The 54670-nt window shown below is 67.9% G+C and carries 55 protein-coding genes, 1 tRNA gene and 1 riboswitch (1 of these 57 running past the window's edge); of the genes, 26 read left to right on the top strand and 30 right to left on the bottom strand.

What is annotated here, in order from left to right; translation table 11 throughout:
• From ACZ50Q_RS26235 to ACZ50Q_RS26220, 4 genes are all read left to right on the top strand, one after another.
• Positions 1 to 597 carry the 3' portion of an acyl-CoA dehydrogenase family protein gene (locus ACZ50Q_RS26235; RefSeq protein ID WP_464079976.1) on the top strand. 552 nt of this gene lie to the left of the window's left edge, so only the last 597 of its 1149 coding nucleotides appear in the window; its start codon lies beyond the left edge, outside the window; it ends in the stop codon at positions 595 to 597.
• A gap of 175 nt (positions 598 to 772) precedes the next feature.
• Positions 773 to 2002, top strand: coding sequence for a CaiB/BaiF CoA transferase family protein (locus tag ACZ50Q_RS26230; RefSeq protein WP_076518607.1), 1230 nt, complete (start codon positions 773 to 775; stop codon positions 2000 to 2002).
• An 88-nt stretch (positions 2003 to 2090) separates the two neighbouring features.
• Complete coding sequence (locus ACZ50Q_RS26225) at positions 2091 to 3614, top strand: 3-hydroxyacyl-CoA dehydrogenase (protein ID WP_464079975.1); 1524 nt, start codon at positions 2091 to 2093, stop codon at positions 3612 to 3614.
• A gap of 178 nt (positions 3615 to 3792) precedes the next feature.
• A protein-coding gene (locus tag ACZ50Q_RS26220; protein WP_464079392.1) for an IS3 family transposase occupies positions 3793 to 5141 on the top strand; the annotation gives its coding sequence in 2 pieces (ribosomal slippage) (positions 3793 to 4240 and positions 4240 to 5141; 1350 coding nt in all).
• Between the two features lie 73 nt (positions 5142 to 5214).
• On the opposite strand, the gene ACZ50Q_RS26215 is transcribed toward ACZ50Q_RS26220, so the two are convergent.
• Positions 5215 to 6123: a c-type cytochrome gene (locus ACZ50Q_RS26215; protein ID WP_464079974.1), complete on the bottom strand. Its 909-nt coding sequence runs from the start codon at positions 6121 to 6123 to the stop codon at positions 5215 to 5217.
• 227 nt (positions 6124 to 6350) lie between these two features.
• On the opposite strand from ACZ50Q_RS26215, the gene ACZ50Q_RS26210 reads away from it, so the two are divergent.
• Positions 6351 to 6425: transfer RNA gene (locus ACZ50Q_RS26210), tRNA-Arg, on the top strand.
• A 166-nt stretch (positions 6426 to 6591) separates the two neighbouring features.
• Here the strand turns inward: ACZ50Q_RS26210 and ACZ50Q_RS26205 are convergent.
• Together ACZ50Q_RS26205 and ACZ50Q_RS26200 are read right to left on the bottom strand one after the other, a co-directional pair.
• Entirely contained in the window at positions 6592 to 7881 is a 1290-nt protein-coding gene (locus ACZ50Q_RS26205; RefSeq protein ID WP_464079973.1) for a DUF2254 domain-containing protein, read from the bottom strand.
• Between the two features lie 115 nt (positions 7882 to 7996).
• Positions 7997 to 8242, bottom strand: coding sequence for a hypothetical protein (locus ACZ50Q_RS26200; RefSeq protein WP_056327580.1), 246 nt, complete (start codon positions 8240 to 8242; stop codon positions 7997 to 7999).
• 213 nt (positions 8243 to 8455) lie between these two features.
• Between ACZ50Q_RS26200 and ACZ50Q_RS26195 the strand changes: the two genes are divergently transcribed.
• The 6 genes from ACZ50Q_RS26195 (at position 8456) to ACZ50Q_RS26170 (ending at position 14419) form a co-directional block, all read left to right on the top strand.
• A complete protein-coding gene (locus tag ACZ50Q_RS26195) occupies positions 8456 to 9580 on the top strand; it encodes a cupin domain-containing protein (protein ID WP_464079972.1) in 1125 nt (374 codons plus the stop codon).
• A gap of 73 nt (positions 9581 to 9653) precedes the next feature.
• Positions 9654 to 10565 (top strand): fumarylacetoacetate hydrolase family protein, encoded by a 912-nt coding sequence (locus ACZ50Q_RS26190; RefSeq protein WP_464079971.1) that lies wholly within the window; start codon positions 9654 to 9656, stop codon positions 10563 to 10565.
• A 9-nt stretch (positions 10566 to 10574) separates the two neighbouring features.
• Entirely contained in the window at positions 10575 to 11336 is a 762-nt protein-coding gene (locus tag ACZ50Q_RS26185) for a GntR family transcriptional regulator (RefSeq protein ID WP_464079970.1), read from the top strand.
• A 38-nt stretch (positions 11337 to 11374) separates the two neighbouring features.
• Positions 11375 to 12289 carry a LysR family transcriptional regulator gene (locus ACZ50Q_RS26180; RefSeq protein ID WP_092579996.1) on the top strand — a complete coding sequence of 305 codons (915 nt, stop codon included), beginning with the start codon at positions 11375 to 11377 and terminating at the stop codon, positions 12287 to 12289.
• A gap of 140 nt (positions 12290 to 12429) precedes the next feature.
• The gene (locus ACZ50Q_RS26175; protein ID WP_464079969.1) at positions 12430 to 13422 is read left to right on the top strand and encodes a Bug family tripartite tricarboxylate transporter substrate binding protein; all 993 of its coding nucleotides are present in this window, start codon (positions 12430 to 12432) and stop codon (positions 13420 to 13422) included.
• Between the two features lie 52 nt (positions 13423 to 13474).
• On the top strand, positions 13475 to 14419 hold the full coding sequence (locus ACZ50Q_RS26170; RefSeq protein WP_464079968.1) for a M14 family metallopeptidase: 945 nt from the start codon (positions 13475 to 13477) through the stop codon (positions 14417 to 14419).
• A 9-nt stretch (positions 14420 to 14428) separates the two neighbouring features.
• Here ACZ50Q_RS26170 and ACZ50Q_RS26165 read toward each other — a convergent pair whose 3' ends face one another.
• From ACZ50Q_RS26165 to ACZ50Q_RS26155, 3 genes are all read right to left on the bottom strand, one after another.
• Positions 14429 to 14950: a lipocalin family protein gene (locus ACZ50Q_RS26165; RefSeq protein ID WP_076518617.1), complete on the bottom strand. Its 522-nt coding sequence runs from the start codon at positions 14948 to 14950 to the stop codon at positions 14429 to 14431.
• A 96-nt stretch (positions 14951 to 15046) separates the two neighbouring features.
• Positions 15047 to 16618, bottom strand: coding sequence for a glutamate--cysteine ligase (gshA, locus tag ACZ50Q_RS26160; RefSeq protein WP_464079967.1), 1572 nt, complete (start codon positions 16616 to 16618; stop codon positions 15047 to 15049).
• 32 nt (positions 16619 to 16650) lie between these two features.
• Positions 16651 to 17664, bottom strand: a complete 1014-nt coding sequence (locus ACZ50Q_RS26155; protein WP_464079966.1) for an alpha/beta hydrolase — start codon at positions 17662 to 17664, stop codon at positions 16651 to 16653.
• 45 nt (positions 17665 to 17709) lie between these two features.
• On the opposite strand from ACZ50Q_RS26155, the gene ACZ50Q_RS26150 reads away from it, so the two are divergent.
• Positions 17710 to 18249 carry a hypothetical protein gene (locus ACZ50Q_RS26150; protein ID WP_076518620.1) on the top strand — a complete coding sequence of 180 codons (540 nt, stop codon included), beginning with the start codon at positions 17710 to 17712 and terminating at the stop codon, positions 18247 to 18249.
• On the opposite strand, the gene ACZ50Q_RS26145 is transcribed toward ACZ50Q_RS26150, so the two are convergent.
• The gene (locus ACZ50Q_RS26145; protein ID WP_371467083.1) at positions 18239 to 18505 is read right to left on the bottom strand and encodes a helix-turn-helix domain-containing protein; all 267 of its coding nucleotides are present in this window, start codon (positions 18503 to 18505) and stop codon (positions 18239 to 18241) included. The two genes, ACZ50Q_RS26150 and ACZ50Q_RS26145, sit on opposite strands and share 11 nt — an antisense overlap.
• Positions 18506 to 18639: 134 nt before the next feature.
• On the opposite strand from ACZ50Q_RS26145, the gene ACZ50Q_RS26140 reads away from it, so the two are divergent.
• Positions 18640 to 19536: an AEC family transporter gene (locus ACZ50Q_RS26140; protein WP_464079965.1), complete on the top strand. Its 897-nt coding sequence runs from the start codon at positions 18640 to 18642 to the stop codon at positions 19534 to 19536.
• A 16-nt stretch (positions 19537 to 19552) separates the two neighbouring features.
• On the opposite strand, the gene ACZ50Q_RS26135 is transcribed toward ACZ50Q_RS26140, so the two are convergent.
• From ACZ50Q_RS26135 to ACZ50Q_RS26115, 5 genes are all read right to left on the bottom strand, one after another.
• The gene (locus tag ACZ50Q_RS26135; RefSeq protein WP_076518623.1) at positions 19553 to 20560 is read right to left on the bottom strand and encodes an Ldh family oxidoreductase; all 1008 of its coding nucleotides are present in this window, start codon (positions 20558 to 20560) and stop codon (positions 19553 to 19555) included.
• Positions 20561 to 20594: 34 nt separating this feature from the next.
• A complete protein-coding gene (locus tag ACZ50Q_RS26130; RefSeq protein ID WP_464079964.1) occupies positions 20595 to 21530 on the bottom strand; it encodes a hydroxyacid dehydrogenase in 936 nt (311 codons plus the stop codon).
• A 37-nt stretch (positions 21531 to 21567) separates the two neighbouring features.
• A complete protein-coding gene (locus tag ACZ50Q_RS26125) occupies positions 21568 to 22581 on the bottom strand; it encodes a Bug family tripartite tricarboxylate transporter substrate binding protein (RefSeq protein ID WP_076518625.1) in 1014 nt (337 codons plus the stop codon).
• A gap of 156 nt (positions 22582 to 22737) precedes the next feature.
• The gene (locus ACZ50Q_RS26120) at positions 22738 to 23913 is read right to left on the bottom strand and encodes a UxaA family hydrolase (RefSeq protein WP_076518626.1); all 1176 of its coding nucleotides are present in this window, start codon (positions 23911 to 23913) and stop codon (positions 22738 to 22740) included.
• A gap of 28 nt (positions 23914 to 23941) precedes the next feature.
• Entirely contained in the window at positions 23942 to 24223 is a 282-nt protein-coding gene (locus ACZ50Q_RS26115) for a UxaA family hydrolase (RefSeq protein WP_076518627.1), read from the bottom strand.
• A 183-nt stretch (positions 24224 to 24406) separates the two neighbouring features.
• Between ACZ50Q_RS26115 and ACZ50Q_RS26110 the strand changes: the two genes are divergently transcribed.
• The 4 genes from ACZ50Q_RS26110 to ACZ50Q_RS26095 all read left to right on the top strand — a co-directional run bounded on the left by ACZ50Q_RS26110 (position 24407) and on the right by ACZ50Q_RS26095 (position 28568).
• Positions 24407 to 25168: a GntR family transcriptional regulator gene (locus ACZ50Q_RS26110; protein WP_076518628.1), complete on the top strand. Its 762-nt coding sequence runs from the start codon at positions 24407 to 24409 to the stop codon at positions 25166 to 25168.
• A gap of 104 nt (positions 25169 to 25272) precedes the next feature.
• Positions 25273 to 25354, top strand: a riboswitch (SAM riboswitch).
• Positions 25344 to 26603 (top strand): homoserine O-succinyltransferase MetX, encoded by a 1260-nt coding sequence (metX, locus tag ACZ50Q_RS26105; protein ID WP_172805872.1) that lies wholly within the window; start codon positions 25344 to 25346, stop codon positions 26601 to 26603. Its footprint overlaps the riboswitch before it by 11 nt.
• Entirely contained in the window at positions 26600 to 27214 is a 615-nt protein-coding gene (metW, locus tag ACZ50Q_RS26100) for a methionine biosynthesis protein MetW (RefSeq protein ID WP_464079963.1), read from the top strand. The genes metX and metW overlap by 4 nt, the downstream gene beginning before the upstream one ends.
• A gap of 106 nt (positions 27215 to 27320) precedes the next feature.
• Entirely contained in the window at positions 27321 to 28568 is a 1248-nt protein-coding gene (locus ACZ50Q_RS26095) for a muropeptide transporter (RefSeq protein ID WP_464082040.1), read from the top strand.
• 75 nt (positions 28569 to 28643) lie between these two features.
• Here the strand turns inward: ACZ50Q_RS26095 and ACZ50Q_RS26090 are convergent, their stop codons facing one another.
• Positions 28644 to 29513, bottom strand: a complete 870-nt coding sequence (locus ACZ50Q_RS26090) for a universal stress protein (RefSeq protein ID WP_464079962.1) — start codon at positions 29511 to 29513, stop codon at positions 28644 to 28646.
• A 222-nt stretch (positions 29514 to 29735) separates the two neighbouring features.
• On the opposite strand from ACZ50Q_RS26090, the gene ACZ50Q_RS26085 reads away from it, so the two are divergent.
• Together ACZ50Q_RS26085 and ACZ50Q_RS26080 are read left to right on the top strand one after the other, a co-directional pair.
• Positions 29736 to 30374 carry a trimeric intracellular cation channel family protein gene (locus ACZ50Q_RS26085; protein WP_464079961.1) on the top strand — a complete coding sequence of 213 codons (639 nt, stop codon included), beginning with the start codon at positions 29736 to 29738 and terminating at the stop codon, positions 30372 to 30374.
• A gap of 309 nt (positions 30375 to 30683) precedes the next feature.
• Positions 30684 to 31355 (top strand): GntR family transcriptional regulator, encoded by a 672-nt coding sequence (locus tag ACZ50Q_RS26080; protein ID WP_464079960.1) that lies wholly within the window; start codon positions 30684 to 30686, stop codon positions 31353 to 31355.
• A gap of 6 nt (positions 31356 to 31361) precedes the next feature.
• On the opposite strand, the gene ACZ50Q_RS26075 is transcribed toward ACZ50Q_RS26080, so the two are convergent.
• The 4 genes from ACZ50Q_RS26075 to ACZ50Q_RS26060 are packed head-to-tail and all read right to left on the bottom strand — an operon-like array spanning position 31362 to position 34322.
• The gene (locus ACZ50Q_RS26075; RefSeq protein ID WP_092579970.1) at positions 31362 to 32129 is read right to left on the bottom strand and encodes a LamB/YcsF family protein; all 768 of its coding nucleotides are present in this window, start codon (positions 32127 to 32129) and stop codon (positions 31362 to 31364) included.
• A gap of 13 nt (positions 32130 to 32142) precedes the next feature.
• The gene (locus ACZ50Q_RS26070; RefSeq protein WP_464079959.1) at positions 32143 to 33135 is read right to left on the bottom strand and encodes a 5-oxoprolinase subunit C family protein; all 993 of its coding nucleotides are present in this window, start codon (positions 33133 to 33135) and stop codon (positions 32143 to 32145) included.
• Positions 33132 to 33872, bottom strand: coding sequence for a 5-oxoprolinase subunit PxpB (gene pxpB / locus ACZ50Q_RS26065; RefSeq protein WP_464079958.1), 741 nt, complete (start codon positions 33870 to 33872; stop codon positions 33132 to 33134). The genes ACZ50Q_RS26070 and pxpB overlap by 4 nt, the downstream gene beginning before the upstream one ends.
• 18 nt (positions 33873 to 33890) lie before the next feature.
• Positions 33891 to 34322: a VOC family protein gene (locus ACZ50Q_RS26060; protein ID WP_076518636.1), complete on the bottom strand. Its 432-nt coding sequence runs from the start codon at positions 34320 to 34322 to the stop codon at positions 33891 to 33893.
• A 150-nt stretch (positions 34323 to 34472) separates the two neighbouring features.
• Here ACZ50Q_RS26060 and ACZ50Q_RS26055 point away from each other — a divergent pair, with 150 nt between their 5' ends.
• Positions 34473 to 35339: a LysR family transcriptional regulator gene (locus ACZ50Q_RS26055; RefSeq protein ID WP_464079957.1), complete on the top strand. Its 867-nt coding sequence runs from the start codon at positions 34473 to 34475 to the stop codon at positions 35337 to 35339.
• Positions 35340 to 35420: 81 nt separating this feature from the next.
• Here the strand turns inward: ACZ50Q_RS26055 and serA are convergent, their stop codons facing one another.
• The 9 genes from serA to phoB all read right to left on the bottom strand — a co-directional run bounded on the left by serA (position 35421) and on the right by phoB (position 44691).
• Positions 35421 to 36620, bottom strand: a complete 1200-nt coding sequence (serA, locus tag ACZ50Q_RS26050) for a phosphoglycerate dehydrogenase (RefSeq protein ID WP_464079956.1) — start codon at positions 36618 to 36620, stop codon at positions 35421 to 35423.
• 132 nt (positions 36621 to 36752) lie between these two features.
• Positions 36753 to 37211, bottom strand: coding sequence for a DUF411 domain-containing protein (locus ACZ50Q_RS26045; protein WP_092579964.1), 459 nt, complete (start codon positions 37209 to 37211; stop codon positions 36753 to 36755).
• Between the two features lie 44 nt (positions 37212 to 37255).
• Complete coding sequence (locus tag ACZ50Q_RS26040) at positions 37256 to 38185, bottom strand: copper resistance protein B (RefSeq protein ID WP_092579962.1); 930 nt, start codon at positions 38183 to 38185, stop codon at positions 37256 to 37258.
• Positions 38186 to 38188: 3 nt separating this feature from the next.
• Positions 38189 to 39967, bottom strand: a complete 1779-nt coding sequence (locus ACZ50Q_RS26035) for a copper resistance system multicopper oxidase (RefSeq protein WP_092579960.1) — start codon at positions 39965 to 39967, stop codon at positions 38189 to 38191.
• Position 39968: 1 nt separating this feature from the next.
• On the bottom strand, positions 39969 to 40460 hold the full coding sequence (locus ACZ50Q_RS26030; RefSeq protein ID WP_092579958.1) for a cupredoxin domain-containing protein: 492 nt from the start codon (positions 40458 to 40460) through the stop codon (positions 39969 to 39971).
• Positions 40461 to 40529: 69 nt separating this feature from the next.
• Complete coding sequence (locus ACZ50Q_RS26025; RefSeq protein ID WP_371467081.1) at positions 40530 to 41906, bottom strand: heavy metal sensor histidine kinase; 1377 nt, start codon at positions 41904 to 41906, stop codon at positions 40530 to 40532.
• 20 nt (positions 41907 to 41926) lie between these two features.
• Positions 41927 to 42631 (bottom strand): heavy metal response regulator transcription factor, encoded by a 705-nt coding sequence (locus ACZ50Q_RS26020; RefSeq protein WP_464079955.1) that lies wholly within the window; start codon positions 42629 to 42631, stop codon positions 41927 to 41929.
• A gap of 41 nt (positions 42632 to 42672) precedes the next feature.
• Positions 42673 to 43980, bottom strand: a complete 1308-nt coding sequence (gene phoR, locus ACZ50Q_RS26015; RefSeq protein ID WP_076518644.1) for a phosphate regulon sensor histidine kinase PhoR — start codon at positions 43978 to 43980, stop codon at positions 42673 to 42675.
• Positions 43981 to 43992: 12 nt separating this feature from the next.
• The gene (gene phoB / locus ACZ50Q_RS26010) at positions 43993 to 44691 is read right to left on the bottom strand and encodes a phosphate regulon transcriptional regulator PhoB (protein ID WP_076518645.1); all 699 of its coding nucleotides are present in this window, start codon (positions 44689 to 44691) and stop codon (positions 43993 to 43995) included.
• A gap of 161 nt (positions 44692 to 44852) precedes the next feature.
• Between phoB and ubiE the strand changes: the two genes are divergently transcribed.
• From ubiE to ACZ50Q_RS25980, 6 genes are all read left to right on the top strand, one after another.
• Complete coding sequence (ubiE, locus tag ACZ50Q_RS26005) at positions 44853 to 45629, top strand: bifunctional demethylmenaquinone methyltransferase/2-methoxy-6-polyprenyl-1,4-benzoquinol methylase UbiE (protein ID WP_092579953.1); 777 nt, start codon at positions 44853 to 44855, stop codon at positions 45627 to 45629.
• Between the two features lie 175 nt (positions 45630 to 45804).
• Entirely contained in the window at positions 45805 to 46812 is a 1008-nt protein-coding gene (locus ACZ50Q_RS26000; protein WP_076518647.1) for a Tim44 domain-containing protein, read from the top strand.
• A 179-nt stretch (positions 46813 to 46991) separates the two neighbouring features.
• Positions 46992 to 47630: a ubiquinone biosynthesis accessory factor UbiJ gene (locus tag ACZ50Q_RS25995; RefSeq protein WP_464079954.1), complete on the top strand. Its 639-nt coding sequence runs from the start codon at positions 46992 to 46994 to the stop codon at positions 47628 to 47630.
• 3 nt (positions 47631 to 47633) lie between these two features.
• Positions 47634 to 49187: a ubiquinone biosynthesis regulatory protein kinase UbiB gene (gene ubiB / locus ACZ50Q_RS25990; RefSeq protein WP_092579947.1), complete on the top strand. Its 1554-nt coding sequence runs from the start codon at positions 47634 to 47636 to the stop codon at positions 49185 to 49187.
• 181 nt (positions 49188 to 49368) lie between these two features.
• Positions 49369 to 50247, top strand: a complete 879-nt coding sequence (locus tag ACZ50Q_RS25985; protein WP_076518650.1) for a ferritin-like domain-containing protein — start codon at positions 49369 to 49371, stop codon at positions 50245 to 50247.
• A gap of 19 nt (positions 50248 to 50266) precedes the next feature.
• Entirely contained in the window at positions 50267 to 50755 is a 489-nt protein-coding gene (locus tag ACZ50Q_RS25980; RefSeq protein ID WP_092579943.1) for an adenylyltransferase/cytidyltransferase family protein, read from the top strand.
• An 18-nt stretch (positions 50756 to 50773) separates the two neighbouring features.
• Here the strand turns inward: ACZ50Q_RS25980 and ACZ50Q_RS25975 are convergent, their stop codons facing one another.
• From ACZ50Q_RS25975 to ACZ50Q_RS25960, 4 genes are all read right to left on the bottom strand, one after another.
• Positions 50774 to 52105 (bottom strand): TolC family outer membrane protein, encoded by a 1332-nt coding sequence (locus tag ACZ50Q_RS25975; protein WP_092580036.1) that lies wholly within the window; start codon positions 52103 to 52105, stop codon positions 50774 to 50776.
• A gap of 80 nt (positions 52106 to 52185) precedes the next feature.
• Positions 52186 to 52866 (bottom strand): protein-L-isoaspartate O-methyltransferase family protein, encoded by a 681-nt coding sequence (locus ACZ50Q_RS25970; protein ID WP_076521917.1) that lies wholly within the window; start codon positions 52864 to 52866, stop codon positions 52186 to 52188.
• A gap of 158 nt (positions 52867 to 53024) precedes the next feature.
• Positions 53025 to 53867, bottom strand: a complete 843-nt coding sequence (gene thiD / locus ACZ50Q_RS25965; protein WP_076518652.1) for a bifunctional hydroxymethylpyrimidine kinase/phosphomethylpyrimidine kinase — start codon at positions 53865 to 53867, stop codon at positions 53025 to 53027.
• On the bottom strand, positions 53864 to 54667 hold the full coding sequence (locus tag ACZ50Q_RS25960) for a thiazole synthase (RefSeq protein WP_076518653.1): 804 nt from the start codon (positions 54665 to 54667) through the stop codon (positions 53864 to 53866). Before ACZ50Q_RS25960 ends, thiD begins: the two co-directional genes overlap by 4 nt.
• Positions 54668 to 54670 lie beyond the last annotated feature (3 nt).

Raw genomic sequence — 54670 nt, 5'->3', positions numbered from 1 at the left:
GTCGAAGCCGGCACGCCGGGCCTGATCATCGGCAAGCCGGACAAGAAGATGGGCCAGGCCGGGGCGCTCACCAGCGACGTCGTGTTCGACAACTGCCGCGTGCCGGCCAGCGCCTTGCTGGGCGGGGAAGAGGGCAATGGCTTCCGCACGTCCATGCGCGTGCTGGACAAGGGCCGCCTGCATATTTCCGCGCTGTGCGTGGGCATCGCCGACCGCCTGCTGCGCGACGCGGTGAAGTACGCCACCGAACGCAAGCAGTTCGGCCAGCCCATCGCCGAATTCCAGCTCATCCAGGCGATGATCGCCGACAGCCAGGCCGAGCTCTACGCGGCCCGCTGCATGGTGCTGGACGCCGCCCGCATGCGCGACCGCGGCGAGAACACCACCATGCAGGCCGCCTGCTGCAAGCTTTTCTCCACGGAGATGGTGGGCCGCGTGGCAGACCGCGCGGTGCAGATCCATGGCGGCGCGGGCTACATGTCCGAGTACGCGGTCGAGCGCTTCTATCGCGATGTGCGCCTGTTCCGCATCTTCGAGGGCACGTCGCAGATCCAGCAACTGGTGATCGCGCGCGAGACCATCAAGGCCCATTCCTGATTTTCCGCCGGCCGCAAGCCGGCCAATGCGTTCGAAAGGCTAATATCCAGTCTGACGAATGCTGATCGGGAGGCGGCCCGCGCGGGCCGCCTTCTGGCATGACGGAATTCCAGTCTGGCTTGCGCAACGGCGCGGGCCGGAAGTTCTCATTTCCCTTCTAGCGAAAAGATTACAGATGTCGCAACGTCCCGCTCCCCTAACCGGCATACGTGTGCTGGATCTGACCCGTGTGCTGGCGGGTCCCTGGTGCACCCAGAACCTGGCCGATCTCGGCGCCGAGGTGATCAAGATCGAACGGCCCGGTTCGGGCGACGACACGCGGGCCTGGGGGCCTCCGTACCTCAAGGACGAAGCGGGCCGGGACACTACCGAGGCCGCCTATTACCTGTCGGCCAACCGCAACAAGATGTCGGTGGCGCTGGATATCGCGTCGCCGCGCGGCGCCGAGCTGGTGCGCGAACTGGCCTTGCAGAGCGACATCCTGGTCGAAAACTTCAAGGTCGGCGGCCTTTCCAAGTACGGCCTGGACTACGCCAGCCTGAAAGAGCTCAATCCGCGCCTCATCTACTGCTCGATCACCGGCTTCGGCCAGACCGGTCCCTACGCCAGCCGCCCCGGCTATGACTTCATGATCCAGGGCATGGGCGGCCTGATGAGCATCACCGGCGAGCGCGACGACCTGCCGGGCGGCGGCCCGCAGAAGGCGGGCGTGGCCGTGGCCGACCTGATGACCGGCATGTATTCCACCGTCGGCATCCTGGCGGCCCTGCACGAGCGTGCGCGCAGCGGCCTGGGCCAGCACATCGACATGGCCCTGCTGGATTGCCAGGTCGCCATGCTGGCCAACCAGAACCTGAACTTCATGACCTCCGGCGTGGCGCCGCGCCGTGCCGGCAACGCACACCAGAACCTGGTGCCCTACCAGGTGTTCGCGGCCAGCGACGGCCACCTCATCGTGGCGGTCGGCAACGACAGCCAGTTCCGCAACTACTGCGGCGCCATCGGCCTGCCCGAACTGTCCGCCGACCCGCGCTTTTCTACCAACCCGCAGCGCGTCAAGAACCGCGAGGAGCTCGTGCCGCTCCTGGCCGAACGCATGGCCACGGGCGAGCGCGACCATTGGCTGGCCGCGCTGGAAAAAGTGGGCGTGCCGGCCGGTCCGATCAATACGCTGGACCAGGTCTACGAAGATCCGCACGTGCTGGCCCGCAACATGAAGCGCGAGCTGCCGCACCCCGCGGCGGGCACCGTGCCCATGGCCGCCAGCCCGCTGAAGTTTTCCGGCAGCCCGGTCGAATACCGCCGCGCGCCGCCCATGCTGGGCGAGCACACCGAGCAGGTCCTGTCCGAAAAGCTGGGACTGTCGGCCGAAGAAATCCAGGCGCTGGCGCAGACCCGGAGCTGACGCGACCCCCCGGGGCGGCATGGCGCCGCCCCGTCGCGCTGACCGCGCCAGGCGCACGATCCATTCCAATAGAGGCAGGAGAAAGTTGATGACGGAGATTCAAACCATCGGCGTCGTGGGCGCCGGGGCCATGGGGCGCGGCATCGCGCAGATCGCGGCGCAGGCCGGCCTGCGCGTGCGCCTGTACGACACCAGCGCCGACGCCATCGCGGCGGCGCGCGAATCCTTGCGCCAGACCTGGGAGAAGCTGGCCCAGAAGGGCAAGCTGTCCGCGGCTGACGCGCAGGCGGCGCTCGAGCGCGTGGAATCGGCCACCGCGCTGACCGACATGTCGGCCTGCCAGCTTGTGGTCGAGGCCATCGTCGAGCGGCTCGACGTCAAGCGCGATCTCTTCGCGGCGCTGGAAGGGGTGGTCTCCGAAGACTGCATTCTGGCCTCCAACACGTCGTCGCTGTCCATCACCGCCATCGCGGCCGCCTGCAAGCGGCCGCAGCGCGTGGCCGGCTATCACTTCTTCAACCCGGTCGCGCTGATGAAGGTGGTTGAGGTCATCGACGGCCTGCGCAGCGCGCCGGAAGTGGGCGATGCGCTGGCGGACCTGGCGCGCCGCATGGGCCACACGCCCGTGCGCGCCAAGGACATGCCCGGCTTCATCGTCAACCACGCCGGCCGCGGCATGAATACCGAAGGCCTGCGCGTGGCGCAGGAGGGCGTGGCCACCTTCGCCCAGGTCGACGCCGTCATGCGCGAGCAGGCCGGCTTTCGCATGGGGCCGTTCGAGCTGCTGGACCTGACCGCGCTCGACGTCTCGCATCCGGTGATGGAATCCATCTATCGCCAGTTCTTCGACGAGCCGCGCTTTCGGCCGTCGCCCATCACGACGGTGCGCCTGGCCGGCGGGCTGATCGGCCGCAAGGCCGGCGAGGGCTTCTACGTCTATGCCGACGGCCAGAAGCAGGTGCCGGCCGAAGCGCCCGTGCCGGCGCTGCCCGAAGGCCTGAAGGTCTGGGTCAGCCCCAAGCATGGCGAAGGTTACGCGCGCGCGTCCGCGCTGATCGAAAAGCTGGGCGGCACGCTGGTCACGGGCTCGACGCCGGACGCCGATGCGCTGATCATCGTCACGCCGTTCGGCGAAGACGTGTCCACCACGGTCTCCGCGCAGGGCCTGAACGCCGCCCGCACGGTCGGCCTGGACACGCTGTACGCGTTCGACGGCGCCAAGCGCCGCACGATCATGGTATCGCCCGCCACCGAAGCCAAATGGCGCGACGCCGCGCATGCGCTGCTGGCCTCGGACGGGGTGCCGGTAACGGTGGCCGACGATTCGGCCGGTTTCATCGCGCAGCGCATCGTGGCGCACATCGTGAACATCGCCTGCGATATCGCGCAGCAGCAGATCGCCACGCCGCAAGACATCGACCTGGCCGTCACGCTGGGGCTGGGCTATCCGGTGGGTCCGCTGGCGTTGGGCGACAAGCTGGGCGCCGACCGCATTCTGGAGATCCTGAAGAGCATGCAGCGCGTGACGGGCGATCCCCGCTATCGTCCGAGCCTCTGGCTGCAGCGCCGCGTACAGCTCGGCATGTCGCTCTTGAAGTCGACGGCGGAGTAGTTGTCTGACATCCGCTGACGGCGGAGACGGTGTCTGACACCCGCGGAGACGCTGCGCCAAGCCGGCGAGCATCTCCCCAGGGTGTCAGACACCGGCCATCGGCCACAAAAAAGCCCCTTGATGATTTGAACTGACCCCCGAAAGTTGGACTTTGATCCATCCTTCGGGGGTTTTTTGCATGGCAAAGTACGACGAGCAGTTCAAACTGGACGCTGTCCGGCGGTATCTGTCTGAACAGCATAGTTATGCGGAAGTGGCGCGGGAGGTCGGCGTGGACTATGCGTTGCTGCGGCGATGGGTGGCTGTCTACCAACTGCATGGACGGGCTGGTTTAGTCAGGCCGCGCAAGCGGTATTCGGCGCAATTCAAATTTGAGGTGTTGAAGCGCATCGAGCAGGACGGCTTGTCGGACAGGCAGGCTGTGGCGGTTTACAACTTGGGCGATTCCGGGACCATCGGCAAATGGCGTCGTGGGTATGATGAGGGCGGAATGGGCGCATTGGAGCCCAGACGTCGAGATAGCCCCGCCATGCCACACAAGTATCCACCCGAGCCAACAGCCAAGGACATGACAGAGAAGCAGTTGCGCGAAGAGAACGCGTACCTGCGAGCGGAGCTCGATTACCTAAAAAAACTCGATGCCTTGATCCAAGCGGAACGGACCGAAGCGCTGGTGAAAAAGCGCAAATGGTCCAAGGGTTGAGGCATCGTCATCCGCTGGCGCTATTGCTGAGAGCAGCCAAGCTGTCGCGCAGCACGTTCTATTACCACCTGAAGGCGCTTGGCGCCGTGGACCCGTACGCCGAGCTCAAGCAGCGCATCGACGCGGTCTATGCGCAACACAAGGGCCGCTATGGTTACCGCCGGATCACGGCGGTGCTGCGCCAGGCAGGTGAGCTGGTGAATCACAAGACGGTGCAGAAGCTGATGCAGGCGCTGGGCTTGAAGTCGCTCGTGCGCGCCAAGAAGTACCGGTCCTACCGAGGTCAGTCGCATCATGTGGCGGCCAACGTGTTGGCGCGTCGCTTCGAGGCCGAGCGTCCGAACGAGAAGTGGGTCACCGACGTGACCGAGTTCAACGTGCGTGGCGAGAAGCTGTACCTGTCGCCGGTGATGGACCTGTACAACGGCGAGATCGTGGCCTACGAGACCGCTCTGCGGCCGGTGTTCAAGCTCGTGGGCAGCATGCTGAAGAAGGCGCTGGCGCGGCTGCGGCCGACGGAGCGCCCCGTGCTGCACTCCGACCAGGGCTGGCAATACCAGCAGCCCATCTACCGGCGCATGCTGGCCGCCCGGTCCGTCACGCAGAGCATGTCACGCAAGGGCAACTGCCTGGACAATGCCGCCATGGAAAGCTTCTTCGGCACGCTCAAAGCAGAGTTCTTCCACCTCAACCGCTTCGAGAGCATCGAGCAGTTGCAGGCCGGCATCCGGCAGTACATCCATTACTACAATCACAACCGCATCAAGCTCAAGCTAAAAGGCCTGAGCCCGGTGCAATACCGAGCTCAGGCCTTCGGGCTTTAGTTGACCGTCCAACTTCTGGGGGTCAGTTCAATTCAAGGGGCTTTTTTTTGTGGTCTGTCTTGCCGGCGGGGTATTACTGCGCGGCATTCACCATGAACTGCACGGCCGCACGGATGTCGTCTTCCGAGGCGTTGGCCGCGCCGCCCTTGGGAGGCATCGCACCCTTGCCCGTCATGGCGACCTTCACCATGGCGTCCATGCCGGTGCTGATGTAGGGAGCCCAGGCGGCCTTGTCGCCGAACTTGGGCGCATTGGCCACGCCCGTCGCGTGGCACGCGAAACAGACCGTCTTGTAGAGCTGTTCGCCGGCCGGGTTGACGGCGGCGGTTTTCTGCTCGGGGGCGGGGGCCTGAGCGGCGGCAGCGGGTGCGGCGGCAGCCGGTGCTGCGGCGGCTGGTGCCGCGGCCGGGGCGGCAGCCTGTGCGGCGGGGGCGGCGCCGGCGTCGGCTTCCTTCTTGGCGCCGTCTTCAGCAGGCGCAGCGGGTTCGGGCAGCGAGGCGCCGGACTTGTTGGCCATGTACACCACGGCGCGCGCGACTTCGTAGTCGGACAGGGCCGGGTTGCCGCCCTTGGCGGGCATGCCGCCCTTGCCGTGCAGCGCGACCTTCAGCATTTCGTCGTAGCCGGCCTTGATGAAAGGCGCCCAAGCGGCGTTGTCGCCCAGCTTGGGTGCGCCCGCCACGCCGGCGGTATGACAGGCCGTACAGACGGCGGCGAAAACCTGTTCGCCAGTCTTGAAAACTTTGGGGGCGTTGGCGTCAACGAGCTCGAATCCGGCAACCGGCGCGATCCGCCGGGCAATGGCTTCACCGGACAGGGCATCCGAACCGGCGTTGGTCTTGGTGCCGGTGACGACCATGTTCACCAGTAGGATGATGATGGCGATGGGCACCACGAAAGCCAGGACGATCGTGACGATCAGTTGCTTCGGGGTCTTGATGGGGGAGGAGTGCTCTTCTATGTGTTCCTGCTCGTTGCTCATGACCAAATCCTGCTAACGGGTGGGGCGCCTGGCGGCGGCAACAGAAAATCAGTACTGCACAAGTCGGCGGCAAACCATGCCCGCCTGCAAGCAAACGCTGGATTATATAACGGTGTCAGGGACGCCGGTCCAATGACACTGAGCGGGTTTTCGCGGAGATTGACGGAAGATTTGATCCACTTCATGCAGATCCCGCAAAAGTGGGTACAATACCGCCTCCTTGCGCTGCGCCCGTAGTTCAATGGATAGAATGAGAGTTTCCGAAGCTCTTGATACAGGTTCGATTCCTGTCGGGCGCGCCACCAGATCAACGGGTTGGGTGAATCTTCGGTCCACCTTGCACCCCGCTGTTGCACCCATCTCTTGCACCCCACGTCGCCAAATACTTGCTCCCTCCGAGCGCAGCCTGGCGGCGCATAGCGAGCCGCAGGCTTCGCGTCCCATCCTTCCCCCCGGTTTGCCGTGCCTTCAATACGCTTCGCGTCGCAGCAGCGGTTGCGCCAGCTCGCGGATCCGGCGCTTGTCTTCGTCCAGCACCAGCGCGTGCTCGGCGTGTTGAAGCAAGCGCGCGGCATGGCGCGACGCGGCCGCTTTGAACAGGGGTGGATTGATCTGCGCAAGGCTCAGGAGCGCCTTCGTCATGCGCGTGTCGACTTCCAGCAGACCCGCGCCGTCACGCGCGATGGGGCCGAAAAAATCGTCGAACAGATCGTCCACGTCCAGCGGGTGCACGTAGATGCGCTGGCAGTCGGGGTCGGCCTCCGGTGGCGAGTCGGGCGGCTGCCCCCAGCAGGTCAGGCTTCTGACGCCCCGGCCAATGACGTCTATCGCCGTGCCGGGGTCATTCACGGCCGGCGACAAGGCGCGGGACGCGATTTCGGACAGCACCGACAAGCCGAAGCGCGGGTCGTGCTCGAACGTGCGATGCGTTCCCAGGGTGATGGCGCCGAGAATGGCTTCGTGCAGGGCCTCGCGCGCGGCCGGCTCCTCGCCGGGTTGGGGCACGAGCCACGCCAGCGCCATGCCGGCATGGGCGAATCCGCCCGGCAGGACGTCAAGGTAGATCGAGGCCTGATGTTCACGCGCGATCCGGCCCAGCGCCTGCACGTCGACGTGCTGCACGTAGCCTGTCCGGTCGCTCGACACGGCCTGCGCCGACGCGGGGGGCAAGCCTGACGCCGGATAGGGGGTGCCGCCCAGGTAAGGCCATTGAACGCGGTGGCGGAGGGCGTCGATGGTTGCGCTTTCGACGCGGTCGATGGTTTCGCCGACCCGTCCGAGCTTGGACAGATGGTCGATCCAGCGCAGTAGCGTGTAGACGATCAAGATCACCACCGCAATCGTCACCGTGAACAGCAAGACCCGCCCTTGCGCGCCATAGGCCCCCGTGCTCAGCGCAATGAGGCCCACCAGGCTGAACAGGAACGAACCGATGAACGTCGCCAGCGCGTTCTGCGTGGTGGTGTCCTGCATGACAAGGGTGGTTGCGCGAGGCGTCACGCCGGTGCTTGCCGCGCCGTAGGCCGCCACCATGGTGCTGAGCGAAAAGGTGGTCACCGCCAGCATGCTGGACGCAATGATGCCCAGGATCTTGTCGACCGCGTCGGCACCGATGCGGGCGGGCAAGGTTTCAGGAATGGCGCCCTTGAAAATGATGGCGAGCAGCGCGGTGGCGACGCCCAGCAATGAGAAAAGACTGGCCCTGAACCAAAGGCGCCTGGTCAATTGCCTGAGCGCCCAGCGCCAACGAGCAATCATCTTTTCTCCTTCGCGTGACAGGTCCCGGGGCCGTGCGCCGCGCCCGGTGGAACGATTCCGTGCAGCGAGCGTACCACCCGCCGCACGCTCGTCCCTCGGGGCGGCGCCCCGGAGACTAATCGTCCAGCGACGGCACCGTGCCTATCTGCATCAGGATGCGCGGCGATTCCATGTCGCCGGTTTCCTTGTCGATCATGACTTCATAGGCGGCGACGCCCGCGAACTTGGAGGCCATGGAGTTTGCGATCCGGATGGCTCCGAATTCGCTGCTGGCCGGACGGATTTCCCCGGGGGCGACGCCATTGGCGGCGGCGCGGTAGGGAACGACGATGTACTGAACGAGATGAGCAGCTTCTGACACAGGAATTCTCCCCTGGACGACAGTTGGTCGGGCGAGCGAAATGTATCACGTCGCACTGTGTTTTTGTACAGTATTCTCGGCGTTGCGGCCAACTATTTTTCACGCACCAGCCTGCTACAGGAAAACCCCTAGCGTCTTGGGATTGCCCGCCGACCAGACCGCCTCTTAATATTTTCGAAAATCCTCAGTGTTTTATAAAACCAGGGGCAAGCGATGGAATCGAACCGCTACGACGCCTACCGCGAGCACACGGCGGGCCGAGCCAATGTGGCCGACTCGCCGGAGCGGGTGGCCTACTATCAGGAGCTTGCGCGGCTGGAAACGGGCGCGCTCTGGACGGTGGCCAACAAGATCGAGCCCTGGGCGCCGCGGTCGGCATCCGTGCCCGTGGTCTGGCGTTACCAGGACCTGCGCGGCCATGTGCTGCGCTCGGCCGAGCTGGTGTCTCCCGAAGAGGCGGGCCGGCGCGTCATCTACCTGAACAATCCGGGCCGGCGGGATGTGGCGGCGGCGGTGGGCTGGCTGTATTCGGGCCTGCAGGTCATGAAGCCGGGCGAGCTGGCGTCCGCGCATGCGCATTCGCATTCCGCGCTGCGGTTCATCATGGAAGGCCAGGGCGCGTACACCGTGGTGGACGGCCACAAGATGACGCTGGGCGCGAACGACTTCGTGCTGACGCCGAACGGCACCTGGCACGAGCACGGCGTGGCCGAGGACGGCACGACCTGCATCTGGCAGGACGGGCTGGACATTCCGCTGGTCAATGCGCTGGAAGCGGGCTTTTACGCCGTGCATCCCGACCTGAACCAGACCGTGACGCACCCGGTCGACGACACCAGCGGCGCGTGGGGCGGGGTGGCGCTGCGGCCGCAGGTGTCCGGCTGGACGAAGCCCTATTCCCCGCTCTTCAAATACGAATGGGAGCCCACCTACGAGGCCCTGCGCCGCTACGCGCGCACGACCGCGGGCAGTCCCTACGACGGTATCCTGCTCGAATACGTCAATCCAGCCACGGGCGGCGCGGTCATGCCGACCATCGGCGCCAGCATGCAGTTGCTGCGTCCCGGGGAACACACCCAGGCGCACCGGCACACCGGCAGCTTCATCTACCAGGTGGCCAAGGGCAGCGGCTTTTCCGTGATCGACGGCAAGCGCTACGACTGGACCGAGCGCGACATCTTCTGCGTGCCGTCCTGGGCCATCCACGAGCACGCCAACCTGTCTTCCAACGATGACGCCTGCCTGTTCTGTTTCAACGACCTGCCCGTCATGCGCTCGCTCGCCCTGTACCGCGAGGAAGCGGTACAGGACAACGGCGGCCATCAACGACTGATTTAGATGCTTCCGATGCCTGCGCGCCGCCGCGACGCGGCGGACGTTCCCCTCACACTTTGACTTTCTGGAGTTCTCGATGCGCCTGGTGACCTTTCGCGCTCATCCCACCGCCGCCGCCCGCCTGGGCGCGCTGGTCGACGGCTATGTGGTCGACCTTTTCCTGCTGGGGCAGGAGGGCGGGGTGGACCTGCCCGACGACATGCTGGACTTCATCGACCTGGGTCCGGTCGCGGTCGCGCAGGCGACGCGGCTGCTCGATACGTTCCGCGGCAACTGGCCGGTGGGCACGGCCTTGCCGCAGGACAACGTGAAGCTGCTGGCGCCCATCCCGCGCCCGCGCAAGAACATCTTCGGCATCGGCCTGAACTATGTCGAGCACGTCGCCGAATCCAGCCGCACGCTGGACACGTCGGCCGACCTGCCCAAGCAGCCGGTGATCTTTTCCAAGCCGCCCACCACGGTGATCGGGCCGGGCGACGCCATCGAGCACAACGCCAGGATCACGCAGCAACTGGACTGGGAAGTGGAACTGGCGGTGATCATCGGGCGTCGCGCCTCGCGCGTGGCCGAGGCCGATGCGCTGTCCCATGTGTTCGGCTACAGCGTGATGCTGGACATGAGCGCGCGCGACTGCCGGCGCGCCGGCCAGTGGATCTATTCCAAGGGCCAGGACACCTACGCGCCGTTCGGCCCCTGCATCGTGACGGCCGACGAAATCCCGGACCCGCAGGTGCTGGACCTGTGGCTCACGGTCAACGGCGAGAGGAAGCAGGGCTCCAATACCCGCCACATGCTGTTCAAGGTGCCGTTCCTGATCTCCGACATCAGCGCGGGCATCACGCTGGAGCCGGGCGACATCATCGCCACCGGCACGCCGGAGGGCGTGGGCGCGGGTCGCAAGCCGCAGGAATTCCTGTGGCCGGGCGACGTGGTCGTCGCCTGCGTGGAAGGGATCGGCACGCTGCGCCATCCGGTGGTGGCCGTCTAGGAGCGCAGCGTGAAGCCCCGAATCAAGGCGCCGCGCGCGGACGCGGTCGCGGCCGCGCATGGCGACGCGCAGGTCGAAGACATCACACTGTCCGAACAGATCTACCGGCAGCTGCGCCGCGACATCATGCGCGGCGCGTTCGCGCCGGGCCAGTCGCTGCGGCTGGAGCTGCTGCGCCAGCGCTATGGCGGCAGCTTTTCGCCCATCCGCGAGGCGCTGAACCGGCTGCGCAGCGAACGCATGGTGCTGACCACCACGTCGCGCGGCTTCCGGATCGCGCCGCTGTCCGTGGAGGAAATGCGCGATGCCTGCGAAACCCGCATCCTGATCGACTGCGACGCGTTGCGGCGTTCGCTCGCCAACGCCGACGACGCCTGGGAGGCGCGGCTGGTGGGCGCGTTCCACGCGCTGGCGCTGGCCGCGCGGCGCGCGGACGACGCGCCCGTCCTGGACCAGGAGCGCGAGGACGCGCTGGAGGCCCGCCACCAGGATTTCCACCAGGCGTTGATCGGCGCCTGCCGGTCGCCCTGGCTGCTGGACCTGTCCGCCCAGCTTTACGCGCAGACCGAACGCTACCGCCGGCCCGCGCGCGCCCAGGCCATGGCCTACGGGTCCGAACGCGACGTCGATGACGAACACCGCGCGCTGCTGGATGCCGCGGTCTCGCGCGATGCCGACCGCGCGGCGGCGCTGTTGGCCGCGCACTACCGCAAGACGGCGCAGGTCATCGAGCGCATCCTTTCCCTGCCCGCGGGCCAGCAAGCGGCCTAGTTCCGCACCGATCGCGCGATGCCGTAAGCTTTCGGTCCATGGCAGACCTCAAACTCCTGGAAGACCTGATCGCGCTGGCGCAGACCGGCAGCTTCGTGCGCGCGGCCGAATTGCGCCACGTGACGCATCCCGCCTTCGGCCGCCGCATCCGCGCGCTGGAAGCGTGGGCGGGCACGGCGCTGGTGGAGCGCCAGCGCCTGCCGGTGACGCTGACGCCGGAAGGCGAGACGTTGCTCAAGACCGCGACGCAGGTGATCGAGCAGATGGGACTGGTCCGCCATCGCATCCGCAGCTCGGGCGCGGGCGGCGAGGCCGTGCTGCGCATCGCCACGGGGCGCAGCCTGGCGCGCACGCTGGTGGCCGACTGGATCGCGCGGCTGCGGCACCGCGCGCCCAAGGTGCTGACCGACGGCACGCAGGTGGAACTGTCCACCGGCAAGGCGCAGGACCTCGTGATCCGGCTGGAACAGGGCAAGGTAGACCTGCTGTGCTGCTACGAGCATCCGGCGTTGTCCGTGCCCCTCAGCCCGTCGCGCTATCGCTACATGACGCTGGCGACCGACAAGCTGGTGCCGGTCAGCCAGATGGACACGCGCGGACGGCCGCGTTATCTGCTGCATGAGGGCGGCGCGCCCGTGCCGCTCATTACGTACACGGGCGGCCTGGCGATGGAGCGCATCGTGGGCGACAGGCTGGAGGCCACGCCCTATGCCCTGACACCCTTTGTGCGCAGCGATTCACTGGATGCGGCGCACGGGGCGGTCGCCAAGGGCGTCGGCGTGGCCTGGCTGCCCTGGTCCATGGTCGCGGCCGATTGCCGGCGCGGCGCGCTGGCCGCGCTGGGCGGGCGCAGCGATGAGATCGCCTTCGAGGTCCGCCTGTATCGCCCGCGCGCCCGGCTGACGGACCTGGCCGAAGCCGCCTGGGAAGCGACCGCCAACCGCAAGGCCTGACTTGCCGGACCCAAAACCGGATTAGCACAAAGATGTGCCGTCTTGGCACGGACGGGGCCGGGGGCGCGCTCGAAAATACCCTCCGAAACTCAAACGAGACGGCTACGCCGTCCACCCACAGCACCCCAAGGAAGAAAACCATGAAGTCCATCCTGCACCCGATGCGCGCAGCGCTCGTTTCGCTCTGTGCCGCCTCGGCCCTTGCCGCCGTGCCCGCCGCCAGCGCGGCCGACTATCCCTCCCGCAGCATTTCGCTGGTCGTCGGCTACCCCGCAGGCGGCAGCCTGGACCTGACCGCGCGCCTCTTGGGCGAAGAACTGGGCAAGCGCCTGGGCCAGACGGTCGTGGTCGAGAACGTCGGCGGCGCCGGCGGCACGATCGGCGCGCAGCGCGTGGCGCGCGCCGCGCCGGACGGCTACACCATCTTCCTGGGCTCCACCAACGAGATGGTGATCGCCCGCATGATCAACACCGCCGTGAAGTACGACAGCGCCAAGGATTTCACGGCGCTGGGCATCGTGGCGTCGCAGCCGATGCTGCTGGCGGCCAGCAAGAATTCGGGCGTGAAGACCGCTGCCGAGTATCTCGAAAAGCTCAAGGGCGCGGCGCCGGGCACGTTCAACTACGGGTCGTCGGGCGTGGGCACGACCTTGCACCTGGCCGGCGAAATGATCAATGAGGCGACGGGCACGCGCGCCGAGCACGTGCCTTACCGCGGCGTGTCGCCGCTGGTGACCGACCTGATGAGCGGCCAGCTCGATTTCGGCATGCTGGTGCTGTCCTCGGGCCTGCCGCAGGTGCGCAGCGGCAACATCGTTGCGCTGGGCCTGACCGAGAACAAGCGTTCGCCCGCCGCACCCGAGATCGCGCCGCTGGCCGCAACAAAGGGCTTCGAGTCGGTCGACATCAACCTGTGGTTCGCGCTGTATGGCCCCGCGGGCCTGCCCGAGCCGGTCGTGGCCAAGCTGCGCGCCGCGCTGGATGAATCCCTGAAGTCCGAGCAGTTCCGCTCCAAGCTGCAGGACGCCGGCGGCGAAGTGGCCAAGCCGGGCATCGATCCGGTGGCCTTCCAGGCTGAAGAAACCAAGAAGTACGGCGCGCTGGTCAAGGCCGCCAAGATCGAGGCGCAGTAAGGCCGCGCCGCAAACACGACATCGCAACACCAGGCATCAAGCGGATATCACCATGGAATTCAAGCTTCCCGTTCCCGACCTCGCCGCCGAGCGCGCCGGCAATACCGACACGCCCGGCGTGTGGCATTTCGATTCGGGCGTGCCGGGACGGGCGCTCATGGTGAGCGCGCTGGTGCACGGCAACGAGCTGTGCGGCGCGTGGGCGCTGAAGGACCTGCTGGCCTCGGGCCTGCGCCCGCGGCGCGGCAGCCTGACGCTGGCGTTCTGCAACCTGGATGCGTTCGACCGTTTCGACCACGCGAACCACGATGCGTCGCGCTTCGTGCAGGAAGACATGAACCGTGTCTGGAGCGCCGAGCGCCTGGACAACCCCACCACGCCGGACCGCCAGCGTGGCGCCGCGCTGCGCCCCTGGGTGCGGCGCGCCGACTGGCTGCTGGACCTGCATTCCATGCACGAACCCGGCGCGCCGCTGCTGCTGACGGGCGTGCTGCCGCGCAATATCGCGCTGGCCCGCCGCCTGAAGGCGCCGCAGCACGTGATCGTCGACGCCGGCCACAAGGACGGCGTGCGCATGCGCGACTTCGAGCACTTCGGCGATCCGGCGCGGGAAGACGCCTGCGCGCTGCTGATCGAATGCGGGTTCCATGGCGACCTGTCGTCGCGGGACGTCGCGCGCGACATGGTGGCGCGGATGCTGGTGGAGTCGGGCGTGGCCGATGCGTCGGACCTGCCCGAAGGCTGGCTGCTGGCCGACCCGGCGAGCCAGCGTGTCCTGGAAGTGACGGACGCCGTGGTGGCGCCCTCGATGAACGTGCGCTTTGCCGGCCCGTGGTCGGGACTGGAAACGTTTGAAAAGGCCGGGACGACCATCGGCTGGGCCGACGATCAGCCGGTGGTCACGCCCTACGACCATTGCACGCTGATCATGCCGTCGCTGCGCCAGCTCAAGCCGGGTGTGACGGTGGTCAGGCTGGCCCGCGATTACGCGGGCTGAGGGCGGCGCTTACTTCTGCGGCGTGTAGCGCAGCTCGTCGAGCTGGTAGCCCTGCGCCGTGGCGGCGGCCAGCGCCTTGTCCAGTTCTTCCTTGGGCAGTTGCGGCGAGCGCGACAGGATCCACAGGTACTTGCGGTCGGGCGTGCCGACGACCGCCCAGCGGTAGTCCGGGTCCAGGCCGATCACCCAGTAATCGCCCTTGAACGGCTTGAAGAACGACACTTCGAGCTTGGCGTTGTTGCTGCCTTCGACCACCGTGGCGGTGCCCGAGGCCGAATCGATATCCCCGTCCTTGGTGCGGCAGCGGTTGTTCACGCCGATCGTGCCGTCGGGGTTGGCGGTGTACTCGGCGGTCGTGTCTCCCACGCAGTTGCGCTGGAAGAACATGGGGAAGTTGGCGATTTCGTACCACATCCCGACGTAGCGTTTCAGATCCACGGATTCCACGGTCTGCATGGGCGGCGGCGCGGCATGGGCGATGCCCGCCACACTGGCCGCCAGGGCCAGCAGGAATGTTGCGGTGCGGCGCATGGATAAAACCTCCTGATATGACTGGTAAGGGTTCGCGCCGCCTGCCCGGCAGGCGGCGCGGACCGAGCCCTAACGATACGCCTTATTTGATACGCCTTACTTGCGCGGCGCTTTCAGCGCGGCGTGATAGCGGCTCACGTAGGTGTCGAAATCCTCGGTGTCCGACTGCTCCAGGCGCAGCTGTTCGGCGGCGGACTGCACCGCCGCCTGCTGATAGGCCGCCGCCACATCGGCCGGCAGCGGTTGCGCGCGCAGCGTATCCGCATGCTTGCGGCTGAGCGCCAGCGAGTAGTCGTGGAACGACAGGCCGCTGTCCTTCAATTCGGCCAGCAGGCGCGCCGACGGCGTGGTGTCGGGACGGTCGAGCTTGTCGCGCTGCGCGGCGAGGGCGTCGGCATACGCGCTGCCGCCCATCACGCTGTCGTACAGCGCGGCGTAGGGCGCGATCTGGTCCAGCAGTTCATGGCCCCATTGCGACAGGCCGATGGCCTGGCCTTCGCGGTCCAGCATGAGGCCGGGCGTGCGGCCTTCCTTGACCACGATCGAGAAATTGTCGGCGCTGCGCTGACAGTAGCCGTTGGCCGGGAAAAAGGGGCTGTCGGAGGCCGTGCAGAACAGCAGGAAAGCGTCGACGAAGCGGGCGGTGGCCGGTTCGATGCCCACGGGCGAATACGGATCGATGTCCAGGCAGCGCACTTCCACGTACTGCACGCCGCGCTCGGCCAGCGCCGTGATGGGGCGTTCGCAACGGCCGGTGGCGCGCTTGGGGCGGATGCTGGAGTAGTACTCGTTTTCGATCTGCAGCACGTTGGTGTTGAGCTGGATCCATTCGCCGTTGCGATGCGTGCCGATCTTCTGGTAATCAGGCCAGGGCTGCGTCACGGCGCCGTACAGGCGGCCGAGGAAGGTGTCCAGGTCGTTGTAGCAGAGCTTGAGCTGCGACTGCGCCTTGTTCTGGTAGCCCAGGTCGCTCATGCGCAGGCTGGTGGCGTACGGCAGGTACAGCGTGTGGTCGCCCAGCTTTTCCAGCGCATGGTCCTGGCCTTGCAGGAAATCGCTGGCCAGCGCGGGCGCTGACCCGAACAGATACATCAGCAGCCACGAATAGCGCGTGAAGTTGCGGATCAGGCCGATGTAGCCGCGCGAGCGGCGGTCCTGGTCCGAGCCCGGTTGCGTATCGAGCACCGACCACAGGGCTTCGGGCAGGGAGAAGTTGTAGTGCACGCCGGCGATGCACTGCATCGTCTTGCCGTAGCGCTCGGCCAGGCCGCGGCGGTAGACGTGCTTGAGCATGCCGGTGTTGGACGTGCCGTACCAGGCGATGGGGATTTCCGGTTCGGGCGGCAGCGTGGCCGGCATGGACTGGTTCCAGATCAGTTCATGGTCCAGCACGCCGTAGACGTGGCGGTGGGTATCGGCAAGCTCGGACAGCAGCGCGTCCACATCCTGGTGCGTGCCCGTGATCAGTTCGAGCAGCGATTCGGAATAATCGGTGGTGACGTGTTCGTTCGTCAGCGCCGAGCCCAGGCCGGCGGGGTGCGGCGTGCGGGCCAGGATGCCCTGTTCGTCCACGCGCAGGCCTTCTTTCTCGATGCCCCGCAGGGTCTGGGTCAGCAGCGAGCGGTTGGCCTCTAGGCGGGCGAGGCGGTTGGCGGCAGTATCGGTCACGGAGTGTTCTCGTTGGGGGCTGTCGCCGGATTTTACGGGGTGCTGGCCTCCTGTGCAGAGGGAACCAGTACTGGGGACAGGGACAATGCCTGGGCGGTGCGCGCCAGCCATTCGTCCAGGTCAGCATAGACCGGATCGGCGATGGGGGCGGTCTCGTTGAAGATCTCGTGCCAGGCGGTGTCGTACCAGCGCAGGGTCAGCAGTTCGGCCGGCGCCCGCTGGGCGAACTGGCGGCTGCCTTCGGCGGCCACGATGGAATCGTCGCCGGCCACCATCAGCAGGGTGCGGCAGGGCAGCAGGGTGGCTTCGTGCAGGGCCTGCCGTCCGGCTTCGTCCACGAAGCGGGCCAGCCGGCCGGTCATCCGGCGCCGCACCAGGGGATCGGCGCGGTAAGCCTTCACGACGGCGCGGTCATGGGAGATGCGGGCCGGGGCCAGGCCGTGCGGCACGCGCAGGTCGGGCGCGTGCAGGGACATCCATGTCAGGGTGCGGCGCACCCAGAGCGGGACATTGACGGCAAAGGGCGGCGAGCTGAGCACCAGCCCGTCCAGGGGCGCCAGGCGATGCTGGGCGATGCGCACGGCGACCAGCGCGCCCAGGCTGTGGCCCAACAGGATGGGCGGCCGCCCGCAAGCCCGCGTCCAGGCGTGCAGCCTGTCCACGGCGTCGGTGACCAGGTCTTCCTGGTGCCGCAGCGTGGCCGGGTGACCGCCCGAGCGGCCATGGCCGCGGTGATCGTGCGCGCCCACCGTCCAGCCGCGGGCGGTCAGCCAGCGCGCCAGCCGGTCATAGCGGCCGGCATGTTCGCTCAGGCCATGCAGGAGGTAGATGCTGGGGCGGCCCACGCCGGGGCAGCCCATGCTGGGGCGGCCCACGCCGGGGCGGCCCGGGTCCGGGTGGCTGGCATCGGGGCGGCTGGCGTCAGCGCGCCCCGCGTCGGGATCATCCCCGCCCGCGATGGGCAGCGGCACGTTGGGCGCCGCCGGCCAGGAATAATTGGCGAGCGGCGTGCCGTCGGGCGCGGGGGCCATGGAAATCGGCGACAATTTCTGGATTCCTCGAAATGACTGGACCTTGCGGGTTCTCGGGTAATGACGATTTCATCGCTGTTTCGTTTCATGTTCAAGAAAGCGGGCGTTTTTTTGGCGCTGGCGCTGGTCTTGGCCGCCTGCTCGCCCAGTTACAACTGGCGCGAGATGGACGTGGCCGACGGCCATGTGCGCGCGGCGTTCCCCGCCCGGGTGTCGACCGAAACCCGGGAACTGAGGCTGGACACGCACACGCTGCCCTTCACCCTGGCCAGCGCCACCGTCGGCGAAGCGGTGTTTGCCGTGGGGTCGGCGCCCCTGCCGCCCGAGATCGCGGCCAGTCCCGCGGCGCGGCAGGCGCTGGGCGTGGCGCTGATGCGATCGCTCTACGCCAACATGCAGGCGCCGCCGCCCAAGGAATGGCCGGCCTTCGGACAGGATATCGAGGTGCACGGCAAGGCGGTCGGCAAGCCGGGCTGGCTGCATGCCAAGGTCTGGGTCACCGACACCATGCTGATCGAGGCGGTGGCCGCCGGCACCGAGGAAAGCCTGCCCGCCGAGCGCGCGCGCGAATTCCTGCGGTCGGTCGTCCTCAAGCCTTGAGCGGTTCAAGCAGGCCCAGCCGCAGGGCCGCGACCACCGCCGCGCGCCGGCCGCGCACGCCCAGCCGGGCGCAGGCGTTGCGCAGGTGGAAATTCACGGTGCTTTCGCTGACGCCCAATATGCGGGACGTTTCCCAACTGGTCTTGCCCGCGGCCGACCATCGCAGGCACGCGGCCTGGCGGTCGGACAGGCCCACGCCTGAGGGCGGGACGGCGCTGCGGATGGCGCAACGCGATGGGTGGGCAAGAAGGCGCATCGGTGTGGCGGACATGGCGGCGGGGGCGGGGCGCCCGGTTGTGGACAAGGCCCCATGCTGCGGCGTCGGCCTCTGCCCGCGCAAGCAACGATGCCGTGACGCATCGGTCTTTTTATCTTTGACGGAATAGTTGCATGTTGGCCATCGCGCAGTTCTATTTGTCAGCCATCGTGCTGATGTTGCCGCTGCTTTCCTGCGTGGGCATCGGGCTTTTCTGGGGCAAGCGCGATCTGCCCTTCGGCGGCAGCTTCATCACCACGCTGGTGACGTCCGTGACCACGCCCGCGCTGGTGTTCCACACCTTCGTCACCACGCGCCTGGACGACCGCGCGCTGGCCGACGTGGCCGCCGCGACGCTGATCGCCCTGCTGCTGTGCGCGCTGGTCAGCGCGGCGTTGCTCAAGGCCTGGAAACTGCCGGTGCTGAGCCTCTTGCCCACGGCCTTCCTGCCGAACGCCGGCAACCTGGGGCTGCCGATTTCGCAGCTGGCATTCGGCGACGCCGGCCTGTCCGTGGCCGTGGCGTTTTTCGCCGTGAACTCGTTCGTGATGCACACCATCGCGGTGCGCCTGCTGCCGGGCGTGAACACGAAGGGAAGCTGGAAGAGTCCGATTCTGCTGGCGTCGGTGGTGGCCGTGGCGATGCGCCTGCTGCACATCCCGGTCCCGGCGTGGGTCATCGAGACGGCGCGCATGCTGGGCGCGGTCACCGTCCCGCTGATGCTGCTGAGCCTGGGCCACGCGCTTGCGCTCATTCCCTCCAATGGCATGCGCGACGGCGCCAAGGTCGGGGCGATCCGCCTGGTGGTGGGGCTGGCGGCGGGGCTGGCGGTGGCGTGGGCGCTGGACCTGGAGCCGGTGCTGGCCGGCGCGCTGACGCTGCAGATGGCCATGCCCTGCGCGGTGGTCAGCTACATGTACACCCGGCGCTACACGCCGCTGGGCGATACCGCGGCGGGCGCCGTGCTGGTGTCCACCGTGGTGTTCCTGCTGCTGGCGCCGCTGATGCTGTGGTTCACCCACGGGCATTAGGGCGCCCGGCGGCGGGTCAGCCGGCGCCGGCCAGCGTGCGCAGTTGCGCCATCAGCGCATCGGGCAGGTCCAGGCCGTGCTTGACGGCCTCGTCGCGCAGCTTGCGCCGGCGGTCGCCCGGCAGGCGCACGCCCTCGTCCTCGAGCATCGCGTCGACCAGCGTTTCCACGCGTTCCAGATACACGTCGTTGCCCGCCAACGCATTGGGGTCGATCGCCATGAACGCCTGCCCCAGGCGCGCCGGGCCGCCTTCGTCCACGAAGAACGACTCGTTTTCGTTGCCAAAGCGCGCGCCGGTCAGCGCGCACGCCATGAGTTCAACGATGAGGGCAAGCATGGCGCCCTTGACGCCGCCTGCGGGCAGCATGCTGCCGGCAAGACCCGCCTTCGGATCGGTGGTCGGCTGGCCCTGCGCATCCAGCGCCCAGCCCAGCGGGATCGGCTGGTTGTCGCGCGCCGCGATCATGAGCTTGCCGCGCGCCACCTGCGACAGCGACAGGTCGATGACCAGCCGTGCGCCGCCGCGGCGCGGGAAGATCGCCGCGATGGGGTTGGTGCCGAACAGCGGGCGCTTGCCGCCCCACGCCGGCATGGCGGCGGGCGAGTTGCTGAGCGCCAGCCCCACCATGCCGGCATCGGCCAGGGCTTCGAGGTGGTAGGCGGCCTCGCCGAAATGATGGCTGTTGGCCACGCCGACGAACGCCACGCCATGTTCGCGGGCGCGCACGGTGGCCTGTTCGACCGCCAGGGCGCAGGCCGGGAAGGCCAGGCCCGAGCCCGCGTCGATCAGGGCCGCGCCGCCGCGCTCGTTCACGATGCGGGGCACGGCCGAGCCGATGGCGCGGCCGGTGCGCAGGTGCCCCGCGTAGAACGGCACGCGCGACAGCCCATGGGAGCTGAGTCCCTGACTTTCCGCGAAGACCAGGGCGCGCGCGGTGCTGTCGGCCATGGCCGGATTGGCGCCGGCGGCGGCGAGGCCGGCGGCGGCCAGGTGTTGGAGTTCGTCCAGATAGATGTGAGCCATATCCTTCCTGTCGTGGGAGGCGCGCCGCGCCTCGTCAGCGTGCGCGGGCGTCGAGCGCCATTGTCACACCGGCGGCCACCATGTCGGAAACGCGCGTGTTGGCCTCCTGCGTGAGTCCGGCGATGTGCGGGGTGAGGATCAGGTTCGGCGCCTGCGCCAGCGGGCTGCCCGCGGGCAGCGGTTCCTGTTCGAACACGTCCAGCGCGGCGCCGCGCAGCCGCCCGGCGCGCAGCGCGTTTGCGAGTGCGGCTTCGTCCACGATGCCGCCGCGCGAGGTATTGATGAGGACGGCCCCTGCACGCATGCGGTCGATGCGCGCGGCGTCCAGCAGGTGCCGGGTCTCGGGCGTGAGGGGCACGTGCAGCGTCACCACGTCCGCCTGCGCGAGCAGGTCGTCCAGCGGCAGCGGCTCGGCGCCGGTTTCCTGCCATACGGGATGGCCGGGCGGCAGGGCGGCGTCGCTGCCCACGACGCGCATGCCCAGTCCGCGCGCGAGCTGGGCGGCCAGGCGGCCGATGCCGCCGAATCCCACCACGCCCAGCGTGCGGCCGTGCGCCTCCAGGCCCTGGGAAAGCGCGTTGCGGGGCCACTTGCCCGCCGCGACGTCCGCCGTGGACGCGTAGGCGCCGCGCAACAGCGACAGCATCGTGCCGATGACGTACTCGGCCACGGCGCGGGCATTGGCGCCTGTCGCGGGAATGACCGTGATGCCGCGCGCCTCGCAGCCGGGCAGGTCGATGTTGTCCAGCCCGACCCCCAGCCTGCCCACCGCGAGCAGGCGCGGCGCGGCCGCCAGCAGCTCGGCGTTCACCTGGCTGCGGTTGCGCACGATGAGGGCGTCGGCGTGCGCGGCGGCGTCGAGCAGTGCGCCGCGCCGCTCGACCAGGTCAGGCTCGTAGCGCACGTCGAACCGTTGCCGCAAGGCATCGACCGCGGGCGCGTCCATGAACTCCGATATCAGTACTTGCATCTGCCAGGCTCCTCTTCGTGGTGGGCAGTGTGGCCGCTCAGGCGACCTGGATGTTGGCGTCGCGGATGATCTTGGCCCAGCGGTCGACCTCGGACTTCAGGTAGGCGCCGAACTCCTGCGGACCGCGCGGCTGGGGCACGAAGCCCAGTTGCTGCAGGGCCTGCTGCATGGCGGGCTGCGAGACCTGCTTGACGATCGCGCTGCCGATGCGCTGGACCAGCTCGGGCGGCGTGCCGGCGGGCGCGAGCACACCGGTGAAGTTTTCGACGATCAGGTCCGGCAGGCCGACTTCGGCCGTGGTCGGCAGGTCCGGCAAGTCATTGCTGCGTTTGCGCGTGGTGATCGCCAGCGCGCGCAGCGACCCGTTCTTCACGTGCGCCAGCGATTCGGGATAGTTGGAGAACACCACGTCCAGGTGCCCGCCGATCAGGTCGGTGAGCGAAGGCGCGCCGCCCTTGTACGGGACATGCATCAGCGGGACGCCGGTCAGCTTCTGGTAGAGCGCGAGCGTCAGGTGCGGCGGCGTGCCGTTGCCGCTGGAGCCTGCCGACAGCGGCTTGGCCTTGGCCGCGCGCGCCAGGTCGTCCATGCTCTTGATGGGGCTCTTGGCGTTGACCACCACCATGATGGGCGAAGAGGCCAGGCCGGCCAGCGGCGTCAGGTCGCGGGTCAGGTCGTAGCCCGCCTTGCCCGCGAACAGCGTGGCGTTGGCCGCATGCGACAGGGTGATGGCCAGCCAGGTGTAGCCGTCGGGCGCGGAATGCGAGACGTGCGCGGCGCCGATGTTGGCGCTGCCGCCCGGCTTGTTCTCGACTACGACGTTCCAGCGTTCGGCGTCCGCCAGCGCCTTGCCGACCTGCCGTGCGGCCACGTCGGTCAGCCCGCCGGGCGGGAAGGGCACCACGTAGTTGATGGGGCGTTCGGGCCAGGCGCCTTTCTGCGCCAGGGCCCGCTCCCACGGGGCCAACGCACAGAGACCGGCGGCGCCCAGGGCGCCCAGCAGGCGACGGCGCTGCGCATCTTGCAGGGGGTAATGCGGTTCGCTACTCATCTGTCTTCCTCCTTGGGGATAACGCCCGGGTAGGAATGCATACGCCTATGCTGCCGCGGTCTGCGCCCGGGTCTGCTGGTTCTTGTAGGTGATGCCGCGATGATGCCGCGAGGGGAGGCCGGCGCGTCCTCCTTGACGCGCCGGCCGGGCCGGGCGCTAGGCGCTTTCGAAGATCCGCGTAAGGACGAACTCGCGGTGGCCCAAGGCCTCGGCGGCGGTCCAGCGGCCGTTGGCGGTGGCCAGCATGCATTCGAGCAGCTTGTCGCCGGCCTGGTTCAGGTCGATCTCGCGCTGCAGGAGGCCGCTGGTGTCCACGTCTATGTGTTCGGACATGGTGCGCACGGTGCGCGGATTGGCGCAGATCTTGATGACCGGCAGGATCGGATTGCCGATCACGTTGCCCTGGCCGGTGGGGAAGAAGTGCACGGCATAGCCCGAGGCGGCGCACAGGGTCACCATCTCGGCCGCCGCCGAGGACGAGTCCATGAACCACAAGCCGGGGCCGTCCGGCATTTCGGCCTTGTCGATGACGCCGTCCACGCGGCATTTCTTGCCGATTTTCTGGATGTTGCCCAGCGCCTTTTCCTCGATGGTCGTCAGCCCGCCGGCGATGTTGCCCTTGGTGGGCTGGGACTCGGACAGGTCGCTGGTCTTCCAGCGGTCGATCATGGCCTGGTAGCGGTCGAACATGAACATGAATTTTTCGCGCACGGCATCGTTGGCGCAGCGCTCGGCCACGATGTGTTCGCCGCCGGTGAGTTCGGACGTCTCGCCGAACACCAGGGTGGACCCCAGCGCATAGAGCTTGTCGAAGGCATTGCCGACCGTGGGGTTGGCGCCGCAGCCGGAGGTGGTGTCGGATTCGCCGCACTTGGTCGAGACCCACAGGTCCGAGATCGGGCATTCGCTGCGCGTGAGCGCCGTGGCGTAGTGCACGTATTCCTTGGCGCAGCGCGAGGCGCGCATGATGGTGTCGTGGTCGCCGTGCAGTTCGATGGAAAAGCCCATGACGGGCTTGCCCGTGGCGGCGATGCCGTCCACGACGCGCTTGGTCCAGCCTTCCTCGATGCCGATCACGACCACGGCCGCGACGTTGGGGTTACAGCCGGTGCCGATCAGGGTGCGGAAATGCAGCTCCAGGTCTTCGCCGAACTGGAGCCGGCCATAGGGATGAGGCAGGGCCAGGGTGCCCTTGATGTTGTTGGCGACGGCTTCGGCGGCGGCATTGGAGATGTCGTCCACGGGCAGGACGATGACGTGGTTGCGCACGCCGACCCGGCCGTTGTCGCGGCGATAGCCTTGGAAGGTGGTCTGGGCATTGATGATGGACATGGTGGATTCCTGTGCGATGGGGGGACGCTTACCAGCGCTTGGTCTTGATGTTGTGCACATGGGCGTGCTGGCCGGCCTTGATGGGCGCCACCACGCGGCCGATGTCGACGCCATACTTGAAGACCGTGTCGCCGACGTCCATGTCCTTCATCGCCACTTTGTGGCCGATGGGAATGTCCTGCGACGCGCGCACATGGATGATCTTGTCTTCATCCATGATCCAGGCGTTCAGTTCCGTTCCGGCGGTCAGGCCCTCCACCACGGCGACCGCCACCGTGTCCTTCGCATCGTGCAATACGGCGTGAATCATTGTCTTCCTCTCTGGGGTCAGGAGCGCCGCCGGGCTGTTGCTCGCGGCGCGGATCACAACGGCCAGGAAATCTTAGGCCGGTGTTTTTTCAAAGTCAACTAAATCATATAGATGAATTACATGACTTGAGGAGATCCGGCCCGCGCCGCTACACTGGGGGTCCGTGAATATTGCGATGCACCCATGAACACCAGCCTGTCACCGACTGTGCCTTTGGGCAGTCCCTTGTACGAACAGGTCAAGCAGGCCGTGCTTGCCGCGCTGGCGCAGGGCGAGTGGAAGCAGGGCGAGGCGATCCCGCCCGAGAAACACCTGGCCGAGCGGTTCGGCGTATCGATCGGCACCCTGCGCAAGGCCATCGACGAACTGGCGGCCGAGAACATCCTGGTGCGCCATCAGGGGCGGGGCACCTACGTGGCGGTGCATACGCGCAACCACCACTTCTTCAAGTTTTTCCGCATCGTCGGGCAGGATGGCAGCAAGTCCTATCCGACCACCCAACTGGTGCGCTTTCGCCGCGTGAAGGCGTCGGCGGTGGCGCGCGAAAAGCTGGCGCTGCCGGCGGGCGCCCTGGTGTACGAGTTCCTGAACGTGCTGTCGCTCAACGGCGACGTGGTCATGGCCGACGACGTCTGCCTGCCGGAATCGCGCTTTCCGGGGCTGACCGAAGCGCACCTGCGCGAACGCACCAGCACGCTGTACGCGCTGTACCAGGACCTCTTCGGCGTGAACGTCATTGCCACCGACGAGCGCCTGCGGACCTGCCTGGCCGAGCGCACGCAGGCGCGCTGCCTGGGCGTTCCCGAGGGCAGCGCACTGCTGGAGATCCGCCGCATCGCGTTTTCGTACAACCGCCAGCCGGTGGAGTGGCGGGTGTCGCGCGTGAATACCGAACGCTACGAATACCTGGGCCAGGAGCCCTGGGAGGCCGGCGCCGCGTCCTGAAGCAGGGATTCAGGCATCCGCCGCGCGGGGACGCGAGGCCCCGATCGCGTGGCGGGCGGCGGATTGCCCCGCCTGCAAGCAGTGCTAGAATTCCTGCCGCACTACCCATTTTCGGCGCCGATTTGCCTGATCCGCTTGCGGGCGCCTTCCAATAAATCCAGCTAAAGAGGTCCGTATGACCACTCCTGCCCAGAATTTGGCCGGTGATTCGGCCAGCGGGTTCGTACCCGCAACCGTCACGACCGCCGATACCGTTGATCCCGGTTCGGTCGGCCTCGTTTCCCCCACCTTCATCCGTTTCGACGAGCCGCTGCCTTTGCTGAGCGGCCAATCGCTGGCGTCGTACGAGCTGGCCGTCGAGACCTACGGCACGCTCAATGCGCAGCGCACCAACGCCGTCCTCATCTGCCACGCGCTCAATGCCTCGCACCACGTCGCGGGGCAGGCCGCGGACAACCCCGCCGACCTCGGCTGGTGGGACAACATGGTGGGCCCGGGCAAGCCGGTGGACACCAACCGCTTCTTCGTGATCGGCGTGAACAACCTGGGCTCCTGCTTCGGCTCGACAGGGCCGGCCAGCATCAATCCCGAGACCGGCAAGCCCTGGGGCGCCGCGTTCCCGGTGCTGACGGTGGAAGACTGGGTGCGGGCGCAGGCGCGGGTGGCGGACCACTTCGGCATCGAACGCTTTGCCGCCGTGATGGGCGGATCGCTGGGCGGCATGCAGGCCCTGAGCTGGTCCATCACCTTGCCCGAGCGCGTGGCCAACTGCATCGTCATCGCCAGCACGCCGCGCCTGTCCGCGCAGAACATCGGCTTTAACGAAGTGGCGCGCCGCGCCATCATCACCGACCCGGATTTCCACGGCGGCGACTACTACGCGCAGGACACCGTGCCGCGCCGCGGCCTGTCGGTGGCGCGCATGATCGGCCACATCACGTATCTGTCCGATGACGACATGGCCGAAAAGTTCGGCCGCGCGCAGCGCGCGCCCGCCGAGAACGGCGCCTACCGCTACGGCTACGACGTGGAGTTCGAGGTGGAGTCGTACCTGCGCTACCAGGGCGAAAAGTTCACCCGCTATTTCGACGCCAACACCTATCTGCTGATCACCCGCGCGCTCGACTACTTCGATCCGGCCCGCACCACGGGCGGCGACCTGGCCCGGGCGCTGGCGCCCGCGAAATCCAATTTCCTGCTGGTGTCGTTTTCGACCGATTGGCGCTTTCCGCCCGAGCGCTCGCGCGAGATCGTGCGCGCGCTGCTCAAGAACGGCAGCCCCGTCACCTACGCCGAGATCGACGCGCCGCACGGGCACGACGCCTTCCTGCTGGAAGACGCCCGCTACCATGCCGTGGTCCGGGGCTACTACGAACGCATCGCGCGCGAGCTGGGCCTGGATGCGGCCGACCTGACCGAAGGACAACCCCAATGACGTCCGTGACACCCCGTTATGCGCACGGCGCGCTGCGGCCCGACCTCGCGCGCATCGCCGGATGGATCGAACCGGGCAGCCGCGTCCTGGACCTGGGCTGCGGCGACGGCGCCTTGCTGGCGCATCTGCGCGACCATCGCCAGGTGAAGGGGGCAGGCGTCGAGCTCGACGATACCTGCGTGATCGCCTGCGTGCGGCGCGGCGTCGAAGTCATCCAGCAGAACCTGGAAGACGGCCTGGCGCTCTTTGACGACAAGCAGTTCGATACGGTCGTGCTGTCGCAGACGCTGCAGTCGATGCACCGGACCGAGCACATCCTGCGCGAAATGGCCCGCGTCGCGCGCCACGGCGTGGTGTCGTTTCCCAACTTCGGCTACTGGCCCCATGGCTGGGCCATCCTGCGCGGCCGCATGCCCGTGACGGGCCAGATGCCCTACCAGTGGTACAACACGCCCAACATCCACCTGTGCACGCTGCGCGACTTCGAACAGCTTGCCGGCGAGCTGGGCCTGCGCATCCTGGAGCGCGCCACGTTCAACGAAGGCAAGGAAGTCCGGCTCTTCCCGAGCTGGCGCAGCACGCTGGCGGTGTACCGCTTCGCGTCGCCCTGACATTCCGACACGCCTGCTCCTGACGGCGCGGACGAACAGGCCCTAAAATGCCGCAAGCCCGCGGCCAGCGCCTGCGACGCCGCCGGCCACGTTTCAGGAGACCGTCATCACCGCTGTATCCAACGTCTACACCAGCCCCCGCGTCGCCCCGCTGCTGGTCCTGGGTTTTGCCAGCGGCCTGCCGCTCGCCCTGACCAGCGGCACATTGCAGGCGTGGGCCACCGTCGAAGGCGTTCCGCTGCAGGAAATCGGTTTCCTCACCCTCGTGGGCACGGCCTACACCATCAAGTTTCTCTGGGCCCCGCTGGTCGACCGCTTTGTGCCGCCCCTGCTGGGCCGCCGCCGCGGCTGGATGCTGGTCACGCAAATGCTGCTGGCCGTGGCGATCGTGGCGATGGGCGCGCTGTCGCCCTCGTCCGCCCTGATGCCGCTGGCGCTGCTGGCGGTGTTGGTCGCCTTTTTGTCGGCCACGCAGGACATCGCCTTCGACGCCTATTGCACCGACGTGCTGCGCAAGGATGAACGGGGCGCGGGCGCGGCCATCAAGGTCATGGGCTACCGGCTGGCGATGATCGTGTCGGGCGGGCTTGCGCTCATCATGGCGGACCAATGGATAGGGTGGGGCCAGACCTACATGGTGATGGGCGGGCTGATGCTGCTGTGTGCGCTGGCCACCCTGTGGGCGCCCGAGCCCGAGCATGTCGCGCGCGCGCCGCGCAGCCTGCGCGAGGCCGTGGCCGAACCCCTGCACGAATTTTTCACCCGGCGCGGCGCGCTGGCGGTGCTGCTGCTGATCGTGCTGTACAAGCTGGGCGATGCGTTCGCCGGCGCCCTGTCCACCACCTTTCTCATCCGCGGCGCGGGCTTCACGCCGACCGAGGTGGGCACCGTGAACAAGGTGCTGGGGCTGGCCGCGACCATCATCGGCGCGCTGGCGGGGGGCTCGGTCATGGCGCGCTGGGGGCTGTACCGGTCATTGATGGCGTTCGGTCTGCTGCAGGCGGTGTCGAACCTGGCGTACTGGCTGATCGCGGTCAGCCCGAAGAACATCTGGCTAATGGCGACCGGCGTGGGCATCGAGAACCTGTGCGGCGGCCTGGGCACGGCGTCTTTCGTGGGCCTGTTGATGGCGCTGTGCCGGCAGCGGTTCTCGGCCACGCAGTTTGCGCTGCTGTCGGCCCTGTCGGCCGTGGGCCGCACGTACCTGGCCGGGCCGCTCACGCCGCCGTTGGTCTTGCACCTGGGCTGGCCCGGGTTTTTCCTGCTGACGGTGGCCATCGCCGTGCCCGGCCTGGTGCTGCTGAAGGTCTTGCGCGGCACCATCGACGCCATGGAGAAACAGGGCGAGGCGTAGTCCGCGCCACGCCCCACCCTGCACGAAGGCGGCGCGCGAACGCCGCCTTTTTTGTTGGCCGCGGCGTGGCGCGGACTACGCCTCGCCCGACAGCCTGACGATCAGCACGTCGCTGGGCAGGGATTCCAGCAGCCGCTCGGCCACGCTGCCGATGGCGGTGCGCAGGATGCCCGTGCGGCCATGGGTGCCGGTGACGACCAGGTCGGACCGGTGGGTGAACGAATACTCGGCCAGCACGGTTTCGGGCTGACCGGCCTCCAGCACGACCTTGGTCGGCATGCCCTTGGGCAGTTCGGGCGTTTCCGCGATGAAACGCTGGGCGCATTGTTCCGCGGTCTTGTAGAAGCTGCTGACGACGGCATCATCGGGCACGTTCAGGTTCTGGAACGGCACTTCGTAGGCGTTGAACAGCGTCAGTTCGGCATTGGGGACCAGTTGCAGCGCCGCGCGCAACGCCTGGCGCGAGCCGTCCGAGAAGTCGGTGGCGACCAGCACGTCGCGGTAGGGCCTGCGCGGACGGTTCTTGACGACCAGCACCGGCTGGCGCGCCTGGCGGGCCAGTTTTTCGACGGTGGTGCCCAGCAGCAGGCGGCCCAGCGTTTCCTGGCGGGCGATGCCGGCCACGATCAGCGAGCAGCCGAAGGTGTCGGCGGTTTCGAGGATGCTGGCGACGGGATCGCCCTTGGCGACCACGACTTCGGCAGGGACGTCGGCGGCGGCCACGTCTTCGGCAAGCTCGCGTTCGACGAGGGCCTTGTGGTCAGGCGACATGCGACGCCAGACCGGCGTGGTCAGCCGCGCCGGCGTGGCATGGGATTCCATGACATGCAGCACGATCAGCCTGGTGTTCAGTTCCTTGGTCAACTGCAGGGCGCGATCCAGGGCTCTGTCGCCGCGCGCACTCAGGTCCGTGGCCAGAAGGATGGGGCCAATTTGCTGTGTCATACCTAATCTCCCGGTGATGGCCAGAGAGGCGGCTCCCGCGTCCGCGCTGCCTGGCCCATTAGCGCCCGGTTGGGCTCGTCTCCATTGTCTCGCTGCGACACGAGGCTGGGCTTGATCGATATCAACGCACATCCGAGCGTACGGGATGCGGCGCGCGCAGGCAATGGCGCGGCCCCGGGCCAGGCTCAATACAATGGGGCCTGCCTCAGCCCCTGCCCACCTATGTTTACCGATCTTTCGCCCGTTCTCCTGCATACGCTGTACCTGGTCGCCATCGTCGCCGAGGCCATGACGGCCGCGCTGTCCGCGGGACGCCGCGATATGGACTGGATGGGTGTCTGCATCATCGCCTGCGTGACCGCGCTGGGCGGCGGGTCGCTGCGCGACGTGCTGCTGGGGCACTATCCGCTGACCTGGGTGGTCCATCCCGAATACCTGTGGATGACGGGCGGCGCGGCGATCCTCACCGCGCTGATCGCGCCGGTCATGCGGCGGCTGCGCAGCGTGTTCCTGCTGGCCGATGCGCTGGGGCTGGTGGCGTTCACCGTCATCGGCTGCCAGGTGGCGCAGATGATGCAGTTGCCGATCACGGTGGTGCTCATCAGCGGCATGATCACCGGGTGCGCCGGCGGGGTGCTGCGGGACGTGCTCTGCAACGAGGTGCCGCTGCTGTTCCGCAAGGAACTCTACGCCAGCGTGTCTCTCGTGACCGGCGCCCTGTATCTGGGGGCCATGCCGCTGGGGTTATCCGCCAACGCCTCGGTGCCGATTGCGCTGGCGGCGGGCCTGACGATGCGCCTGATGGCGTTGCGCTTCAATTGGCAGATGCCGAAGTTCGTGTATCGGGACGACTGGGACTGACGCGCCGGGCCTGCCTGCGGGGAGCAACCCGCCAGTGATGGGGCCGAACCTGGGCTCAACCCGGAGACAACCCGGATACAACCCTGAAGCCCCCGGAGACAACCCGGGAATGCTCCGGAAACAACCGGGAAGCGGCCTGCACACAACCCTGAGACGGCGCGGAAACAACCCGGAAACGCCCCGAAAACAACTCGCAACCCCGATCCAAACTTTTCCCGGATGAAACAGTGTTTCTGCTTGTGTTTCAATAGATTTCTAGTATCTTGTCACGGTCTCATACCATGCATTGCGCAGTAGAAGGGGAGCCGATTGGACGTCAAAGCGCCCGCCACGATTCCATATTTCCTGCAGGAACAGATTCGTGAATTGATAGTGAGCGGCACCATCCGGCCCGGGCAGCCGTTGCGGGAACAGGAACTGGAGCAACGTTTCGGCACCAGCCGCAGCCCCATCCGGGAGGCGCTGCGCCTGCTGGAGTTGAGTGGCCTGGTGACGCACATCCAGCGCAAGGGCTTCCGGGTCACGCTCTACACCGAAACCCAGATTCGCCATCTGTACATGTTGCGCGCGGAACTGGAGGCCTACGGCATCCGGCAGGTCGCTGAAATGCCCGACGTGGGGCCGCTGGTGGCCGAACTGGGCGCCTGTCACGAGACGATCGTGGCGGCAATGGACCGCCGCGATGTGCGCGGGTTCATCGCGGCCTCGCGCGAGTTCTATCTGACGGCGGCGCGCTATACGGGCAACACGCCGCTCACCAGCATGCTCAGCAAGCTGTACGAACAGATCGAGCCGATGGGCTATCTGTTGGCCCGGCAGTCGCTCGAGACCATCAAGATTCCCGCCTACACCGAAGCCATCATCCAGGCGCTGGCCAGCCGGGATTTCGACCGCGCGGCCGACCTGACCCGCAGCTATCTGGTGGAAGTGCTGCCGGCCATCCTGCAGGCCTATCGCGAAGCGTCGCTGGACGCCGCCTGACGCGCGTCAGCGGCGCGGCGGCGTGCGCACTTCGATGCCCGCCTGCTCCAGGGCCCGGCGGATGCCATCGGCAAAGACCAGCGCATTGGGCTGGTCGCCATGGATGCAGAGCGTGTCGGCCCGCACCGGCACGTCCTTGCCGTCCACCGACCGCACCAAGCCTTCCCGCACCATGCGCACGACCTGCGCCACCGCAACATCCACGTCTTCGATCATGGCGCCGGCGCGTGTGCGCGGCGTGAGCGAGCCGTCGTCCTGGTAGGAGCGGTCTGCAAAGACTTCGTTGGCGGCCGCCAGGCCGATCGCGTCCGCGGCGTCGATCAGCTTGCTGCCGGCCAGTCCGTACAGGATCAGCGAGGCATCCACGTCCTTCACCGCCTGGCAGATGGCCTGCGCCAGCTTTTCGTCCTTGGCCGCCATGTTGTAGAGCGCGCCGTGGGCCTTCACGTGATGCAGGCGCGCGCCCTGAGACGCCGCCACGCCGGCCAGGGCGCCGATCTGATACACGACGATGTCATAGGCCTCGTCGGGGCTGATCTGCATGACGCGGCGGCCAAAGCCCGCCAGGTCCTGCAGGCTGGGGTGGGCGCCCAGCGCCACGCCCTGCGCCAGCGCCGCCGCCACGGTCTTGCGCATGGTGGCGGGGTCGCCGCCGTGAAAACCGCAGGCGATATTGGCGGAACTGACGTATTGCAGCACCGCCGCGTCGTTGCCCATGGTCCAGGCGCCATAGCTTTCGCCCATGTCGCAGTTCAAGTCGATGCGGGTGGTCATGGCGGTTTCCTTTCTAGGCCAGAAGCGCGCGCAGCGGCGCCAGCGCCTCATGCAGTTGGACGAAGGCGCGCTCGCGCTCGCCGTCCAGGCGCTGCGCTTCGTCGAGTTCGATCCGCTGGAAGCGCAGCGCGTGGCCGGGCGCGTACTGCGCCAGGGCGGGCAGGTCCACCGTGGCGATCTGCGCGATCTTGGGATAGCCGCCGGTGGTCTGCCGGTCGGCCATGAGAATGATGGCTTCGCCGCCCGAAGGCACCTGCACGGTGCCAAAGCACGCCGCCTCGGACAGCATCTGCCGCGGCTGGTTCATCGAGAGCGCGGGGCCGATCAGGCGATAGCCCATGCGGTCGGACTGCGGGCTGATGCGGAATTCGGATTCGGAAAAGGCCTGGCGGCTGGCTTGCGAGAATTCCGGCCAGTGCACCCCGGGCAGAAAGCGGATGGCGTCGCGCGGCTTGTTGCCCAGCGTCGCGGGCAGGTAGACGCGCACGTTCCAGAGCGCCTGCTGCAACGCCGCCAGGTCGCGATCTTGCGCGAGCGGGCGGCGCAGGGGGATCGCGTCGCCCTTGGCGAGCGCGCGTCCCTGGAAGCCGCCGAAGCCGCTGCGCAGATAGGTGGTTTCGCTGCCCATGACCGGCGTCAGCGCAAAGCCGCCGTGCACGGCCAGATAGGCCCGCACGCCGACGGCAGGGCGGGCGCCGAAGGCCAGCACGTCGCCCGCGCGCGCGACCAGCGGACGCAGCAGCGGGATGTCCTTGCCGTTCAGGGTGGCGCCCAGGTCGGCGCCGGCAAGCGCGAAGCAGGCCGGCGCGTCAAAGCGCAGCGTGGGCCCCGCCAGGGTGATCTCGAGCGTGGCGGGATCGCCGTCGTTGCCCGCCAGCGCATTGGCCAGGCGGTGGGCGCGTTCGTCCATGGCGCCCGCGGCCGGGATGCCCTGGTGCTGGTAGCCTTCGCGCCCACGGTCCTGGAAGCTGGACAGCATGCCCGGCTTGATCACGGTCACGCTCATGGCCGGCCTCCCCGGATGCGGTCGAACTCGTCAGGCGTGATCGGCACGAACCGCACCGTGTCGCCGGGTTGCAGCAGGGCGGCGGGCTCGCGCGCCGGATCGAACATGACGAGCGGCGTGGCGCCGATGATGTTCCAGCCGCCGGGCAGCCGGTTGGGGTAGATGACGGTCTGCCGGTTGGCGATCGCCACCGCGCCGGGCGGCACCGCGGTGCGCGGCGACGGGCGGCGGGGGATGTTCAGTTTTTCGTCGTGCACGCCCAGATAGGCATGGCCGGGCGCGAATCCCAGCATGAACACCATGCTGCGGGGCTCGCTGTGCAGCCGGATCACGGCCTCGGGGGTCAGGTGGGCCGCGCGGGCCACGTCTTCCAGGTCCGGGCCGTGCTCGCCGCCGTAGCAGACGGGGATGTCGACCTCGCGCCCGCTGGCGTCGCCGGTGGGAATGCCCGCGGCCAGCAGCGCCTGGATCTGCTCGGAAAGCGCGGCGTAGGTGGGGCCTTCGCCGTGTCCGCCCGGCCGGTAATGCACCGCGACGGCAACGAAGGACGGCACCACGTCGGTCACGCCCGGCAGCCGCGCATCGCGCAGCTTGCGGGCGGCGGCCAGACAGGTGCGGCCGATGGCCGCGTCGATCTGATCGCCGAAGGAGACGATCAGGCAGCGGTCACCCTGGGGCAGGATGCGCCAGCGGGTTTCGGCCGGAGAAGGGGGGACGGGATTGACGTTCAACGGCACGAAACCTGTAGTGACGGGTTACTTGGCGAACAACGAATCCATGTTCTTGAACGCCTTGAATTCCAGCGCATTGCCCGACGGATCCAGGAAGAACATGGTGGCCTGTTCGCCCACTTCGCCCTTGAAACGGATGTAGGGCTCGATGACGAACTCGGTACCGGCGTCGGTCAGGCGCTTGGCCATGGCTTCCCATTGTTCCATGGAAAGCACGGCGCCGAAATGGCGCACGGGCACATTATGCGAATCCACGGCGCTGGTGGCCTTGTGGCCGCATTCGCTGGGCGCCAGGTGAGCCACGATCTGGTGGCCGTAGAAATTGAAGTCGATCCATTCGGGCGAGCTGCGGCCCTCGGGACAGCCCAGCTTTTCGCCGTAGAAGGCGCGGGCTTCGGCCAGGTCGCGGACGGGGAAGGCCAGGTGGAACGGCGGCAGGTTGGTTTGAGCGGACATGCAAGGCTCCGGGTCAGGCAAAAGAAAAATGATCGTTCGGACGGCGCGCCGCCGCAAGCGCGGCGGCGGTAGCACCACGGCATAGTTTAGGTATTGTTTTTTTTATAGCAAAACGATATTTTTCGAGTCTTAGCATCGAAAATTTTGATCGTGATCAAGGAATTCAAGACCTTTCTCGCCGTCGCCCGGGACGGCACCTTTACGGGTGCCGGGGCGCAGCTCGGGTTGACGCAGTCGGCGGTCAGCGCCCAGATCAAGCGCCTGGAGGAATACCTGGGGGTGGAACTCTTCGACCGCGGGCCGCGGGCCGCGGTGTTGAACGCCCAGGGCCGGGAAATGCTGCCGCAGGCCGAAGAGCTGGTCGCCATGGCCGAGCGCATGGCGGCGTCGGCGGGCGGGGGGCATGTCAGCGGGTTGCTGCGGATCGGGGCCATCGCCTCCGTCCAGCAGGATCTGCTGGTTCACGCGGTGGGTGAATTCCGGGCCGTCTATCCCGACGTGCGCGTGCGGATCGTGCCCGGGGTCTCGCTATCGCTGCTGGGCCAGGTGGACGCCGGCGAGGTGGATCTTGCCGTGCTGATCCGTCCGCCTTTCGCGCTGCCGCCGGAACTGGGCTGGCAGCCGCTGATGAGCGAGCCGGTAATGCTGGCGATGCCGGAATCCATGCCCGTCGCACCCTGGCGGGAATTGCTGGCGACCCAGCCCTTCATCCGCTACGACCGCGCGTCGTTCGGCGGCCGCGTCGTCGACATATTCCTGAAGAAGCACCGCATCAATGTGCACGAGGCCGTGGAACTCGATGAGATCGAGGCCATCGCGGGCATGGTGCGTCATGGGCTGGGGGTCGCGCTGCTGCCGCGGTTGCGGCGGCTGGACATGACGGGGTTGCGGCTCCTGCCGCTGGGTGACCTGGCCTTCCATCGCGAAATTGGCATCATCGGCCGCATGCCCTTCGATCCGGGCAGCGTGCGCGACAAGATCGCGGAATGCCTGCTGCGCGCGGCTTCCGAGCCTTGATCCGTCGCGCGGCAAGCCCGCCTGGGGCGTCAAAAGAAAAGAGCCCCGATTGGGGCTCTCGCGCCGAAGGGGCTCCTGACGTTACAGCCGGTCGCAGCGCACCGTGATCGGGTGATCGCGCAGGGCGGTCATTACGATGTCGTCCACCTGGCCTTCCACGTCGGTGATCACGTAGCCGATCTGGCCGCGCGTCTGCAGCGTCTGGCTGACGATGTTCAGGCCGTGCTGGGCCATCAGGTTGTCCAGCGCGCCCAGCGCGCCCGGCGCGTTGCGGTGCACATGCAGGATGCGCGTGCCGCCGGCCTGCTCCAGGAACGGCAGTTCGGGGAAGTTGACGGCGCCCTTGGTGGTGCCGGCCTGCAGGAAGCGCACGAGCTTCTCGGCCACTTCGCGGCCGATGTTCTCTTGCGATTCCTGCGTGCTGCCGCCGATGTGCGGGGTCAGGATGACGTTGGGCATCCCGATGAGCGGGCTGGCCAGCGGTTCGTCCGGACCCTTGGGTTCGGTGGGGAACACGTCCAGCGCGGCGCCGGCCAGGTGCCCGGACTTCAGCGCCGCGTGCAGCGCGGCGATGTCCACGACCGTGCCGCGCGAAGCGTTGATCAGGATGGCGCCGCGACGCATGCGTGCGATGGTCTCGGCGTTCATGATGTTTTCGGTGGACTTGCCGCCGGGCACATGCAGCGTGACGACGTCGGCCTGCTCCAGCAATTCGTTCAGCGTGCCGGCGGGACGGGCATTGCCCAGCGGCAGCTTGGCTTCCACGTCGTGATAGATGACGCGCATGCCCAGGCTTTCGGCCAGGGTGCTGATCTGCGAGCCGATGTTGCCGTAGCCCACGATGCCCAGCGTCTTGCCGCGCGTTTCAAACGCGCCCGCGGCGCTCTTGTCCCAGTGGCCCAGGTGCACGCGCGCGTTCTTTTCCGGAATGCGGCGCAGCAGCAGGATGGCTTCGCCCAGCACCAGCTCGGCCACCGAGCGCGTGTTCGAGAACGGCGCGTTGAAAACCGGAATGCCGCGCTGCATGGCCGTGTCCAGGTCCACCTGGTTCGTGCCGATGCAGAAGCACCCCACGACGCGCAGGTCGGGGTTGCCGGACAGCAGGGCGGCATCCAGGTGGGTGCGAGAACGGATCCCCGCCACCTGCACGCCGCGCAGGGCGTCGTGCAGTTGCGACGGCGGCAGGGCCGCGGCGTGCGTGACGATGTCGGTGTAGCCGGCGGCCTCGAAGACGGCGCGGGCGCTGGGATGGATGTTCTCGAACAGGACGATTTGTGCCATGACTGCCAGGGGGTGGGTGAGAAACGGTTTTATTTATTGTGGACCATTTTTGCTGCAGTGCGGCGAGTAGCCATTGAGGCGGTGTGGGTGAATTGTTTCATTGCAAGGGGGCGCCCGGCCCGCGCCCGCTGCCTAGCGGTACGCCTGGAACACCTTGGCCCCGCCGCGCTTGTCCACCAGCACGACATCGTGCGGCGTCTTGCGGCCGCCGTATTCCGGGCCGTCCATGCCCGGCGATCCCAGCGGCATGCCGGGCGCGGCAAGGCCCGCGGCGTCCGGCTTTTCCCGCAGCAGCCGGCGCACGTCGCTGGCCGGCACGTGGCCTTCGACGGCGTAGCCGTCCACCATCGCGGTGTGGCACGACCCATAGTCCGCCATGCCCGCATTGCGGCGGATGGGGCCGGTGTCGTCGACGTCGTGCGTGGTCACGGCAAAGCCGTTGTCGCGCATGTGCTGAACCCAGTCCTCGCAGCAGCCGCAGGTGGGCGTTTTCCAGACCTCCACCTTGACCGGCGTTTGCGCGGCCAGGATGGCGGGGGCGCACAGGGCCGCGGCGATGACGAGGCGGCGTGTAAGACGGGAAACGTTCATGATGCTCCGTGCAATGCGTGAGGTTGTCCGTGGGGCCGCGCCGGTCAGAACCAGAAGCGCACGCCCGCCATGACGGCGGCCTGGGACCGGCTTTCGCCCGCGTCCGCCGCGTAGCCTGCAGTCTGGCCGAACTTGCGTTCAAAGGATACGCCAACATATGGCGCGAATTCCCGGGTGACCTCGTAGCGCAGGCGCAGCGAGAACGAGCCGGCCGAAAGACCGGCGCCGACGCCACGGTCCGGATCGTCCTTGCCGTAGAGGCTGGCCTCCAGTTCGGGGGTGAGGATCAGCCGCTGGGTCAGCAGCAGGTCGTATTCGGCTTTCAGCGCCAGCGCGCTGCGGCCCGACGGACCCGCGTAGGCGGTGGCCTGCAGCTCGATGTCGTAGGGCAGCACGCCTTCGATGCCGATGGCGGCCCAGTTGCGCTTGGGGCCCGCGCCGATGTCGCGGCGCGCACCCAGCTGCAGGTCCCAGAACGGCGACACGGCATGGCTCCAGAACGCCTCGACCTTGCCGTCCGAGCCGCCGCCGCTTTCGCGTTCGCCCTCGCTCTTGAGCAGCAGGCGGTCCGTGGCGGTGCCGAACCAGAAGCGGCCATCCCACTCGAGGGCGTTGTGTCCGTCGCGATTGTGCGATGCGCCGAACTTGTCGAACAGGACCTGCCACGTCGGCGCGTTGTCCATCATGTGCGGATGGATGCCATAGCTGTCGTAGCCGCGCTCGCCCGCGCCGTCGCTGGCGGGCAGGCTGCCGATGGGCGGGGCGGCGGACGACCCGTCCGGGTCCGCCGGGCCATGGTCCATGCCGGCGTGTTCAGGTGGCGCGGGGGCGGGCGGCGCGGCGTGGTTCATCGCGCCGTGATCCATGCCGGCGTGGTCGGCCGCGCTCGGCTGCGCCCAGGAGGCGGGACCGGTCAGCGCGATGGCGATGGCGCACGCGGCCAGCGGGATATGCCTGGATTCGAGGGGTTTCATCGATTACTCCACCACGACCGCCCTGAACATGCCGGCCTCCATGTGGTACAGCAGGTGGCAGTGGTAGGCCCAGTTGCCGCGCGCATCGGCGCTCACGCGATAGCTGATGCGCTGCGCCGGATTGAGCGAGATCGTGTGCTTGCGCACCTGGAAGGCGCCGTCGGGCGATTCCAGGTCGCTCCACAGCCCGTGCAGGTGGATGGGGTGCGTCATCATCGTGTCGTTGACCAGCACGAAGCGCACGCGCTCGCCGTAGCGCAGCACGATGGGCCGGGCGTCCGAGAACTTCACGCCATTGAACGACCACATGTAGCGTTCCATGTTGCCCGTCAGGTGCAGCTCGATCTCGCGCGACGGCGGGCGATTGTCGTCCGGCTCGCGCACCGAGCGCAGGTCCGCATAGGTCAGCACGCGGCGGCCGTTGTCGCGCAGGCCGACGCCGGGATCGTCCAGCCGGGTCGAGACCACGTCGGGCAGCATGGCATTGCCTACGCCGCGCTCGGCGGGGTAGGGGTGCCGGACCTCGACCATGCCGCCCTGGTCCGCGCCGGCGCCATGGACGTCCGCGTGTTCCATGCCGGGCATCGCGCCGTGGCTCGTGGCCTCGCCGGCGGCGCCGTGCGCGGCGTCCTTGCCCGGCGCGCCGTGTTCCGCGCCCGTGCCATGCGCCATGCCCATGTCCATCATGCCCAGGCGCTGGACCGGATCCAGCGCCGGGACGTCGGCCTGCATGCCAGTCCGGGGCGCCAGCGTGGCGCGTGCGTAGCCGGAGCGGTCCATGGCCTGCGAAAAGATCGTATAGGCGCGGTCTTCCCGGGGTTCGACGATCACGTCATAGGTTTCCGCGACGCCGATGCGGAATTCCTCGATCTCCACCGGCCGCACGTCCTGCCCGTCGGCGGCCACGACCGTCATCTTCAGGCCGGGGATGCGCACGTCGAAGTACGTCATTGCCGAACCATTGATGAATCGCAGCCGCACGCGTTCGCCCGGCTTGAAGAGGCCCGTCCAGTTGCCCGCCGGCGTGGCGCCATTGGTGAGGTAGGTGTAGGTCGCGCCGGACACGTCCGCCAGGTCCGTCGGGTCCATGCGCATCTGTTCCCACATGAGGCGTTCAGCCAGCGCGCCGCGCCAGCCCTGTTCGCGCGCGTCGGCGGCCAGGCTCTGCACGGTGGGCTGGATGCGGTTGTAGTAGGCCGGCATGACCTTCAGCTTGTTGAACACGCGCATCGGGTCTTCGTCCGTCCAGTCCGACAGCAGCACCGTGTAGTCGCGGTCAGCGGCGATCGGATCGCGGCGGCGCGGGTCGATGACGATGGCGCCGTACAGGCCGGTCTGCTCCTGGAATCCCGAGTGGCTGTGATACCAGTAGGTGCCGCTCTGGCGCACGTCGAAGCGGTAGGTGAAGGTCTGGCCGGGATCGATGCCGGGAAAGCTCATGCCTGGCACGCCGTCCATGCCCGTGGGCAGGAGGATGCCGTGCCAGTGGATCGACGTCTGTTCGCGCAGCCGGTTGGTGACATGCAGGGTCACCGTGTCGCCTTCGCGCCAGCGCAGCAGCGGCGCGGGAAGCTGCCCATTGACCGTGGTGGCGATGCGCGCGGCGCCCGTGAAATTCACCGGGGTCTCGCCGATGTCCAGGTGGAATTCGGTGCCGCGCAGTTCCTGGGGCGGCGGGGGCGAGGCCAGGGCCGACCGCCAGCCGCCCAGCGCGGCCAGCGCGCCGCCAGCGGCCAGCCCATGCACGAAGCGCCGGCGCGAGGGAAGAGAGAGCGCCGTCATGTCACAGCACCGAGACCGAACCCTTCATGCCCGCGGCGTAGTGGCCGGGCTCCAGGCAGCCGAACGACACCGTGCCGGCCTTGTCGAAGCGCCACACGATCTGGCCGCTTTTGCCGGCGTCCAGCGAGATGGCGTTGGCCTCCTCGTGCCGCATGCCGGGATCCTTCATCATCATGGCGTAGTGCGCCTTCAGGTCGGCGTCGGTGCCCAGCACCAGTTCGTGCCGGATCTTGCCGCTGTTGCGCACGTTCAGGCGCACGGTCTCGCCGGCCTTGACGTCGATGTTGGCGGGCGAAAAGCGCATGGCGTCGGACATGTCGATGTCGATGGTGCGCGTGACGCGGGCGGGGTCGCCCGGCTTGCCGATGGAGCCGGCGGCGGCCGGCATGGCGTGGCCCTCATGGCCAGGGCCGTGACCGCCGGCGGCGAGGGCGGCGCCGGACAGGGCCAGCGCCAGGGCGGCGAGCGTGGTGCGTAGCAGAGTGCCTTTCACGAGAATCCTTTCGGTGTGACCGTGATGGCACTCTACGCGGGCGCGGGTGACCCGATCCTGTCCCGCAGATTACGTTTTTGTCATGTTCGCGCAAGCGGCGGGCAGGTCGGCGCTTCGGAGCGTGATGCCGACCACGGTGCCGGACGCGTCGGACCTCGCATCGGCCTCGCCGCCGTGCATGCGCGCGATCGCACGCACGATGGCCAGACCCAGCCCATGGCCTTCGCTGCGAGGCGCGCGCGCCTGGCCGGTCCGGAAGAAGCGGTCGAAAATGCGCGGCAGGTCCGCGGCCGGGATGGGCGGGCCGGGATTGCGCACCTCCACGCGCGCGCCCGCGTCCAAGGGCGAGCACGCCAGCACGATTTCGCCGCCCCGTGGCGTGGCCTTGATCGCGTTCGAGATCAGGTTGGCGAGCGCGCGGCGCACCAGCCCGCGATTGGCGGCCACGGTGGCATCGCCCTCGCAGCGCAGCCGCACGCCGTGTTCCTCCAGCGTGGCGTCGTAGTATTCCGCCACGCGCCGCGCTTCGGCGGCCAGCGACACGGACGCCAGGTCGGCGGCGCGTTCGCCGCGGTCGGCGCGGGCCAGGAACAGCATGTCGTTGACCAGGGTTTTCAGGTCTTCCAGTTCTTCCAGATTGGATTCCAGCGCGTCGCGCAGCGCCGCGGCATCGCGCGGCGAGGACAGCATGACCTGCGTGCCGTTGATGAGCGTGGCCAGCGGCGTGCGCAGTTCGTGCGCCACGTCCGCGTTGAAGCCCTCCATCTGCTGATACGCCGCTTGCAGCCGGTCCAGCGTCCGGTTGAAGGAGCGCACCAGTTCATGCAGCTCGCGGTCGGTGTCTGCCAGCGGCAGGCGGCGGGCCAGGTTGTCCGGCTGGATGCCGGCCGCCTGCTCGGACAGCCTGCGCGCCGGGGACATGCTGCGCCGCACGGCCCAGGCGGCCAGCACGACGGTGGCGCCGACCCACAGTGCGCAGATCAGGACCAGCGCGGTGCCGTAGGCGTAGAGAAACTGCGCACTGGTGCGCGTGCTGACCGCCACGGTCAGTTGCCCGCCGGGCAGGATGCGGTCGTTCATGGCGACGCGCAACCCGCGCATGCGGCCGCCGTCGGGCGCCTGCAGCAGGACCTGGCGGCCGTCGGCTGACTCCAGCGTTTCGGGGGCGGCGCCGCCGTACACCACCTTGCCCTGGGCGTCCTCGATCCAGATGCCCAGTTGCGCCTGTCCCGCGCGCATCTGGTCGAAAGTGGCGGCCAGGTCGTTCAGGCCGCTGGCGCTGTTCTGCATGTCGATCAGGTGGTCGATCAGCTCGAGCTTGCCGCTGACCTCGGTGATCTCCTGGCGTTCGACTTCGCGCTTGAGTGCCCAGAACAGCGTCGCGCCGGCCAGGCTGGACACGAGCAGGGCGATGGCGCCCAGCAGCACGGTCAGCCGCGCCTGCATCGAGCGCATGCGTGGCCGCGTCACGTCGCGGGACCGCCCGCCGTGCTGTCCGCCGGGGGACGCGATTCCAGCACGTATCCCATCCCGCGCACGGTGTGCAGCAATTTCGTGGCGTAGGGATCGTCCAGCTTGCCGCGCAGCCGGCGCACGGCTACGTCGATGACATTGGTGTCGCTGTCGAAGTGCATGTCCCAGACCTGTTCGGCCAGGGTGGTGCGCGACAGCACCTGGCCTTGCCGGCGCAGCAGCAGGGCGAGCAGGCTGAATTCCTTGGCCGTCAGGTCCAGTCGCTGACCGCCGCGCTGGGCGCGGCGGCGCGCCAGGTCCAGCTCCAGGTCGGCCAGGCGCAGCAGCGTGGGCTCCTGGGAGCGGCCGCGCCGCAGCAGCGCCTGCACGCGGGCCGCCAGCTCCGAGAACGCAAAGGGCTTGACCAGGTAATCGTCGGCGCCGCCTTCCAGGCCGCGGACCCGGTCTTCCACCGCGTCGCGCGCCGTCAGCATCAGGATCGGGGTGTCCTTGCGCGCGCGGACCGACGCCAGGATCTCGAAGCCGTCCACGCCCGGCAGCATGACGTCCAGCACGATCAGGTCGTAGGCGCCCTCCAGCGCGAGATGGCGGCCATCCACGCCGTCGCGGGCCACGTCGACCACATGGCTTTGCTCCGACAGGCCCTTTTTCAGGTAGTCGGCCAGTTTGGGTTCGTCTTCGATGACCAGGATGCGCATGGCCAAAAATTTACCACTCGCGCCGCCTGCCCGGCGGCGGGTCAGGCGGTTTCGTCGATGGCCACGCGGTCGGGCGGAAAGCGCAGGGTGAAGACGCTGCCCTTGCCCGGTTCGCTGGTGATGAGCAGTTCCGCGTCGTGGCGCATGGCGATGTGCTTGGTGATCGCCAGCCCCAGGCCGGTGCCGCCCACCGCCCGCGACCGGCCCCGGTCCACGCGGTAGAAGCGTTCGGTCAGGCGCGGCAGGTGGCGCGCCGGAATGCCGATGCCGGTGTCCTGGACGCTGTAGCGTGCGCCGCCCTCGGGCTCGCGTTCCCAGCGCACGGTGATGGTGCCCCCGTCCGGCGTATAGCGCACGGCATTGGTCAGCAGGTTGGAGAAGGCCGAGGTCAGTTCGTTCTCGGCGCCCAGCACGTCCAGCGTTTCATCGATGTGCCAGACCAGTTCGTGCCGGCCACCCGACAGCGCCTCGATCTGCTGGCGCGCCTTCTGCAGCAGCGCGCCCATGTTGACGGCGCGCGGATCGCTGCCCGGAGACGATTCCAGCGTGGACAGCGTCAGCAGGTCTTCCACGATGGCCTGCATGCGCTGGGCCTGCTCGTGCATCATGTCGATGTACTGTTCGCGCTGTTCCTGCGGCAGCGCGTCGTCGGGCAGGTCGCGCAGCGTTTCCAGAAAGCCCGCCAGCACCGTCAGCGGCGTGCGCAGTTCGTGCGACACGTTGGCGACGAAGTCGCGCCGCGTGGTTTCCAGCCGTTCGATCTGCGTCACGTCGCGGGTGATGAGCAGGCGCTGGTTGCTGGCGTAGGCCGTCAGCTGCATCATCATCAGCCGTTCCTGGCCCTGCTGGCCCAGCCGCACCAGGATCGGCTCGGGCCAGGACGGGCGATGCGCGTACTCCACGAACTCCGGCGCGCGCAGCAGGTTCAGCAGGTTGTGGCCGCGGTCGGCGGGCAGGCGCAGGCCCAGGTGCTGGCGCGCCATGCGGTTGCACCAGTCGATCTGGAAGTCTTCGTTCAGGGTCACCGCGCCATCGGGCAGGGCCTGGGCGGCCGCCAGCATGCCCTGCATGGTGTCGCGGGTTTCAGCCAGTTCGCGCGCGCGGGCGCGGGTGTAGCGATAGAGGGGGGCGAGGATGTCGTCCCAGGGTCCCACCGAGGCGGGGGGCGCGGTGTCCGGCTGGTTGGCCCAGCGCGACACCAGCGTCAGGCGCCAACTGCGCCACAGCAGCATGGCGGTCAGCGCCGCCGAGAACACGATCCAGCCCGCCGGGTCTCCAATGAGCCATTGCGCCAGTAAGGCAACCACCGCCCACAGGGCGACCAGAAATAGAGTGCGCAGCCAGATCATCGTGCGCAAGTTTTACCGCGTGGGGAGCTGTGCCGTAAACCGATAGCCGCTGCCGCGGACCGTTTCCACGTGCGCGTCATGGCCGCTGGGTTCCAGGGCCTTGCGCAGGCGGCGGATGTGCACGTCGACCGTGCGCTCTTCCACGAACACGTGGTCGCCCCAGACCTGGTCCAGGAGCTGCGAACGGGAGAACACGCGTTCGGGGTGCGTCATGAAGAAATGAAGCAGGCGGAATTCGGTGGGGCCGATCTGCAGCGCCTGGCTGTTGCCCGACAGGCGATGCGTCACCGGATCCAGCTTCAGGCCGCCCACGTCGATGACGTCGTCGGTGAGCTGGGGCGCGCGGCGGCGCAGCACGGCCTTGATGCGGGCCATCAGCTCTTTGGGGGAGAACGGCTTGGTGATGTAGTCGTCGGCGCCGGCTTCCAGGCCGTCCACCTTGTCCTGCTCGGAGCCCTTGGCGGTCAGCATGATGACCGGGACGGCGCGGGTGCGCTCATCATTGCGCAGCTTGCGCGCCATCGCCAGGCCGGAGGTGCCGGGCAGCATCCAGTCCAGCAGGATCAGGTCGGGAAGCTCGGCGCGGATCAGCGTCTGAGCCTGGTCGGCGTCGAAGGCGCGCAGCACTTTGTGCCCGGCGAAGGACAGGTTGACGGCGATCAATTCCTGGATTGCGGGTTCGTCTTCGACGACGAGAATGGTGCTGGACATATTGAATTTGGCACACTTCGGAGCGCCGGCGCGGCGCGAACATTGCGATAGTATGGCCGCAATATTTCAGGTATGTGACCGCGGCGCGCCTTCTGGCGGGTCCGTCCGCCGCCGGCGCGCGCCCGATAGGCTACCATTGAACGATATATCGGGAATCCACCATGCAAAACCCCTCCGAATCGCAACAATCCTCCGGCGCCGGCTCGGCATCCACGCACTTCGGCTTCCAGTCGGTCCCCGAAAGCGAAAAGGCCCGCAAGGTCGCCGAAGTGTTCCATTCGGTCGCCCAGCGCTACGACGTCATGAACGATTTCATGTCGGCCGGCCTGCACCGCGTCTGGAAGGCCTTCACCATCGGCCGCGCCGCCATCCGCCCCGGCATGAAGGTGCTCGACATCGCCGGCGGCACGGGCGATCTGGCCAAAGCCTTCGCCAAGCGCGCCGGTCCCACGGGCGAGGTCTGGCTGACCGACATCAATGATTCCATGCTGCGCGTGGGCCGCGACCGCCTGACCGACGCCGGGCTGCTGGTGCCCACCGCCGTGTGCGACGCCGAGCGCCTGCCGTTTCCTTCCGGCTATTTCGACCGCGTCAGCGTGGCCTTCGGCCTGCGCAACATGACCCACAAGGACCGCGCGCTGGCCGAGATGACCCGGGTGCTCAAGCCGGGCGGCAAGCTGCTCGTGCTGGAGTTCTCGCGCATCGCCAAGCCGCTGTCGCCGGCCTACGACTGGTATTCGTTCAATGTCCTGCCGTGGCTGGGCAAGAAGGTCGCCAAGGACGAGGCCAGCTACCGCTACCTGGCCGAATCCATCCGCATGCACCCCGACCAGGAGACCCTGGCCGACATGCTGCGCACCGCCGGACTGGAACGGGTGCAGTACTTCAACCTGACGGCCGGCATCGCCGCCCTGCACGAAGGGGTGCGCCTGGGCTGACGCCCGGCGTCGACGGCCATTGCGCTCGCCCGCGGGGAACTTGTGGGGCGCAGGCTTGTCCGTTATTCTTACACCATTCAGATAACTGTAAGGAAGTCGCGCAGATGGTCCCGCGTATTGCGGGGCCCTCCCGTTGCTCGGGGCAACGGGGGCGCGAGTACGAGGGAGCAAACCTATGTCCAAGTTCTGTCTTTCGCGGTTTGTCGCCGCGGCGCTCATCGCCGTTTCCGGCGCGGCGCTGGTGACGGCGTCGTTCGACGCTGAAGCCCGCCGTGCGGGTGGCGGCGCCAGCGTCGGCCGGCAATCCTCCAATGTGACGACGCAGCGCCAGGCCACCACGCCGCCGGCTGCCACCAACAATACGGCGGGCGCCACCGCCGCTCCGGCAGCCGCCGGCGCGGCCACGGCCGGCGCCGCAGGCGCTGCCGCCAAGAGCGGCGCGTCGCGCTGGCTGGGCCCCATCGCCGGCATCGCCGCCGGCCTGGGTATCGCGGCGCTGCTCTCCAGCATGGGCCTGTCGGGCGCCTTCCTGGAGTTCCTGTCGTCCGCGCTGCTGATCGCCGCCGTCGTGTTCGCCGTCATGTTCATCATTCGCCGCCTGCGCGGCGCCGGTCCTCGCACCGCGACGCAAGGCGCGTTCGGTGGGGCCAACAACGCCTCGGGCCAGCAACAGCAGCCGATGTGGCGTGAATCGCTGAAGCCGGGCGCCGCCGCGCCCGCGGCCGCCGCGCCGGTGGCTGCAGCGCCTGTCGCGCCGCCGGCCGTCCTGCCCGCCGCGGGCGATGACAACAACTGGTTCGTGCCGGGCGATTTCGACACGGTGAACTTCCTGAAGCAAGCCAAGGAACAGTTCGTCCGCATCCAGGCCGTCTGGGACAGCGGCAGCACCGATGGCCTGCGCGAGTTCCTGACCGATGACCTCATCACCGAGCTCAAGCCCCAACTGGCCGAGCGCGGCGCGGCGCCCAACAAGACCGAAGTGGTCCTGCTGAACGCCGAGATGCTGGGCATCGAGACCGTCTCCGACGGCCACCTGGCCAGCGTGCGCTTCTCGGGCATGCTGCGCGAGGCCCCGGGCGCCGAGGCTTTCCGCTTCGAAGAAGTCTGGAACCTGTTCAAGCCGGCCAACGGCGGCTGGTTGCTGGCCGGCATCCAGCAGATCCCGGTCGAGCACGCCAGCTGAGCCTGACGCACCGGATCGACCGATCCTCTGCCGCGGGCGCCGCAAGGCGTCCGCTCGAACCGGCCCCCAAAGGGCCGGTTTTTCCATGCGCCTGGGCAAAACAGGCTCCCATCTAACCCGTTACACTCCCGATTTACCCATCAACTTCGGCAAGCCCTCCCGGGGTCCTTGCAACCGCCATGCTGCCTTTTCCGTTCCTGCCAACTCCCACGCGCCTGGCCATCAGCGCCCTCAACGCCCTGTTGCGGCGCGAGGACTGGGCGCGCGAGCGCCTGGCCCGGCATGCCGGCAAGACGGTGCGCTTTGCGGTGGGCGGCTTCACGCTGGGCTTGTCGATCGACAGCGAGGGCCTGGCTGACCAGGCCGACCCGGCCGTGGTGCCCGATGTCACGTTGACCGTGGCCCCCGAAAAGCTGCGGCTGCCGCGCCTGGGCGCCGGGCACGAGAAGCCCGATTTCGCCGAGGCGACACACATCTCCGGCGACGCGGCGCTCGCGCAGGTGGTGGCGGACCTGTCCAAGCAGTTGCGCTGGGACCCGGAAGACGCGCTGGCGCGCGTGGTGGGCGACATCGCCGCGTTGCGCATCGTGGGCGGCGCGCGCGCCGTGGCGGGCGGCGCCCGCACGGCTGGCCAGCGCCTGGCCCAGAACGTCTCGGAATACCTGGCTGAAGAAAGCGGCGTGCTGGCGGGCCGCCCGGCGCTGGAACAATGGCGCCTGGACCTGGCCGAACTGAACGCCCGCGCCGATGCGCTGGCGCGTTCGGCGGCCGCCCTGCAAACCCGCCTGGCCTCGGCCGGCGCGAAACGGGGCGCCTGATCCATGTTCCCCTTGCTGCGCCTCTTTCGCATCATCGTCGTGTCGCTGCGCTATGGCCTGGACGAGCTGGTGCTGTCCAGCCTGAATCATCCGCTGGCCACCTGCCTGCTGCGCGTCATACGCCTGGGCACGCGCCCGCGCCTGCCGCGCGGGCAGCGCCTGCGCCTGGCGCTGGAATCGCTGGGCCCCATCTTCGTGAAGTTCGGGCAGGTGCTGTCCACCCGCCGCGACCTGATTCCCGCCGATATCGCCAACGAACTGGCGCTGCTGCAGGACCGCGTGCCGCCGTTCCCGTCGGCGCAGGCGGCCGCCTGCATCGAGGCGGCGCTGGGCGCGCCGCCGGAAAAGCTGTTCGCACAGTTCGACGTGGACCCGGTGGCCTCGGCCTCCATCGCGCAGGTTCACTTCGCGGTGCTGCACGATGGCCGCGAAGTGGCCGTGAAGGTGCTGCGCCCGGGGATGCTCAGCATCATCGAAAAGGACCTGTCGCTGCTGAAAGTGGTGGCGCGCATCATCGAACGCCTGGGCGCCGACGGCCGCCGCCTGAAGCCGCGCGAGGTCGTGGCGGAATTCGACAAGTACCTGCACGACGAGCTGGACCTGGTGCGCGAGGCCTCCAACTGCAGCCAGCTGCGCCGCAACTTCGGCCCCGAGTCCGGCCGCGGCGACATGTTGATCGTGCCGGAGGTCATCTGGGAATACACGGCGACCACCGTCTTCACCATGCAGCGCATGTACGGCATGCCGGTGGGCCAGGTGGAGCGCATGCGCCAGGCCGGCATCGACATCCCGACGCTGGCGCGCACCGGCGTGGAGATCTTCTTCACGCAGGTCTTCACGGACGGCTTCTTTCACGCCGACATGCACCCGGGCAACATCTACGTGTCGGACCGCCCGGACACGCTGGGCAGCTATATCGCGCTGGACTTCGGCATCGTGGGCTCGCTGTCCGAGTTCGACAAGAATTACCTGGCGCAGAACTTCCTGGCGTTCTTCCACCGCGACTACCGCCGCGTGGCGCAATTGCACATCGAGTCGGGCTGGGTGCCGGCCGACACGCGCGAAGAAGAACTGGAGGGCGCGGTGCGCGCCGTCTGCGAACCCTACTTTGACCGGCCGCTGTCGGAGATCTCGCTGGGGCAGGTGCTGCTGCGGCTCTTCCAGACCTCGCGCCGGTTCAACGTCGAGATCCAGCCGCAGCTCGTGCTGCTGCAAAAGACCTTGCTGAACGTCGAGGGACTGGGCCGCCAGCTCGATCCCAACCTGGATCTCTGGAAGACCGCCAAGCCCTACCTGGAACGCTGGATGCGCCAGCGCGTCGGGCTCAAGGGCCTGCGGCAAAGCCTGGAAAAAGAAGCCGCGCAGTGGTCGCAGATGCTGCCCGCGCTGCCCAGGCTGGTCCATGACCACCTGAGCCGGCCCAACGTCTCGCCAGCCCTGCTGACCGAGATGATCCAGCTGCGCCGCGCACAAGAGCAGAACAACCGGCTGGTTGCAGCGCTGGTTGGTGTGCTGGCGCTGGCCGTCGGGGTCGCCTTATGGGCCCTGACCCGATAGGCGGCGCGATGATCTAGACCTCTACTGTCATGTTTCATTCATGAAACGGTCATCATAGCTTCGCGGGAGACGGCGAAAAATAGCGCTGCGGTGGATGGAATGCAGCGCCACGCCTACAAGACGCGCGCGCCATTCACTCATTCTCATAGCCCCACTAGGGGGACGAATACAAGGGCAGAACATGCTTTATCCTGAACTCTTCAAGACCATGGAAGCCGTGCGCTGGAACATGGCGCACGACATTCCCTGGGGCGATTTCGACCGTAGCAAGCTCTCGGACGAGCAGGCCCACACGATCAAGATGAACGCCATCACCGAGTGGGCGGCGCTGCCGGCCACCGAGATGTTCCTGCGCGACAACCGCGGCGACAGCGATTTCTGCGCGTTCATGTCGGTCTGGTTCTTTGAGGAACAGAAGCACTCCCTGGTGCTGATCGAGTATCTGCGGCGCTTCCGCCCGGACCTCGTGCCCACCGAGGAAGAGCTGCACAACGTGCGCTTCGAGTTCGACGCCGCGCCGGAACTCGAAACCCTGATGCTGCATTTCTGCGGCGAGATCCGCCTGAACCACTGGTACCGCCGCGCCGCTGAATGGCACACCGAGCCGGTCATCAAGGCCATCTACAAGACCGTGGCCCAGGACGAGGCGCGCCATGCCGGCGCCTATCTGCAGTACATGCGCCGCGCCCTGCACGACCGCGGGCAGGACACGAGCGAACAGGCCCGCCTGGCGTTCTCCAAGATCGGCGTGTTGATGGCGTCGGCCGGGCGCACGCAGCAGGCGCTGCATCCGACCAACCTGCACGTCAACAAGGACCTGTTCCCCAACGACACGGTTCAGTCGCGCCTGCCCGAGCCGGGCTGGCTGGAGCACTGGCTGGACGCGCAGATCCGCTTTGACGGCGTCTGGGAGCAGAAGGTCGCCTCGCGCATCCTGCACATCCTGTCCAAGCTGATGGATCGCAGCTTCGAGACGGTCAAGGACCTGAACCGCTATCGCAAGGAAATGACCGCGCTGATCGTGCCCAAGGACAAAGAGATCATCCTGGCGGGCGCCTGATCCCTCCTATAATCGCCGCATGCCTGCCGCCCGTTTCGAATCCAAGGTCCTGTCCCGCGACGACTGCGTCGCCGCCGTCGCCGCCGGCCGCTTTGCGCGTCCGCTGGTGTTCACCAATGGCGTGTTCGACATCCTGCATCGCGGGCACGCGACCTACCTGGACCAGGCGGCCCAACTGGGCGCCACCCTGGTGGTGGCGGTCAACACCGACGAATCGGTGCGCCGCCTGGGCAAGGGCGCCGAGCGTCCGCTGAACCGCATGGAAGACCGCGCGGCGCTGCTGGCCGCGCTGGGCTTCGTCACCGTGGTCACGTCCTTCCATGAAGACACGCCCGAGGCCCTGATCGGCCAGCTCAAGCCTGACCTGATCGTCAAGGGCGGCGACTACGACATGGAAAAGCTGCCCGAGACCGCGCTGGTCAAGACCTGGGGCGGCCGCGCGGTGGCGATTCCCTTTGAATTCGAGCGCTCGACGACGGCGCTGGTGAAGAAGATCCAGGCGGGTTGATCCCTGCCGGAACCGCGCTCAGCGCGGCATGTGCAGCAGCCGGTTGATCGCTTCCAGGTCGGTCTCGGCCAGGATGCCGCTGGTGGCCTTCAGGCGCAGGCCGGATAGCACCGTGCTGTATCGCGCCAGCGCCAGGTCGCGCTGCGTGGCGTAGAGCTGCTGCTGGGCGTTGAGCACGTCCAGGTTGATGCGCACGCCGACCTCGTAACCCGTACGGTTGGCTTCCACGGCGGCGCGGCTGGATTTTTCGCCGGCTTCCAGCGCCTGGATGCGCGCCAGCCCGCTGGTGACGCCGGTGTAGTACTGGCGCGCGGCCTGCACGGCCTGGCGGCGCGCGGTTTCGAAGTCGTAGCGCGCCTTCTGTTCCAGCTCGACCTTTTCCGTGACCTGCGATGAGACGCCGCCGCCCGAGTACAGCGGTATGGACAGCACCACGCCGATCGTGTTGTCGATCGGCTTGCCGGGCGCCGCATTGCGCATGACGGCGTCGCTGGCGCTGCCGCTGGTGGCGCGCAGGTTCAGGGTGGGATAGTGGCCGCTCTTGGCGATCTGGATCTCGCGGCCGGCGATGCGGGTGAGCAGTTGCGCGCGCAGCACCTCCAGGCTGGAGGATTCGGCCTGGTTGCTCCAGTCGGCGATGCGGGCGGGCTGGGGCGCGGGAAGCTTCACGCCGTAGGGCAGTTCGGCCAGGGCGCCAGGCGGCGTTCCGATGATCTTGGCGAGCTCGTCGCGGCGCACTTCCAGGTCGTTCTGCAGCCGCAGTTCCTGCGCGACGACGAGGTCATAGCGCGACTGCGCCTCGTACGTGTCAGTGATGGTGGCGTTGCCGAGCTCGAAGTTGCGCTTGGCAGATTCGAGCTGCCCGGCGACGGCGGCCTTTTCGGCCTCGGTGGCGGTCAGCGTGTCCTGGGCATACAGGACGTTGAAATAGGCGTCCGCGACCCGCAGCAGCAGGTCCTGGTAGGCCTGCTGGAGCTGCACTTCGACGTCGGCGACGATGAGCTTGGACTGCTCGAAATTCTGCCAGCGACCCCAGTCGAAGAGCGGCTGGGTCAGCGCCAGGTCCCACACGCCGCGCCCGCCGCTGTAGGCATAGGACAGCCCGCGGGTGCTGCGGGTCTCCTGGTAGGCGCCGCCGGCCTCGGCGGTGATCAGCGGCAGCAGCAGCGCGCGCGCCTGCGGTTCTTTTTCAAGGCCCGCGCGGTAGTTGGCCCGCGCGGCGGCATAGGTGGGGTCGTTGCCCAGCGCGGCCTGCCAGACCTGGATCAGGTTCTGGGCGGACGCCGTCAGCGGGCCGACGCTTGCGGCGCAGGTGAAAACCAGTAAAGCCGTAAGCGATCGGACGCGCATGATCATTCAACGATACGCCGGGCCGCCGGACGCGACGCCGGCCCCATGGGGGCCGGGCGGATGGCGGCGGGTTTGCGGGGTCAGAACTTGAACTGGGACACCGCGACGCCGCGCAACGGCTTGATGACCGTTTCGAAGAGGTTCACGGTTTCGAAGCTGGCGGCGGTGGTGCGGGTGATGCGACAGGCCGTCATGACGGGCGCCTGGCCAACCACCACGACAAGGCGGCCGCCCACGCGCAGCTGGTACTTCAGCGCGTCCGGCACGACCGGCACGGAACCGGTGACCAGGATGGCGTCGTATTCGGTGGAGCCCCAGCCATTGCGGGCGTCGCCGGTTTCGACCTTGACGTTGGTGACGTTGTTCATCTGCAGGTTCTGCTGCGCGAAGGTCACCAGGCGGCTGTCGATTTCAACCGAGGTGACCTGCTGCGCCAGGTAGGCCAGCAGGGCGGCCTGGTAGCCCGAGCCCGTGCCGATCTCCAGCACGCAGTCGGACTTGGTCAGCAGCAGTTCCTGGGCGAGGCGCGCTTCGACCTTGGGGGCCAGCATGGTCTGGCGCGTGTTGACCGCATTGATCTCCAGCGGCAGCTCCAGGTCGGAAAACGCCAGCGCGCGCAGGGCCGGCGGAACGAATTGTTCGCGGCGCACATCGAACAGCGCTTGCAGCACGTTGGCGTCCAGGACATCCCACGGGCGGATCTGCTGTTCCACCATGTTGAAGCGGGCTTGTTCTACGTCGGGCAGGGTCGAAGCGTTCATGACGGTCAGAAAAAACAGAGGAATCAACAGGCCATTGTACCGATTCGTAGCGTCCTGTGACGACGCGCCGGCGCGGCAGATGTTTCAGGCGCGGCGCACGGTCCCGGCCACGCGGACGGCGCCCCGCGGGGCGCCGCCGTGCGTGGGGCCGGGGGCCCCTACCACCAGGCGTGGAAGTGGTGGACCGGGCCGTGGCCGGAGCCCACCGACAGGCGCTCCGCGTGGCGGATGGCCTCGGTGAGGTAGGCCTTGGCGCGCTTGGCCGATTCCGGTACGTCCCCGATTTGGGGCAGCAGCGCGGCCAGCGCGGCCGACAGCGTGCAGCCGGTGCCGTGCGTATTGGCGGTGTCGATGCGGTGGCCGGGCAGTTCGATCATGCGATCGCCGTCGTGCAGCAGGTCGATGGTTTCGCTGCCGGGCAGGTGGCCGCCCTTGACCAGCACCCAGCGCTCGCCCGAATGCGCCAGCTTGTTGCGCAGGCGTTCGGCCACGCGGCGCATTTCCTTGACGGTTTCCACGGGCCGCTCTTCCAGCAGCACGCCGGCCTCGGGCAGGTTGGGCGTCAGCAGGGTGGTCAGGGGCAGCATGGCTTCGCGCATGGCGCCCACGGCGTCGTTTTCCAGCAGCAGGTCGCCGCTCTTGGCGACCATGACCGGATCCAGCACCACGTGGGCGGGCGTCCATTTGGCGAGCTTTTCGGCGACCACCTCGATGACCGGGCGCTGGCCCAGCATGCCGATCTTGACGGCGTCGATGCGCACGTCGGTGAACAGCGTGTCGATCTGCAGGCCGACGAAGGCGGGCGGCACGGGCGAAATACCGGTCACGCCCTGCGTGTTCTGCGCTGTGAGCGCGGCGATGATGGCGCAGCCGTAGGCGCCCAGCGCGCTCATGGCCTTGACGTCGGCCAGGATGCCGGCGCCGCCGGACGGGTCGACGCCCGCGATGGTCAGCGCGTTGGGGATGGGGCGGCCGCTGGCGGCCGGCTGGCGGGAGTTCATTTGGCGGGACCGGCGGTGATCAGCCCTTCGGTGGGCGAGCTGGGCGCGCCGCTGTACAGCTTCTTGGGCATGCGGCCGGCCAGGAAGGCCTCGCGGCCGCCTTCCACGCCTTTCTTCATGGCGCTGGCCATGAGGACGGGATCGCGCGCGGCGGCGATGGCGGTGTTCATCAGCACGGCGTCGCAGCCCAGCTCCATGGCGATGGCGGCGTCGGACGCCGTGCCCACGCCGGCGTCCACCACGACCGGCACGCGGGCCTGGTCGATGATGAGGCGCAGATTCCAGGGATTCAGGATGCCCATGCCCGAGCCGATCAGGGACGCGAGCGGCATGACGGCGACCGCGCCCATGTCTTCCAGCATGCGGCACTGGATGGGATCGTCGGTGCAATAGACCATGACCTTGAAGCCCTCGTCGACCAGCGTCTTGGTGGCCTTGAGGGTTTCGGGCATGTTGGGAAAGAGGGTGTGCGGGTCGCCCAGCACTTCCAGCTTGACCAGATCATGGCCGTCCAGCAGCTCGCGCGCCAGGCGCAGTGTGCGCACGGCGTCGTCGGCGGTGTAGCAGCCTGCCGTGTTCGGCAGCAGGGTGAATTTCGAGGTGGGGACGTAATCCAGCAGGTTCGGTTCGCCGGCGTTCTGGCCGATGTTGGTGCGGCGGATGGCGACCGTGACGATTTCCGTGCCGCTGGCGTCCAGCGCCGCGCGGGTCTGTTCGAAGTCCTTGTACTTGCCGGTTCCGACGAGCAGGCGCGACGAATAGGCGCGGCCGGCGATGGTGAGGGTGTCTTGTGTGGTCATGGC

This window comes from Achromobacter sp. T5-5 (assembly GCF_055397965.1).
This window is presented reverse-complemented; position numbering and strand designations above follow the sequence as displayed.

What these genes read in the sequence shown, in the direction of transcription:
- ACZ50Q_RS26165 (WP_076518617.1), bottom strand. Translation starts at nt 14,950, where the DNA reads ATGCGCCGCACCGCAACATTCCTGCTGGCCCTGGCGGCCAGTGTGGCG.
- ACZ50Q_RS26230 (WP_076518607.1), top strand. Translation starts at nt 773, where the DNA reads ATGTCGCAACGTCCCGCTCCCCTAACCGGCATACGTGTGCTGGATCTG.
- ACZ50Q_RS25960 (WP_076518653.1), bottom strand. Translation starts at nt 54,667, where the DNA reads ATGACCACACAAGACACCCTCACCATCGCCGGCCGCGCCTATTCGTCG.
- ACZ50Q_RS26040 (WP_092579962.1), bottom strand. Translation starts at nt 38,185, where the DNA reads ATGAAACCCCTCGAATCCAGGCATATCCCGCTGGCCGCGTGCGCCATC.
- phoB (WP_076518645.1), bottom strand. Translation starts at nt 44,691, where the DNA reads ATGTCCAGCACCATTCTCGTCGTCGAAGACGAACCCGCAATCCAGGAA.
- ACZ50Q_RS26135 (WP_076518623.1), bottom strand. Translation starts at nt 20,560, where the DNA reads ATGGCTCACATCTATCTGGACGAACTCCAACACCTGGCCGCCGCCGGC.
- ACZ50Q_RS26130 (WP_464079964.1), bottom strand. Translation starts at nt 21,530, where the DNA reads ATGCAAGTACTGATATCGGAGTTCATGGACGCGCCCGCGGTCGATGCC.
- ACZ50Q_RS26175 (WP_464079969.1), top strand. Translation starts at nt 12,430, where the DNA reads ATGAAGTCCATCCTGCACCCGATGCGCGCAGCGCTCGTTTCGCTCTGT.
- ACZ50Q_RS26195 (WP_464079972.1), top strand. Translation starts at nt 8,456, where the DNA reads ATGGAATCGAACCGCTACGACGCCTACCGCGAGCACACGGCGGGCCGA.
- ACZ50Q_RS26215 (WP_464079974.1), bottom strand. Translation starts at nt 6,123, where the DNA reads ATGAGCAACGAGCAGGAACACATAGAAGAGCACTCCTCCCCCATCAAG.
- phoR (WP_076518644.1), bottom strand. Translation starts at nt 43,980, where the DNA reads ATGATCTGGCTGCGCACTCTATTTCTGGTCGCCCTGTGGGCGGTGGTT.
- ACZ50Q_RS26060 (WP_076518636.1), bottom strand. Translation starts at nt 34,322, where the DNA reads ATGTCCGCTCAAACCAACCTGCCGCCGTTCCACCTGGCCTTCCCCGTC.
- ACZ50Q_RS26225 (WP_464079975.1), top strand. Translation starts at nt 2,091, where the DNA reads ATGACGGAGATTCAAACCATCGGCGTCGTGGGCGCCGGGGCCATGGGG.
- ACZ50Q_RS26085 (WP_464079961.1), top strand. Translation starts at nt 29,736, where the DNA reads ATGTTTACCGATCTTTCGCCCGTTCTCCTGCATACGCTGTACCTGGTC.
- ACZ50Q_RS26180 (WP_092579996.1), top strand. Translation starts at nt 11,375, where the DNA reads ATGGCAGACCTCAAACTCCTGGAAGACCTGATCGCGCTGGCGCAGACC.
- ACZ50Q_RS26035 (WP_092579960.1), bottom strand. Translation starts at nt 39,967, where the DNA reads ATGACGGCGCTCTCTCTTCCCTCGCGCCGGCGCTTCGTGCATGGGCTG.
- ubiB (WP_092579947.1), top strand. Translation starts at nt 47,634, where the DNA reads ATGTTCCCCTTGCTGCGCCTCTTTCGCATCATCGTCGTGTCGCTGCGC.
- ACZ50Q_RS26070 (WP_464079959.1), bottom strand. Translation starts at nt 33,135, where the DNA reads ATGAGCGTGACCGTGATCAAGCCGGGCATGCTGTCCAGCTTCCAGGAC.
- ACZ50Q_RS26145 (WP_371467083.1), bottom strand. Translation starts at nt 18,505, where the DNA reads ATGCGCCTTCTTGCCCACCCATCGCGTTGCGCCATCCGCAGCGCCGTC.
- ACZ50Q_RS25975 (WP_092580036.1), bottom strand. Translation starts at nt 52,105, where the DNA reads ATGCGCGTCCGATCGCTTACGGCTTTACTGGTTTTCACCTGCGCCGCA.
- ACZ50Q_RS26075 (WP_092579970.1), bottom strand. Translation starts at nt 32,129, where the DNA reads ATGACCACCCGCATCGACTTGAACTGCGACATGGGCGAAAGCTATGGC.
- ubiE (WP_092579953.1), top strand. Translation starts at nt 44,853, where the DNA reads ATGCAAAACCCCTCCGAATCGCAACAATCCTCCGGCGCCGGCTCGGCA.
- ACZ50Q_RS26000 (WP_076518647.1), top strand. Translation starts at nt 45,805, where the DNA reads ATGTCCAAGTTCTGTCTTTCGCGGTTTGTCGCCGCGGCGCTCATCGCC.
- ACZ50Q_RS25985 (WP_076518650.1), top strand. Translation starts at nt 49,369, where the DNA reads ATGCTTTATCCTGAACTCTTCAAGACCATGGAAGCCGTGCGCTGGAAC.
- thiD (WP_076518652.1), bottom strand. Translation starts at nt 53,867, where the DNA reads ATGAACTCCCGCCAGCCGGCCGCCAGCGGCCGCCCCATCCCCAACGCG.
- ACZ50Q_RS26090 (WP_464079962.1), bottom strand. Translation starts at nt 29,513, where the DNA reads ATGACACAGCAAATTGGCCCCATCCTTCTGGCCACGGACCTGAGTGCG.
- ACZ50Q_RS26190 (WP_464079971.1), top strand. Translation starts at nt 9,654, where the DNA reads ATGCGCCTGGTGACCTTTCGCGCTCATCCCACCGCCGCCGCCCGCCTG.
- ACZ50Q_RS26115 (WP_076518627.1), bottom strand. Translation starts at nt 24,223, where the DNA reads ATGATTCACGCCGTATTGCACGATGCGAAGGACACGGTGGCGGTCGCC.
- serA (WP_464079956.1), bottom strand. Translation starts at nt 36,620, where the DNA reads ATGGCACAAATCGTCCTGTTCGAGAACATCCATCCCAGCGCCCGCGCC.
- ACZ50Q_RS25995 (WP_464079954.1), top strand. Translation starts at nt 46,992, where the DNA reads ATGCTGCCTTTTCCGTTCCTGCCAACTCCCACGCGCCTGGCCATCAGC.
- ACZ50Q_RS26020 (WP_464079955.1), bottom strand. Translation starts at nt 42,631, where the DNA reads ATGCGCATCCTGGTCATCGAAGACGAACCCAAACTGGCCGACTACCTG.
- ACZ50Q_RS26120 (WP_076518626.1), bottom strand. Translation starts at nt 23,913, where the DNA reads ATGTCCATCATCAATGCCCAGACCACCTTCCAAGGCTATCGCCGCGAC.
- ACZ50Q_RS26025 (WP_371467081.1), bottom strand. Translation starts at nt 41,906, where the DNA reads ATGCAGGCGCGGCTGACCGTGCTGCTGGGCGCCATCGCCCTGCTCGTG.
- ACZ50Q_RS26170 (WP_464079968.1), top strand. Translation starts at nt 13,475, where the DNA reads ATGGAATTCAAGCTTCCCGTTCCCGACCTCGCCGCCGAGCGCGCCGGC.
- metW (WP_464079963.1), top strand. Translation starts at nt 26,600, where the DNA reads ATGACGTCCGTGACACCCCGTTATGCGCACGGCGCGCTGCGGCCCGAC.
- ACZ50Q_RS25970 (WP_076521917.1), bottom strand. Translation starts at nt 52,866, where the DNA reads ATGAACGCTTCGACCCTGCCCGACGTAGAACAAGCCCGCTTCAACATG.
- ACZ50Q_RS25980 (WP_092579943.1), top strand. Translation starts at nt 50,267, where the DNA reads ATGCCTGCCGCCCGTTTCGAATCCAAGGTCCTGTCCCGCGACGACTGC.
- ACZ50Q_RS26045 (WP_092579964.1), bottom strand. Translation starts at nt 37,211, where the DNA reads ATGAACGTTTCCCGTCTTACACGCCGCCTCGTCATCGCCGCGGCCCTG.
- ACZ50Q_RS26150 (WP_076518620.1), top strand. Translation starts at nt 17,710, where the DNA reads ATGACGATTTCATCGCTGTTTCGTTTCATGTTCAAGAAAGCGGGCGTT.
- ACZ50Q_RS26125 (WP_076518625.1), bottom strand. Translation starts at nt 22,581, where the DNA reads ATGAGTAGCGAACCGCATTACCCCCTGCAAGATGCGCAGCGCCGTCGC.
- ACZ50Q_RS26205 (WP_464079973.1), bottom strand. Translation starts at nt 7,881, where the DNA reads ATGATTGCTCGTTGGCGCTGGGCGCTCAGGCAATTGACCAGGCGCCTT.
- ACZ50Q_RS26110 (WP_076518628.1), top strand. Translation starts at nt 24,407, where the DNA reads ATGAACACCAGCCTGTCACCGACTGTGCCTTTGGGCAGTCCCTTGTAC.
- metX (WP_172805872.1), top strand. Translation starts at nt 25,344, where the DNA reads ATGACCACTCCTGCCCAGAATTTGGCCGGTGATTCGGCCAGCGGGTTC.
- ACZ50Q_RS26140 (WP_464079965.1), top strand. Translation starts at nt 18,640, where the DNA reads ATGTTGGCCATCGCGCAGTTCTATTTGTCAGCCATCGTGCTGATGTTG.